This window comes from Pseudogemmobacter sp. W21_MBD1_M6, assembly GCF_052119585.1.
In the GTDB taxonomy this organism is placed as follows: domain Bacteria; phylum Pseudomonadota; class Alphaproteobacteria; order Rhodobacterales; family Rhodobacteraceae; genus JBGQOJ01.
Genome location: NZ_JBGQOJ010000001.1, coordinates 115,344 through 168,964 on the forward strand (window position 1 = coordinate 115,344; position 53,621 = coordinate 168,964).

Annotated in this window: 63 protein-coding genes (1 of these 63 only partly in view); 29 read left to right on the forward strand and 34 right to left on the reverse strand. The window is 60.7% G+C overall.

Annotated features, from left to right (window positions below; genetic code table 11):
* Nucleotides 1-130 precede the first annotated feature (130 nt).
* A complete protein-coding gene (locus tag ACEN2R_RS00370; RefSeq protein ID WP_442038066.1) occupies nt 131-1,393 on the reverse strand; it encodes an OmpP1/FadL family transporter in 1,263 nt (420 codons plus the stop codon).
* A gap of 231 nt (nt 1,394-1,624) precedes the next feature.
* On the opposite strand from ACEN2R_RS00370, the gene rimO reads away from it, so the two are divergent.
* On the forward strand, nt 1,625-3,007 hold the full coding sequence (gene rimO / locus ACEN2R_RS00375; protein ID WP_442038068.1) for a 30S ribosomal protein S12 methylthiotransferase RimO: 1,383 nt from the start codon (nt 1,625-1,627) through the stop codon (nt 3,005-3,007).
* 880 nt (nt 3,008-3,887) lie between these two features.
* Complete coding sequence (locus ACEN2R_RS00380; protein ID WP_442038070.1) at nt 3,888-4,253, forward strand: hypothetical protein; 366 nt, start codon at nt 3,888-3,890, stop codon at nt 4,251-4,253.
* A gap of 14 nt (nt 4,254-4,267) precedes the next feature.
* On the opposite strand, the gene ACEN2R_RS00385 is transcribed toward ACEN2R_RS00380, so the two are convergent.
* Both ACEN2R_RS00385 and ACEN2R_RS00390 read right to left on the reverse strand, forming a co-directional pair.
* Nucleotides 4,268-4,624: a YigZ family protein gene (locus tag ACEN2R_RS00385; protein WP_442038072.1), complete on the reverse strand. Its 357-nt coding sequence runs from the start codon at nt 4,622-4,624 to the stop codon at nt 4,268-4,270.
* A gap of 5 nt (nt 4,625-4,629) precedes the next feature.
* The gene (locus ACEN2R_RS00390) at nt 4,630-5,337 is read right to left on the reverse strand and encodes a M48 family metallopeptidase (protein ID WP_442038074.1); all 708 of its coding nucleotides are present in this window, start codon (nt 5,335-5,337) and stop codon (nt 4,630-4,632) included.
* 170 nt (nt 5,338-5,507) lie between these two features.
* On the opposite strand from ACEN2R_RS00390, the gene ACEN2R_RS00395 reads away from it, so the two are divergent.
* The gene (locus ACEN2R_RS00395; RefSeq protein ID WP_442038076.1) at nt 5,508-5,744 is read left to right on the forward strand and encodes a hypothetical protein; all 237 of its coding nucleotides are present in this window, start codon (nt 5,508-5,510) and stop codon (nt 5,742-5,744) included.
* On the opposite strand, the gene ACEN2R_RS00400 is transcribed toward ACEN2R_RS00395, so the two are convergent.
* Nucleotides 5,741-5,998 carry a DUF167 domain-containing protein gene (locus ACEN2R_RS00400; protein WP_442038078.1) on the reverse strand — a complete coding sequence of 86 codons (258 nt, stop codon included), beginning with the start codon at nt 5,996-5,998 and terminating at the stop codon, nt 5,741-5,743. The two genes, ACEN2R_RS00395 and ACEN2R_RS00400, sit on opposite strands and share 4 nt — an antisense overlap.
* Nucleotides 5,999-6,177: 179 nt before the next feature.
* Between ACEN2R_RS00400 and ACEN2R_RS00405 the strand changes: the two genes are divergently transcribed.
* The 3 genes from ACEN2R_RS00405 to ACEN2R_RS00415 all read left to right on the forward strand — a co-directional run bounded on the left by ACEN2R_RS00405 (nt 6,178) and on the right by ACEN2R_RS00415 (nt 8,650).
* Nucleotides 6,178-7,281: a class II histone deacetylase gene (locus ACEN2R_RS00405; RefSeq protein WP_442038080.1), complete on the forward strand. Its 1,104-nt coding sequence runs from the start codon at nt 6,178-6,180 to the stop codon at nt 7,279-7,281.
* A gap of 92 nt (nt 7,282-7,373) precedes the next feature.
* On the forward strand, nt 7,374-7,952 hold the full coding sequence (locus tag ACEN2R_RS00410) for a nitroreductase family protein (RefSeq protein WP_442038082.1): 579 nt from the start codon (nt 7,374-7,376) through the stop codon (nt 7,950-7,952).
* The gene (locus ACEN2R_RS00415) at nt 7,952-8,650 is read left to right on the forward strand and encodes an EI24 domain-containing protein (RefSeq protein ID WP_442039449.1); all 699 of its coding nucleotides are present in this window, start codon (nt 7,952-7,954) and stop codon (nt 8,648-8,650) included. The genes ACEN2R_RS00410 and ACEN2R_RS00415 overlap by 1 nt, the downstream gene beginning before the upstream one ends.
* Here the strand turns inward: ACEN2R_RS00415 and ACEN2R_RS00420 are convergent.
* Both ACEN2R_RS00420 and mce read right to left on the reverse strand, forming a co-directional pair.
* Nucleotides 8,604-8,897, reverse strand: coding sequence for a DUF1467 family protein (locus tag ACEN2R_RS00420; protein WP_442038084.1), 294 nt, complete (start codon nt 8,895-8,897; stop codon nt 8,604-8,606). The two genes, ACEN2R_RS00415 and ACEN2R_RS00420, sit on opposite strands and share 47 nt — an antisense overlap.
* Nucleotides 8,897-9,301 (reverse strand): methylmalonyl-CoA epimerase, encoded by a 405-nt coding sequence (mce, locus tag ACEN2R_RS00425; RefSeq protein ID WP_442038086.1) that lies wholly within the window; start codon nt 9,299-9,301, stop codon nt 8,897-8,899. Before mce ends, ACEN2R_RS00420 begins: the two co-directional genes overlap by 1 nt.
* Nucleotides 9,302-9,452: 151 nt before the next feature.
* Here mce and ACEN2R_RS00430 point away from each other — a divergent pair, with 151 nt between their 5' ends.
* Nucleotides 9,453-10,172: a response regulator gene (locus ACEN2R_RS00430; protein WP_442038088.1), complete on the forward strand. Its 720-nt coding sequence runs from the start codon at nt 9,453-9,455 to the stop codon at nt 10,170-10,172.
* Here the strand turns inward: ACEN2R_RS00430 and ACEN2R_RS00435 are convergent.
* Nucleotides 10,169-10,882 (reverse strand): GNAT family N-acetyltransferase, encoded by a 714-nt coding sequence (locus ACEN2R_RS00435; protein ID WP_442038090.1) that lies wholly within the window; start codon nt 10,880-10,882, stop codon nt 10,169-10,171. The two genes, ACEN2R_RS00430 and ACEN2R_RS00435, sit on opposite strands and share 4 nt — an antisense overlap.
* Nucleotides 10,883-11,103: 221 nt before the next feature.
* On the opposite strand from ACEN2R_RS00435, the gene ACEN2R_RS00440 reads away from it, so the two are divergent.
* A complete protein-coding gene (locus ACEN2R_RS00440) occupies nt 11,104-11,301 on the forward strand; it encodes a Flp family type IVb pilin (protein WP_442038092.1) in 198 nt (65 codons plus the stop codon).
* A gap of 210 nt (nt 11,302-11,511) precedes the next feature.
* On the opposite strand, the gene aspS is transcribed toward ACEN2R_RS00440, so the two are convergent.
* From aspS to ACEN2R_RS00455, 3 genes are read right to left on the reverse strand one after another with little or no spacing between them, the layout of a single operon-like run.
* Nucleotides 11,512-13,296: an aspartate--tRNA ligase gene (aspS, locus tag ACEN2R_RS00445; RefSeq protein ID WP_442038094.1), complete on the reverse strand. Its 1,785-nt coding sequence runs from the start codon at nt 13,294-13,296 to the stop codon at nt 11,512-11,514.
* Nucleotides 13,297-13,356: 60 nt separating this feature from the next.
* Complete coding sequence (locus ACEN2R_RS00450) at nt 13,357-14,004, reverse strand: aminotransferase class IV family protein (protein ID WP_442038096.1); 648 nt, start codon at nt 14,002-14,004, stop codon at nt 13,357-13,359.
* Nucleotides 13,965-15,095, reverse strand: a complete 1,131-nt coding sequence (locus ACEN2R_RS00455; RefSeq protein ID WP_442038098.1) for an aminodeoxychorismate synthase component I — start codon at nt 15,093-15,095, stop codon at nt 13,965-13,967. The genes ACEN2R_RS00450 and ACEN2R_RS00455 overlap by 40 nt, the downstream gene beginning before the upstream one ends.
* A gap of 190 nt (nt 15,096-15,285) precedes the next feature.
* Here ACEN2R_RS00455 and carB point away from each other — a divergent pair, with 190 nt between their 5' ends.
* Entirely contained in the window at nt 15,286-18,618 is a 3,333-nt protein-coding gene (gene carB, locus ACEN2R_RS00460; RefSeq protein ID WP_442038100.1) for a carbamoyl-phosphate synthase large subunit, read from the forward strand.
* Between the two features lie 18 nt (nt 18,619-18,636).
* Here carB and ACEN2R_RS00465 read toward each other — a convergent pair whose 3' ends face one another.
* The 3 genes from ACEN2R_RS00465 to ACEN2R_RS00475 all read right to left on the reverse strand — a co-directional run bounded on the left by ACEN2R_RS00465 (nt 18,637) and on the right by ACEN2R_RS00475 (nt 20,234).
* Nucleotides 18,637-19,365 carry an RES family NAD+ phosphorylase gene (locus ACEN2R_RS00465; RefSeq protein ID WP_442038102.1) on the reverse strand — a complete coding sequence of 243 codons (729 nt, stop codon included), beginning with the start codon at nt 19,363-19,365 and terminating at the stop codon, nt 18,637-18,639.
* Entirely contained in the window at nt 19,352-19,732 is a 381-nt protein-coding gene (locus tag ACEN2R_RS00470) for an MbcA/ParS/Xre antitoxin family protein (protein WP_442038104.1), read from the reverse strand. The genes ACEN2R_RS00465 and ACEN2R_RS00470 overlap by 14 nt, the downstream gene beginning before the upstream one ends.
* Nucleotides 19,733-19,925: 193 nt before the next feature.
* Nucleotides 19,926-20,234: an SHOCT domain-containing protein gene (locus ACEN2R_RS00475; RefSeq protein ID WP_442038106.1), complete on the reverse strand. Its 309-nt coding sequence runs from the start codon at nt 20,232-20,234 to the stop codon at nt 19,926-19,928.
* A 145-nt stretch (nt 20,235-20,379) separates the two neighbouring features.
* Here ACEN2R_RS00475 and ACEN2R_RS00480 point away from each other — a divergent pair, with 145 nt between their 5' ends.
* On the forward strand, nt 20,380-20,955 hold the full coding sequence (locus ACEN2R_RS00480) for a hypothetical protein (RefSeq protein ID WP_442038108.1): 576 nt from the start codon (nt 20,380-20,382) through the stop codon (nt 20,953-20,955).
* Nucleotides 20,956-20,964: 9 nt separating this feature from the next.
* Here ACEN2R_RS00480 and ACEN2R_RS00485 read toward each other — a convergent pair whose 3' ends face one another.
* Nucleotides 20,965-21,420 carry a hypothetical protein gene (locus tag ACEN2R_RS00485; protein WP_442038110.1) on the reverse strand — a complete coding sequence of 152 codons (456 nt, stop codon included), beginning with the start codon at nt 21,418-21,420 and terminating at the stop codon, nt 20,965-20,967.
* Nucleotides 21,421-21,794: 374 nt separating this feature from the next.
* On the opposite strand from ACEN2R_RS00485, the gene ACEN2R_RS00490 reads away from it, so the two are divergent.
* A complete protein-coding gene (locus tag ACEN2R_RS00490; RefSeq protein WP_442038112.1) occupies nt 21,795-22,376 on the forward strand; it encodes a thymidine kinase in 582 nt (193 codons plus the stop codon).
* Nucleotides 22,377-22,494: 118 nt separating this feature from the next.
* Here ACEN2R_RS00490 and ACEN2R_RS00495 read toward each other — a convergent pair whose 3' ends face one another.
* From ACEN2R_RS00495 to ACEN2R_RS00515, 5 genes are all read right to left on the reverse strand, one after another.
* Nucleotides 22,495-23,451 carry a 2-hydroxyacid dehydrogenase gene (locus ACEN2R_RS00495; protein WP_442038114.1) on the reverse strand — a complete coding sequence of 319 codons (957 nt, stop codon included), beginning with the start codon at nt 23,449-23,451 and terminating at the stop codon, nt 22,495-22,497.
* Entirely contained in the window at nt 23,451-23,786 is a 336-nt protein-coding gene (locus ACEN2R_RS00500; protein WP_442038116.1) for a tRNA-binding protein, read from the reverse strand. The genes ACEN2R_RS00495 and ACEN2R_RS00500 overlap by 1 nt, the downstream gene beginning before the upstream one ends.
* The gene (proC, locus tag ACEN2R_RS00505) at nt 23,783-24,595 is read right to left on the reverse strand and encodes a pyrroline-5-carboxylate reductase (RefSeq protein ID WP_442038118.1); all 813 of its coding nucleotides are present in this window, start codon (nt 24,593-24,595) and stop codon (nt 23,783-23,785) included. Before proC ends, ACEN2R_RS00500 begins: the two co-directional genes overlap by 4 nt.
* 31 nt (nt 24,596-24,626) lie before the next feature.
* Nucleotides 24,627-25,130, reverse strand: a complete 504-nt coding sequence (locus ACEN2R_RS00510; RefSeq protein ID WP_442038120.1) for a YbjN domain-containing protein — start codon at nt 25,128-25,130, stop codon at nt 24,627-24,629.
* Nucleotides 25,131-25,432: 302 nt separating this feature from the next.
* Entirely contained in the window at nt 25,433-25,684 is a 252-nt protein-coding gene (locus ACEN2R_RS00515) for an accessory factor UbiK family protein (RefSeq protein WP_442038122.1), read from the reverse strand.
* Between the two features lie 94 nt (nt 25,685-25,778).
* Between ACEN2R_RS00515 and lgt the strand changes: the two genes are divergently transcribed.
* The 5 genes from lgt (at nt 25,779) to ACEN2R_RS00540 (ending at nt 30,082) form a co-directional block, all read left to right on the forward strand.
* Nucleotides 25,779-26,675, forward strand: a complete 897-nt coding sequence (gene lgt, locus ACEN2R_RS00520; RefSeq protein ID WP_442038124.1) for a prolipoprotein diacylglyceryl transferase — start codon at nt 25,779-25,781, stop codon at nt 26,673-26,675.
* On the forward strand, nt 26,672-27,736 hold the full coding sequence (locus tag ACEN2R_RS00525; protein ID WP_442038126.1) for a class I SAM-dependent methyltransferase: 1,065 nt from the start codon (nt 26,672-26,674) through the stop codon (nt 27,734-27,736). The genes lgt and ACEN2R_RS00525 overlap by 4 nt, the downstream gene beginning before the upstream one ends.
* A complete protein-coding gene (gene pgeF, locus ACEN2R_RS00530) occupies nt 27,733-28,491 on the forward strand; it encodes a peptidoglycan editing factor PgeF (RefSeq protein ID WP_442038128.1) in 759 nt (252 codons plus the stop codon). The genes ACEN2R_RS00525 and pgeF overlap by 4 nt, the downstream gene beginning before the upstream one ends.
* A 347-nt stretch (nt 28,492-28,838) precedes the next feature.
* Entirely contained in the window at nt 28,839-28,997 is a 159-nt protein-coding gene (locus tag ACEN2R_RS00535; RefSeq protein ID WP_442038130.1) for a hypothetical protein, read from the forward strand.
* Nucleotides 28,998-29,287: 290 nt separating this feature from the next.
* The gene (locus tag ACEN2R_RS00540; RefSeq protein WP_442038132.1) at nt 29,288-30,082 is read left to right on the forward strand and encodes a Hint domain-containing protein; all 795 of its coding nucleotides are present in this window, start codon (nt 29,288-29,290) and stop codon (nt 30,080-30,082) included.
* Here ACEN2R_RS00540 and ACEN2R_RS00545 read toward each other — a convergent pair.
* Nucleotides 30,079-30,579 carry an Lrp/AsnC family transcriptional regulator gene (locus ACEN2R_RS00545; RefSeq protein WP_442038134.1) on the reverse strand — a complete coding sequence of 167 codons (501 nt, stop codon included), beginning with the start codon at nt 30,577-30,579 and terminating at the stop codon, nt 30,079-30,081. The two genes, ACEN2R_RS00540 and ACEN2R_RS00545, sit on opposite strands and share 4 nt — an antisense overlap.
* Before the next feature lie 199 nt (nt 30,580-30,778).
* Between ACEN2R_RS00545 and trxB the strand changes: the two genes are divergently transcribed.
* Nucleotides 30,779-31,723, forward strand: coding sequence for a thioredoxin-disulfide reductase (trxB, locus tag ACEN2R_RS00550; protein ID WP_442038136.1), 945 nt, complete (start codon nt 30,779-30,781; stop codon nt 31,721-31,723).
* Between the two features lie 151 nt (nt 31,724-31,874).
* Complete coding sequence (locus ACEN2R_RS00555; RefSeq protein ID WP_442038138.1) at nt 31,875-33,581, forward strand: bifunctional sulfate adenylyltransferase/adenylylsulfate kinase; 1,707 nt, start codon at nt 31,875-31,877, stop codon at nt 33,579-33,581.
* A gap of 158 nt (nt 33,582-33,739) precedes the next feature.
* Here ACEN2R_RS00555 and ACEN2R_RS00560 read toward each other — a convergent pair whose 3' ends face one another.
* Entirely contained in the window at nt 33,740-33,967 is a 228-nt protein-coding gene (locus ACEN2R_RS00560; protein ID WP_442038140.1) for a DUF1150 family protein, read from the reverse strand.
* A 13-nt stretch (nt 33,968-33,980) separates the two neighbouring features.
* Entirely contained in the window at nt 33,981-34,394 is a 414-nt protein-coding gene (locus ACEN2R_RS00565) for an Hsp20 family protein (protein ID WP_442038142.1), read from the reverse strand.
* 167 nt (nt 34,395-34,561) lie between these two features.
* Between ACEN2R_RS00565 and ACEN2R_RS00570 the strand changes: the two genes are divergently transcribed.
* The 3 genes from ACEN2R_RS00570 to ACEN2R_RS00580 are packed head-to-tail and all read left to right on the forward strand — an operon-like array spanning nt 34,562 to nt 36,384.
* On the forward strand, nt 34,562-34,780 hold the full coding sequence (locus tag ACEN2R_RS00570) for a YdcH family protein (protein ID WP_442038143.1): 219 nt from the start codon (nt 34,562-34,564) through the stop codon (nt 34,778-34,780).
* A gap of 49 nt (nt 34,781-34,829) precedes the next feature.
* On the forward strand, nt 34,830-35,315 hold the full coding sequence (purE, locus tag ACEN2R_RS00575; protein ID WP_442038145.1) for a 5-(carboxyamino)imidazole ribonucleotide mutase: 486 nt from the start codon (nt 34,830-34,832) through the stop codon (nt 35,313-35,315).
* Entirely contained in the window at nt 35,308-36,384 is a 1,077-nt protein-coding gene (locus tag ACEN2R_RS00580) for a 5-(carboxyamino)imidazole ribonucleotide synthase (RefSeq protein WP_442038147.1), read from the forward strand. Before purE ends, ACEN2R_RS00580 begins: the two co-directional genes overlap by 8 nt.
* Here ACEN2R_RS00580 and ACEN2R_RS00585 read toward each other — a convergent pair.
* Entirely contained in the window at nt 36,381-37,118 is a 738-nt protein-coding gene (locus ACEN2R_RS00585) for an esterase/lipase family protein (RefSeq protein WP_442039451.1), read from the reverse strand. The genes ACEN2R_RS00580 and ACEN2R_RS00585 overlap by 4 nt on opposite strands.
* Before the next feature lie 78 nt (nt 37,119-37,196).
* Between ACEN2R_RS00585 and ACEN2R_RS00590 the strand changes: the two genes are divergently transcribed.
* A complete protein-coding gene (locus tag ACEN2R_RS00590; protein ID WP_442038149.1) occupies nt 37,197-37,649 on the forward strand; it encodes an NUDIX domain-containing protein in 453 nt (150 codons plus the stop codon).
* Here the strand turns inward: ACEN2R_RS00590 and ACEN2R_RS00595 are convergent.
* The 4 genes from ACEN2R_RS00595 to ACEN2R_RS00610 all read right to left on the reverse strand — a co-directional run bounded on the left by ACEN2R_RS00595 (nt 37,619) and on the right by ACEN2R_RS00610 (nt 41,613).
* Entirely contained in the window at nt 37,619-38,470 is an 852-nt protein-coding gene (locus tag ACEN2R_RS00595) for a DMT family transporter (RefSeq protein WP_442038151.1), read from the reverse strand. The two genes, ACEN2R_RS00590 and ACEN2R_RS00595, sit on opposite strands and share 31 nt — an antisense overlap.
* Before the next feature lie 301 nt (nt 38,471-38,771).
* Nucleotides 38,772-40,412, reverse strand: coding sequence for a chaperonin GroEL (gene groL, locus ACEN2R_RS00600; RefSeq protein ID WP_442038153.1), 1,641 nt, complete (start codon nt 40,410-40,412; stop codon nt 38,772-38,774).
* Between the two features lie 42 nt (nt 40,413-40,454).
* The gene (locus ACEN2R_RS00605) at nt 40,455-40,742 is read right to left on the reverse strand and encodes a co-chaperone GroES (RefSeq protein ID WP_442038155.1); all 288 of its coding nucleotides are present in this window, start codon (nt 40,740-40,742) and stop codon (nt 40,455-40,457) included.
* Between the two features lie 139 nt (nt 40,743-40,881).
* A complete protein-coding gene (locus tag ACEN2R_RS00610) occupies nt 40,882-41,613 on the reverse strand; it encodes a DUF2161 domain-containing phosphodiesterase (RefSeq protein WP_442038157.1) in 732 nt (243 codons plus the stop codon).
* A gap of 220 nt (nt 41,614-41,833) precedes the next feature.
* On the opposite strand from ACEN2R_RS00610, the gene ACEN2R_RS00615 reads away from it, so the two are divergent.
* From ACEN2R_RS00615 to ACEN2R_RS00640, 6 genes are all read left to right on the forward strand, one after another.
* A complete protein-coding gene (locus ACEN2R_RS00615; protein ID WP_442038158.1) occupies nt 41,834-42,751 on the forward strand; it encodes a manganese-dependent inorganic pyrophosphatase in 918 nt (305 codons plus the stop codon).
* A 119-nt stretch (nt 42,752-42,870) separates the two neighbouring features.
* Nucleotides 42,871-43,743, forward strand: coding sequence for a TIGR01459 family HAD-type hydrolase (locus ACEN2R_RS00620; protein WP_442038160.1), 873 nt, complete (start codon nt 42,871-42,873; stop codon nt 43,741-43,743).
* Nucleotides 43,744-43,843: 100 nt separating this feature from the next.
* Nucleotides 43,844-44,287, forward strand: coding sequence for a MaoC family dehydratase (locus tag ACEN2R_RS00625; RefSeq protein WP_442038162.1), 444 nt, complete (start codon nt 43,844-43,846; stop codon nt 44,285-44,287).
* Nucleotides 44,288-44,324: 37 nt separating this feature from the next.
* Complete coding sequence (locus tag ACEN2R_RS00630) at nt 44,325-45,263, forward strand: bifunctional riboflavin kinase/FAD synthetase (RefSeq protein WP_442038164.1); 939 nt, start codon at nt 44,325-44,327, stop codon at nt 45,261-45,263.
* 40 nt (nt 45,264-45,303) lie between these two features.
* The gene (locus ACEN2R_RS00635) at nt 45,304-45,774 is read left to right on the forward strand and encodes a YcgN family cysteine cluster protein (protein WP_442038166.1); all 471 of its coding nucleotides are present in this window, start codon (nt 45,304-45,306) and stop codon (nt 45,772-45,774) included.
* A complete protein-coding gene (locus ACEN2R_RS00640; RefSeq protein ID WP_442039453.1) occupies nt 45,774-46,826 on the forward strand; it encodes a threonine aldolase family protein in 1,053 nt (350 codons plus the stop codon). The genes ACEN2R_RS00635 and ACEN2R_RS00640 overlap by 1 nt, the downstream gene beginning before the upstream one ends.
* 70 nt (nt 46,827-46,896) lie before the next feature.
* Here the strand turns inward: ACEN2R_RS00640 and ACEN2R_RS00645 are convergent, their stop codons facing one another.
* A complete protein-coding gene (locus tag ACEN2R_RS00645) occupies nt 46,897-47,496 on the reverse strand; it encodes a 2-hydroxychromene-2-carboxylate isomerase (protein WP_442038168.1) in 600 nt (199 codons plus the stop codon).
* 106 nt (nt 47,497-47,602) lie between these two features.
* On the opposite strand from ACEN2R_RS00645, the gene ACEN2R_RS00650 reads away from it, so the two are divergent.
* A complete protein-coding gene (locus ACEN2R_RS00650) occupies nt 47,603-48,622 on the forward strand; it encodes a ribose-phosphate pyrophosphokinase (protein ID WP_442038170.1) in 1,020 nt (339 codons plus the stop codon).
* Between the two features lie 24 nt (nt 48,623-48,646).
* Here the strand turns inward: ACEN2R_RS00650 and ACEN2R_RS00655 are convergent, their stop codons facing one another.
* The 6 genes from ACEN2R_RS00655 to ACEN2R_RS00680 form a co-directional block, all read right to left on the reverse strand.
* Nucleotides 48,647-48,997, reverse strand: coding sequence for an H-type lectin domain-containing protein (locus ACEN2R_RS00655; protein WP_442038172.1), 351 nt, complete (start codon nt 48,995-48,997; stop codon nt 48,647-48,649).
* Nucleotides 48,998-49,109: 112 nt separating this feature from the next.
* On the reverse strand, nt 49,110-49,511 hold the full coding sequence (locus ACEN2R_RS00660; RefSeq protein ID WP_442038174.1) for a F0F1 ATP synthase subunit epsilon: 402 nt from the start codon (nt 49,509-49,511) through the stop codon (nt 49,110-49,112).
* An 11-nt stretch (nt 49,512-49,522) separates the two neighbouring features.
* Nucleotides 49,523-50,953, reverse strand: coding sequence for a F0F1 ATP synthase subunit beta (gene atpD, locus ACEN2R_RS00665; RefSeq protein WP_442038175.1), 1,431 nt, complete (start codon nt 50,951-50,953; stop codon nt 49,523-49,525).
* A gap of 17 nt (nt 50,954-50,970) precedes the next feature.
* Nucleotides 50,971-51,840, reverse strand: a complete 870-nt coding sequence (locus tag ACEN2R_RS00670) for a F0F1 ATP synthase subunit gamma (protein ID WP_442038177.1) — start codon at nt 51,838-51,840, stop codon at nt 50,971-50,973.
* Between the two features lie 25 nt (nt 51,841-51,865).
* Nucleotides 51,866-53,404 carry a F0F1 ATP synthase subunit alpha gene (atpA, locus tag ACEN2R_RS00675; RefSeq protein WP_442038179.1) on the reverse strand — a complete coding sequence of 513 codons (1,539 nt, stop codon included), beginning with the start codon at nt 53,402-53,404 and terminating at the stop codon, nt 51,866-51,868.
* Nucleotides 53,405-53,621 carry the 3' end of a F0F1 ATP synthase subunit delta gene (locus ACEN2R_RS00680; RefSeq protein WP_442038181.1) on the reverse strand. It continues 344 nt past the right edge of the window, so only the last 217 of its 561 coding nucleotides appear in the window; its start codon lies off the right edge, out of view; it ends in the stop codon at nt 53,405-53,407. It lies immediately after the preceding gene.

A 53,621-nucleotide genomic window follows, 5' to 3' on the forward strand; every position in this document is an offset into this window, starting at 1 on the left:
TGGGCGCAGTGATAGGGGCTTTCACCAAAGAATCAAGCGCCGAGTCGCCTGCGGTGAAACACTGCCCCGCCTTCGCGCGCCCACCCCCGCCCCGGCGTCGATGCGCACAGGGCGGGTGCCGCGCCCCCGCCTAGAACTTGCGCGACCAGCCAAGTGTCGCGCTGACCTGATGCATGTCGATCTTGATGGACGACCCCGGCGTTGTTCCAGCCGGCGTAACCTCTGGCCCGCTGACAGAATTCGGCACGGCATATGTCACCGCAAAATCAAACGAGTCCCGCTGGTTCTGACTGTAGCTGCCGCCGACCGTCAGATGGTGTTGAACCACCCCCGGCGCGATGATGTTCAACGTGACATCCTCGGGGCCGATGGGGTTTTCGGAATAGGCGTAACCGGCGCGCCACGTCATACGGTCGCTTTTGCGCCACTCTGCCCCCAGTTTGATAATCCCGATATCATCCCAGCCGAACCCCGCGCCGCCCTTTGCCCCCAGCGGACCCGCATTGCCCGCGTTGCCGATGGCCCCGACCCCGCTGTAAAAGATCCGCTGATAATCGGCCATCAGCGTCAGATCCGGCCGCGCGTCCCAGGCCACCCCGACCGTAAAAGAGGCGGGAATGTCAAAGCTGCCGCCATCCTCGAACAGGCCCGCATATTTCTTGAACTTCGACATCTTCATCTTGGTCTGCGCGGCCAGCCCGAAATGCAGCGTGTCGGACAGATCCACCTGCATCCCTGCCTTCAGGCCAAAGCCATGGGACCAGTCGCGCCCGTTATCGGTCAGTTTTGCAGCATCGGAGGACACACCGCTGAACGCTGCCAATCCCTCGGCGCTGAACGCCTGCACCGCCAGTGTCGGGGAGATGCCGAACGACAGGTTGCCGACCTTGCGCGCATAGGTGGCCGAGACGAACAACTGGCTTAGATCGACCCCCGCAGGCCCGCCACAATAGACCGATCCGCATCCGGCAGAGACCACAGGATAGGTCGTATTCATCCCGCCGTTGCCATAGGCCGAAATGTTGAACACATCGCCATTCGCAAGCGGCATATTGTATGAAAAGTTCGGGATCGGGAATAACGGCTTGTCACTGCGCAAGGACGTGGCCGGGACAAAGCCTGTTCCGGTGGCCTCGAACCCGCGGTTTGGCGAAAACAGTTCCAGCCCCAATTGCAATTCGCGCCCCACATCGACGATACCCGCGGGGTTCACGGTGGCCGACATCGCGTTCACCGAATGGGCCACGCCCGCCCCGCCCTGCGCCCGCTGCACCGCGTCATTCCCCAGCGCGAAATACCCTTCGGTCGCGCTGGCACCGCTTGCCGAAAGCACCGTCGCCGCGACAAGCGCCATCAGCCCCGCAAAAGCGCGGGTTGTTCTGTATTCAGTCATTGAGTCACCTCCCAAGGTGTTCGCCGGCCGGTCGCACCCCTTGCCCCAAACAAAGGACACGCCGCCGATCCGTGTTGTGTGTGTCGTGGCGTGAGACTCACAAAATCATAGATGTGAATGCTTGCATACGAAAAACTTATCCTCGCTGCGGCGGATCATTCGCGGCAGCGCCCCGCCCCGCAATATCAACCCCTCTTCCCCCGCAGCGCCCGCGCGCCTATATACGCGGCCATGACCCAGAACCCGCCCAACCTCCGCCCCGATCTTGCGCCCAAGGCCAAGTTTTCCGACGCCCCCCGCGCAGGCCAGCCGACCATCGGCATGGTCAGCCTTGGCTGCCCCAAGGCGCTGGTGGACAGCGAACGCATCCTGACCCGCCTGCGCGCCGAAGGTTACGCGATCAGCCCCGACTACACGGGCGCGGATGCAGTCATCGTCAACACCTGCGGCTTCCTCGACAGCGCCAAGGCGGAATCGCTGGACGCCATCGGCGAGGCGCTGCGCGAGAACGGCAAGGTCATCGTCACCGGCTGCCTTGGCGCGGACCCCGACTATATCCGCGAACACCACCCCAACATCCTGGCTGTCACCGGCCCGCACCAATACGAACAGGTGCTGGATGCCGTGCACAGCGCCATCCCGCCCTCGCCCGATCCGTTCATCGACCTGCTGCCCGCAACCGGCGTCACCCTGACCCCGCGCCACTACAGCTACCTCAAGATCTCCGAGGGCTGTAACCACAAGTGCAAGTTCTGCATCATCCCCGACATGCGCGGCCTGCTGCAATCGCGCCCCGCCCATGCCATCCTGCGCGAGGCGGAAAAGCTGGTAGAGGCGGGCGTCAAGGAACTGCTGGTCATCTCTCAGGATACATCCGCCTACGGGCTTGACCGCAATTACGACATGAACCCGTGGAAGGACCGGCAGGTGCGCAGCCACATCACCGACCTTGCCCGCGAACTGGGCCAGTTCGGCGCATGGGTGCGGCTGCACTACGTCTACCCCTACCCCCATGTGCGCGACCTGATCCCGCTGATGGCGGACGGCCTTGTGCTGCCCTACCTCGACATTCCGTTCCAGCATGCCGACACCGGCGTTCTGAAACGCATGGCCCGCCCCGCCGCCGCCGCCCGCACGCTGGACGAAATCGCCGCCTGGCGCGCCATATGCCCCGACATCACCCTGCGCTCGACCTTTATCGTCGGCTATCCCGGAGAGACCGAGGCAGAGTTCCAGACCCTGCTGGACTGGATGGACGAGGCGCAACTGGATCGCGTCGGCTGCTTTCAATACGAAAACGTCGCGGGCGCACGGTCGAACGCCCTGCCAGACCATGTGCCCGACGAGGTCAAGCAAGAGCGTTGGGACCGGTTCATGGAAAAGGCCCAGACCATTTCCGCCGCCAAGCTGGAGGTCAAAGTCGGCACCACCTGTCAGGTTCTGGTCGATAGCGTCGACGACGAAGGCGCCACCTGCCGCACCATGGCCGACGCCCCCGAGATCGACGGCAACCTGTTCATCGACGAAGGCTTCGAAGGGTTGAAGGCCGGGGATCTTGTGACCGTGGAAGTGGACGAGGCGAGCGAGTACGATCTGTGGGGAACGGTTGTTTAGGTGCGAATCAACCTATTGCGCGACCGACTTCAAGAACCACTAGATGAACGATTCTCGAAATAAAACCATTGTGAGGCTTCACATATTAGCGCTCTGAAGGCTTGACACGCCTTTGTTTTATGGTTTAGACGGCAGTAGGCAGTACTAGATTAAACATATCCCTTAACGGTTGTGGTCAACTGCAAAACCTCCTAAGATAAAAAAAGCGGAAGTGCCTTGCAGGGCATTTCCGCTTTTAGAAGGAAAAGAAACGGTAGCTATAAGCGACCGATGCTTAGGTAAATCCTCCAGTGTATGGAAATAGGATATATCCTTACGCATCATAGTTCAATGGCCGCCTTCAACTAATAGAAGGAAGATTATTTTGGCGTACGCTCCCGTAAAAAACAGTAGTCCCAGACTGAACACAACCCTCGCTGCTCATATTAAATGGCTGTGGCACTACACCCAATTAAATCAGGCTCAGATTGCCGCAGTCCTTGGAGCAATCAATCAGGGACGTGTTTCAGAAGTGATCAATGGTCACCGCTTCGCAAACACTCTTCCTCAAAAATTCGAGGGTACTTTGCATTATGAGTAAGTCAGAGCAAACCTCCAAAAAAGTGGCAAAGATAGCATCGTCTTTGCTGCGCAACCCCAAAACTCCAGCGAAAGTTAAATCTGTTGCGGCATCGGCGCTAACTCAGTCGCCGAACAAGAAGCCCAAGCGATAGACATCCGTGGGCGCGAGTAAATACGCGCCCACTTTTTCTCGGACCGTCCAATATCGACGGTCTGCGCCCCCCATTGAAAAATCCCGCATTCGGGCGCACTATTCCCGCCACGTAGCATCGGGACCAGCCTGAGATATGCGTCCCGGAAAACAAGGGAGGGACGGATTGTGGAAGTTGATCGTACCTATGTTCTCTTCGGTTTTGCGTGGCTTTTGTTTGGTATGGCGTTCGGGATTTATATGGGCATCACTGCGCAGGAAAATCTGACGAACACCCATGCCCATGCCAATCTTGTCGGCTTTGTCCTGTCGGCCTTGTTCGGGCTGTTGCACCGAAGCTGGCCGACGATGGGGGCCTCGCGGGTGGCGGGTATTCAGTTGTGGGTCTACCAGATCGGCGCCGTGTTGCTGGTGTCGGGCAAATACGTCGTCGATACCGGCGGCGGCGAAGGTCTGGTGATTGTGGGGTCGCTGGTCACATTGACCGGCACCGCCCTGATGGCCTGGCTGTTCCTGACCCACGCCAAGCACTGAACCCTGTGTGCGGGTCAGGCGGCGGCTTCGGCTTCCAGATAGACCCGCACGCAGTCCTGCACATGGCGGAACCGGTCGCCCCCCAGATGCTTGCCGCCATACCAGCGCGTCACCACGATCACGTGGTTGCGCAGGCCCTCGCGCTCCAGCATCCGCAAGATCACCATGCCCGCGCCCGACTCTCCGTCGTCGTTCTTGAGCGGCGCATCGTCCAGCAGCACCGCCCAGGTGTTATGCGTGGCCTTTGCGTATTTCTTTGCCTGCTTCAGCGTCTTCAGAAAGGCGTCCACCTCGTCGCGGCTGGACACGAGGCCGCCGGATACCGCGTATTTCGACCCGCGGTCACTGACGACCCCCTCGATCTGGCGCAAGGCCGCTATAGCCCTGCGGCTGTTCGGCGCACTGTGTCGATCCGCGCCGCGTTCGGCGGATGCGACCCCAAAAAGCGGTTGCCGGGGTCGGGGATGCGCGCGAAATACTGCGCGCCCCGCACCGGATCATAGCCCGCCTTATAGGCGATCACCGTGCCAAGGCTGTCCGCCTCAAGCTCGTAATCCTTCGAGAACCGCCGCCCACCGACGGTCGCGCCGATCTGCTGCACGGTTTCCAGCCCCTGCCCCTCAATCCCCAGCGCGGCCCCCAACAGCGTGCCCAGAACCGCCCCTGTCTGCGCCGACTGCTGCCCGCGCGGGATATGCCCCTCGATATGGTGCGAGGCCTCGTGACCAAGGATAAACGCCAGCTCGTCCTGATTTTGCGCCTCGGCGATCAGCGCAAGGGTAAAGGCGATGATCGGGCGGCCCTGTTTGTCGAGCGTCTGATAGGCGTTCGGTGGTTCGCCGGCGCGGTCATCGACCACGATCTGTAGGTTGCAATCCGTGTTACTGGTCCGCGCGCGGCACTCGGCCTCTGCCACCGGCTCGACGCGGCTGACCACGGTTGCAAAGTTCCGCGCGGCGGTGTCGGCGTTCAACCGGGTGACAGGCGCGGGGGCCTGCGCCCGTTGCTGCGGTGCGGGTGCAGGGGCCACAACCTCGACGCATCCCGCCAGACCAAGCACCACCAAAAGACCAATTCCGCGCATATCCACCTCGTTATTCTGTATTCTGTGCCATTCTGGCTTGCGTGAAACTAGCAGACCTTGGCGCGGCCTCCACCCCCCAAATGCACAACACTCACGCGGTTGTGCGGTCCGCCGCCCATCGGGTGTGACGCGGGGCTTGCATTGCGGTGCGGCTGTCGTAAGCTTGGGTCATGTTTACCATCGAGCATGACTTCGACGCGACCGTGATCACCCTTGTCGACGAGGGGGCTGTGCATTTGCAGGAAGACATCACGATCAACGCCTTCGAGGATTGCATCACCGTAGAGCAATTGGACCCCCGCTCAGAGACCGTGCAGAAGGTTACCCTGTCACTGAACCAGCTGCGCGATCTTTCGGCGGCGCTGGACCTGCCCGAAGGGGTCTACAGACGGCAACCCACCTCCTAGCCGTCGATGCGGAACACCTTGTCGCGCGATGTGGCGCCACGGATCAGCACCAGCCGCGTTTTGGCCACGCCCAACGCCTTTGACAAAAGCTTTGCCACCGCCGCCGTCGCCTTGCCGTCCTCGGGCACGGTGGTGACATACACGCGGATCACGCCCCCTTCCTCGACCACCAGATTGCGCGAGGCCTTGGGCGTCACGCGCACGGCGATTTCGGCGCCGTCCTTTGCCAGATGGGAAAGTGTTGGGTGGGTCATGGGGTGTTGTGTCTCTTCAGGGCGCGGGATTGCCCGGCAAAGGCTAGCCGGTTCAGGGCGGGCCAAAAAGGTCTATGCGCTTCGCGCGAGGATATTTTTAGAACCAAGATCGGCAAAGAGATGCTGGTTCGGGGCCGGATGGGCGTTTAGGATCGCCGGAGGCAGGCAAGGAGAGCGGAATGCGCACAGGGTTTTTCTGGGACGAGCGGTCATTCTGGCATGCGGGCGGCAATTATGCCCTGACCCTGCCGGTGGGCGGGCTGGTGCAACCGATGTCCGCAGGTGGCCTGCCCGAAAGCCCGGAAACAAAGCGGCGGTTGAAGAACCTGCTGGATGTGACCGGGTTGATCCACGACCTTCAGGCGCGGTCTGCCCCTGCGGCGACGCTGGACGATCTGGTGCGGGTCCATCCCGCGGCATATCTGCACGCCTTCAAAAAGCTGTCGGATGCGGGCGGCGGCGAATTGGGGCTGCGCGCGCCATTCGGGCGCGGCGGGTTCGAACTGGCGGCGCTGTCAGCGGGGCTGACCAAGGGCGCGCTGTATTCCGTGCTGAACGGGGACACGCAGAACGCCTATGCCCTGTCGCGCCCGCCGGGGCATCACTGTCTGCCCGAGATGCCGAACGGGTTCTGCCTGCTGGCCAATATCGCCATAGCGGTGGAGGCGGCGCTGGCAGAGGGAATGACCGACCGGGTGGCTGTGCTGGACTGGGATGTGCACCACGGCAACGGGACAGAGGCGATTTTCTACGACCGCCCCGAGGTTCTGACAATTTCCATACATCAGGAATACAATTACCCGCTGGACACCGGCGACGCCGGCGACAGGGGCGCGGATGCGGGGCGCGGCGCGAACATGAACATCCCCCTGCCCCCCGGCGGCGGGCACCGGCTGTATTTGCAGGCGATGGAACGTCTGGCCCTGCCGGCACTGACGCGGTTCAGGCCCGATGTGATCATCGTCGCCTGCGGCTATGATGCGGCGGCGATTGATCCGCTGGGCCGGATGATGGCCACCGCCGATACCTTTCGCCGGATGACAGAGATGGTGACAGAGGCGGCGGCAGATCTTTGCGGCGGGCGTCTGGTTCTGGTCCACGAGGGCGGCTATTCCGAGGTTTATGTGCCGTTCTGCGGCCATGCCGTTCTGCAAACGCTGTCGGGTTCGGCCATCGACGCGCCCGATCCCTTTGCAGAGACCTTTGCCGCGCGGCAACCCCTGGCGCGGTTCGATGCCTTTGCCGAAGGGGTGATCACAGACCTGGCCGGGTTCTTTTTCTAGCCCGGCCTTTGGCCCGCGTCATTCCCAACCGTCAAGACCTTGAAATTCGGGCGGGAATGGCCGACATCGGTGGAAACAACAGGAAGATTTGCATGCTTACGCCAAACCCCGCAGCGATGGATTTTTTGCTGACCCGCCGCTCTCGTCCGGCAAAGACGATGACCGGCCCTTATCCTGACCGCGCGGCGCTGATGCCGATCCTGACCGCAGCCGCCCGCACCCCCGACCACGGCAAACTGGAACCATGGCGCTTTGTCGTGCTGGACCGCGCCGCGCTTGACCGCCTGGCCGCCCTTGCCGTCGCACGCGGGGCCGCGCTGGGTCTTGACGGCGAAAAAATGGCCAAGGGGCGCGACCAGTTCGCGCAGTCCGGGCTGGCGGTCGCGGTTGTCTCTTGCCCCAGGCCCTCGGACAAGGTTCCTGCGATTGAGCAGGTCTATTCCGCAGGCGCGGTCTGCCTCGCGATGGTCAATGCGGCGCTTGCCGCGGGCTGGGGCGCGAACTGGTTGTCCGGCTGGGTCAGCCACGACCGCGCCTTTGTCGAACAGGGGCTGGGGCTGGGCGACCACGAAAGCGTCGCGGGCTTTATCCATATCGGCACCGAAACCAGCGCCCCGCCGGACCGCCCGCGCCCCGATCTGGACGCGATAACCACATGGGCATCCGAATGATCCTTGGCGATTTCCTGAAGGCGCTGGGGCAGATCACCGACCCGCGCTTTCGCCGTGTGCTGTGGGTTGGGATTGGCCTGACTGTGGCGCTGCTGTTCGGGATCTATGCGCTGTTTCTGGGGGCGATCCAGATCTTTGTGCCCGACACGATGACCCTGCCCTGGATCGGGTCCGTCCAATGGGTGCACGAACTGGTGTCGGGCGCGTCGATCCTGCTGATGATGGGGCTGTCGGTGTTTTTGATGGTCCCTGTCGCCTCGGCGTTCACCGGCCTGTTTCTGGAGGATGTCGCGAAGGCAGTCGAAGAAAAGCACTATCCCCATCTGCCGCCGGTTCCGCGCATTCCCGTGACCGAGATCGTTCAGGATACACTGGGTTTTTTCGCATTGCTGGTGGTGGTGAACATCGCCGCTCTGGTGCTCTACCTGATGTTCGCGCCATTGGCGCCATTCATCTTCTGGGCCGTGAACGGTTTTCTGCTGGGGCGCGAATATTTTCAGCTGGTCGCGATGCGCCGTCTGGGGCGCGACGGGGCAAAGCGGCTGCGCGACCGCCACAAAGCCCAGATCTGGCTGGCCGGCATTCTTATGGCCCTACCGCTGTCGGTGCCGCTGTTGAACCTGATCGTGCCGATACTGGGGGCTGCGACCTTTACTCATTTGGTCCAAAGGTTGGCAAAGGATCAAGGCGGTTCATAACGTCGAAATCCCGCACCGTGATCACACCCGACAGGATCACGCCACCAAGCAGAACCCAAAGCACGGCGGTGATCATCGTCACCCGCATGGCCACCCGGCGCGGTTTGAAATCGGACGGCGCAGAGGCATGCGTGCCCGGCTCGACCTTGCCCTCTTGTTGTTGGGTATGGCTGACGAAGGGCAGAACACAGAACAACACCAGAAACCAAAGCACGGCGAACAGAACGATTGCAGAGGTGATGGACATCAGACTTGTTCCAGTTCGATCAATGTGCCGTTGAAATCCTTGGGGTGCAGGAACAGAACCGGCTTGCCGTGGGCACCGATCTTCGGCTCTGCGCCGCCCAGAATGCGCGCGCCCTCGGCCAACAGATGCGCCCGCGCCGCCATGATGTCGTCCACCTCGTAGCAGATATGGTGAATCCCCCCCGAGGGGTTCTTTTCCAGAAAGCCGTTGATAGGGCTGTTCTCGCCCAGCGGATACAAAAGCTCGATCTTGGTGTTCGGCAGCTCGATGAAAATCACCGTGACGCCGTGATCTGGCTCGTCCTGCGGTGCGCCGACCTTGGCACCCAGCATGCCGCGGTATTGCGCGGCGGCCGCGTCAAGGTCGGGAACGGCTATGGCAACGTGGTTGAGACGACCGATCATATCAGGGCTCCTTTGGTCAGGGTTGCCCGCGTTATGTCCTGTCCAAAGGCCCCGTGCAAGCGGCGCAAAGACGCATGCCCGCAGGGTTGTTAACCCGACATTAGGACTAACGCGGCTTAACTGGGAATCATCGCAACCCAAGGGGGCCGACATGACGGATGATCTTGACCACTACGCACGTGCCAACCAGCCCAGCGCAACGCAGCCTCTGGCGGGGCTGACTGTTCTGGTGGTCGAAGACAGCCGTTTCGCACGCGAGGCGGTGCGCCTGTTGTGCCTGCGCAGCGGGGCGCGGATCAGGCGGGCCGACTGCCTGCGCTCGGCAGAACTGCATCTGCGGGTCTACCGCCCTGCCGTCATGGTGATCGACCTGGGCCTGCCCGACGGATCGGGGCTGGACCTGATCCGCGAACTGGCCGGCGCGCGGCCCCGCATCACCACCGTTCTGGCGACCAGCGGCGACACCGGCGGCGAAGCCGCCGCACTCGCGGCAGGGGCCGACGGGTTTCTTCCCAAACCCCTAGAAAGCCTTGCTGCCTTCCAGCAGATGGTTCTTGGCACTCTGCCGCTTGACCGTCGCCCGATCGGGCCGCGCGTTCTGTCAAAGGACGAAATCCATCCCGACATGATCGCCTATCTTGATGACATGGCCCATGTGGTCGATGTGATGACCAACAGTTCCGACGACCGGACGCTGGACTATATCGCGCAGTTTCTGGCGGGTGTCGCGCGCAGCGCGAACGACCGCGATCTGGCAATTGCCGCCTCGGTACTGGTCAAACACCGCGCGGCGGGCAGACCCTTTCGGTCCGATCTCGCCCGCGTGGCAGGCATGGTGCAGGAACGCCTGGAACAACGGGCCGCTGTCTAGAACCGCAACGCCGGGTCATCACAAACCCTGACCAGCGCCGTCAAATCGGACAGACGTTCGGACTGCCGCCCATCAGCATCGAAATTGGACGGCGCCAACCAAGCCTCGAACGCCTCTTTCAACGCTGGCCATTCCGCATCGATCGCCGCGAACCAGGCCGTATCCCGGTTATGGCCTTTGACTACCGCCGCCTGCCTGAAAACCCCCTCGAAACTGAAGCCAAACCGCTCCGCCGCGCGGCGCGACCCCAGGTTCAGCGCATTGCACTTCCACTCGAACCGACGATAACCGGCATCGAACGCCCAGGCCATCATCAGATAGATCGCCTCGGTCGCGGCACGGGTCCGCTGCAATTCGGGGGAAAAGTTGATGTGCCCGACTTCGATGGAACCGGCCTCGGGCGTGATCCGAAGATAGCTGGCAACGCCGGACCAATGGCCGGTCTCCAGATTTTGGACGGCATAGAACAGCGGGTCCTGTCCTTCGGTGACGTCGCGCAGCCAGCGATGGTACCCGGCAGCCGAGGTAAAGGGGCCGTAAGGCAGGTAATCCCAGATCGCATCCTTGGCGCTGTTTGCGCGGTGCAGATCCGCGCCGTGCGCATCCGCATTCAGTTTTTCAAGACGCACGTATCGCCCAGTCAAGGGGATACCCTCGGGGCGCGGCGGCGGCACCCAATGCGGCAGCGCCTGCCCGAACTTCTCTGTCATACCGATACTCACCTGTCCTTGTTCTACTCAAATAATAGCCCTCCGAAAAGGCGCGTCCAGTGAATAAACTTGTCCGTATTCGCCCCGATCAAACCCTGAAAGCGTCCCGAACACGATGCAGGCGTTCCGCATTCCTGACGCATTTCAAAGGCAAAAGATGGATATTGCGGATCGACACCGCGTTTCGATTATTGCCATTTAAAAGAGTGAGCGAGTAACCAATGAACAAACTGAAGCGATTTGCAAAAGACGAAAACGGCAATGTGACGATCGACTGGATCGTCCTCGCCTCTGGTATTGTCATGCTGGGCGTTGCAATTCTGGCGACGCTGTCGTCCGGTGTGATGCGCATTTCAACCGACACTGCCGAAGTGATCGACACAATAACCGTCAGCGACGAATACGCCTATAAGGGCTAATTCCGAAGACGGTGGCGCGAAAAGCACTGATCACAAAACATGCAATAAAGGCCTGAAATTAAAGCAATACGCCGCCAAAATTTCCCTTTTACAACATATCCGCCCGTTCCCCCTTATCCCCAACCGAACAGAAAAAAACCAGACCGGATCGCGCCGGTCTGGCTTGTAAACTGTATCGTTCAACATCACAGCCGCAAGGCCGGTGCGGTATTACGCCTTGTCCTGCGGAATAACCCGCAGGCCCAGCTCGCGCATCTGCTCGTTCATCGGCTCCGACGGGGCCCCCATCATCAGGTCTTCGGCACGCTGGTTCATCGGGAACAGGATAACCTCGCGGATGTTCGCCTCGTCGGCCAGCAGCATGACGATCCGGTCGATCCCTGCGGCACAGCCACCGTGCGGCGGGGCACCGTATTTGAACGCGTTCACCATGCCGCCAAACCGCTTGCGCACTTCGTCCTCGCCGTAACCGGCAATGTCGAAGGCCTTGAACATGATCTCGGGCTTGTGGTTCCGGATCGCCCCCGAAATCAGCTCGTAGCCGTTGCAGGCCAGATCGTATTGATAGCCCAGAACATCCAGAGGGTCGCTGTTTTCCAGCGCCTGCATGCCCCCCTGCGGCATCGAGAACGGATTGTGCGAAAAGTCGATCTTGCCGCTGTCCTCGTCCGCCTCGTACATCGGGAAATCCACGATCCAGGCAAAGGCAAAGCGGTTCAGGTCGGTCAGGCCCAGTTCTGTGCCGATCTCGGTGCGTGCACGCCCCGCGACCTTTTCAAAGGCCCCCGGCTTGCCACCAAGAAAGAACGCCGCATCGCCAAGACCAAGGCCAAGCTGTTGGCGAATGGCTTCGGTCCGCTCGGGGCCGATGTTCTTGGCCAGGGGGCCTGCCGCCTCCATCACGCCATCGGTTTCTCGCCAGAAAATATACCCCATCCCCGGCAGGCCCTCTTTCTGGGCAAAGGCGTTCATCCGGTCGCAGAACTTGCGGCTGCCGCCGGTTGGCGCGGGAATGGCCCGGATTTCGGTGCCTTCGTTTTCCAGCAACTTGGCAAAGATCGCAAACCCCGAGCCTTTGAAATGCTCGGACACAACCTGCATGCGGATCGGGTTGCGCAGGTCGGGCTTGTCGGTGCCATACCACAGCGCCGCGTCCTTATAGCTGATCTGCTCCCAGGTCTGGTCCACCGTCCTGCCGCCGCCGAACTCTTCGAAAATCCCGCCGACAACGGGTTGGATCGTGTCGAATACGTCCTGCTGCTCGACAAAACTCATCTCGAGGTCAAGCTGGTAGAAATCGGTGGGCGAGCGATCTGCCCGCGGGTCTTCGTCGCGGAAACAGGGCGCAATCTGAAAGTATTTGTCAAAGCCGGACACCATCAACAGCTGTTTGAACTGCTGCGGCGCCTGCGGCAGGGCGTAGAATTTTCCGGGGTGCTGCCGCGACGGCACCAGAAAATCGCGCGCGCCTTCGGGGCTGGATGCCGTGATGATCGGCGTCTGGAATTCCTTGAACCCGCGCGCCCACATGCGCTGCCGCATAGAGGCCACGACATCCGACCGCAGCACCATATTGCGCTGCAACTTTTCGCGCCGCAGATCAAGAAAGCGGTATTTCAGGCGAGTCTCCTCGGGGTATTCCTGATCGCCGAACACCTGCAACGGCAGTTCCTCGGACGCGCCAAGCACCTCCAGCCCGCGCACGAACACCTCGACCTCGCCGGTCGGGATCTTGGGGTTCACCAACGCCGCCGCGCGGGCCTTTACCTCGCCGTCGATGCGGATACACCATTCGGCGCGCACCTTTTCCACGTCCTTGAACGCGGGGCTGTCGGGGTCGGCCAGAATTTGCGTGATGCCGTAGTGGTCGCGCAGGTCGATGAACAAGATGCCGCCATGATCGCGCACGCGATTGACCCAACCGGACAGACGCACCGTCTGGCCCACATGGGAAGAGTTCAGGTCAGCGCAGGTATGGCTACGAAAGGCGTGCATCAGGGGTCCCCTTTTGGGCGAAAACGGTCGGCCCCGATACACAACGCCCAAGGGCCTAAGTCAAGGCGAACCCGTCAATTCCGCCGGGATAAGGCCGCGCAGGGCGTTCCCGACCCAGATCCGGCGGGCTTTGTTCAGGTCATCGGGGGTGAAAACCGCCTCGGACGCATGCCCGCTGGCCAACAGCTCTGCCCGCAGCACCCCCGGCAACAGCCCGCAATTCAGGGGCGGCGTCACCATTCCCTGCCCGAAATCCGCAAAGATCGAGGTGATCGCCCCCTCGCAGATCTCGCCGCGCTCGTTCGCGAAAATCACCTCGTCGATCCCCTGTGGCAGGGTCGCCCGCGCCGCATCATAGGTCGCGCGACGGCTGGTTTTCACCCCCAGCCACGGGTCATGCGACCAAAGCCGCCTGTCCGACAGCGCCAGCCGCCACACCGTCCCCGCCGCCAATGGCACGAACACCGCCGTTTTCACCGAAACCGCCCCGTCCAACGCCACATCCAGCCGCACCCGCAACGGCCCGTCACCCGAAACCGCGTTCATCGCCACCTCGACCCCGCGCGGCACAATCCCCAGCCGCCTGGCGGACCCCGCCAACCGCGCCAGATGCCGCGCCCGCAGATAAACGCCCCCCTCGGGCGTCCAGCGGACCGTCTCGAACAGGGTCAGGCCGGGGGCAATCCCGTCGCGAAACGCGCTTTCCATAGGGCCTCCTCGTATTCCGATGCGGCGGTGCTGTCATAGACCACGCCGCCGCCCACGTTCAGGGTCGCCCTGCCGTCTTGCAACATCAAAGTGCGGATCGCGACGTTGAATTCGGCCCGCCCATCGGGGGCCACCCAGCCGATGGCGCCGCAATAGGCCTCGCGCGGGAACGGCTCCAGCTCTCTGATCACCTGCATCGCGCGGACCTTGGGGGCGCCGGTGATCGAGCCGCAGGGGAACAGCGCCCGCAGGACATCATCAATCCCGGTGCCCGGCACCAATTGCCCCTGCACAACCGACGTCATCTGATGCAGCGTCGCGAAACTTTCGACCGAGAACAGCTCCGGCACCTTGACGCTGCCCACCTCGGACACGCGGCTTAGGTCGTTGCGCAGCAGATCGACGATCATCAGGTTCTCGGCGCGGTTCTTGGGGTCATGCGCCAGAAACGCCCGCAACGCCTCGTCCTGCGCAGGGGTCGCCCCGCGCGGCTGCGTCCCCTTCATCGGGCGCGTCTGCAACAGCCCCGCCGCATCAATGCGGAAAAACAACTCGGGCGAGCGGGATAAAAGTGCGGGCAATCCGTCCTGCAGCACCAACGCACCGTAAGGCACCCGCTGCTGTGCCCGCAGTGCGCAGTATATGGACAAGGGCGTGCCGCGCGCCGGGCCTTCCATCGGGAATGTCAGGTTCACCTGATAGATATCGCCCGCCACGATATAGGCGTGCGCACGGTCGAAGGCGGCGCGGTAGTCAGTCTCGCTCCACAAGGGGCGCATCGGGCCCAGCGCCGCCGCACCACTGTCGCGCAACATCGCCTCGGCCCGCGCCTCGTCCGGCGGACCGAACACACCGAACCGCAGCAACGGCAACCGCCGCCCCCCGGGCGTCACCGCCGCCAGACGCGGTTCCAGCGCATAGCCCATGTCGTAACTTGCATATCCCGCAACCCAGTGCCCCGCCGCCTGCGCTGCGGCCACATCCGCCAATGCGTCCGCCACCTGATCCGCGTCCCGCGCAAGGATCACCCGTTCAGGCGCGGAAAACACCGCCGCCCGCCCGTCCGGCCCCTGTTCGAACAAAATTTCCACGCACGGCACCCTATCAGATCACGCAGCATACCTAATCCCGCACGGCCACGCTGACCAGTGCCCCGAACGGCCATTTTCCACCCGATTACGTCACAAGGACCGCGCATCGCCGGAATCCCCGATTCGACCCTTGCACAGGGGCGTCATCTGTCTATAACCCGCAAGAATTTGCGATTTGGGGACATCCGACATGCCAAAAAGAACCGACATTTCTTCCATCATGATCATCGGAGCCGGCCCAATCGTTATCGGTCAGGCCTGCGAGTTCGACTACTCCGGCGCACAGGCCTGCAAGGCTCTGCGCGAGGAAGGCTACCGCGTCATTCTGGTCAACTCGAACCCTGCGACCATCATGACCGACCCCAATATGGCCGATGCCACCTACATCGAGCCGATCACCCCCGAAATCGTCGCCAAGATCATTGAAATCGAACGCCCCGACGCACTTTTGCCGACCATGGGCGGGCAGACCGGCCTGAACACCTCTCTGGCGCTGGCCGACATGGGTGTGCTGGAAAAGTTCGGGGTCGAACTGATCGGTGCCAACCGCGAAGCCATCGAAATGGCCGAAGATCGCAAACTCTTCCGCGAGGCGATGGACCGCATCGGGCTGGAAAACCCCAAGGCCACGATCGTCTCTGCACCTAAGATGGCGAACGGCAAATACGATATAAACGCTGGCGTGGCCGAGGCCGTCGCCGCCATCGAATACGTCGGCCTGCCCGCCATCATCCGCCCCGCCTTTACCCTTGGCGGCACCGGCGGCGGCGTCGCCTATAACCGCGACGACTACGAGCGGATCTGCCGCTCCGGTCTTGATGCCTCGCCGATGGCGCAGATTCTTGTCGATGAATCGCTGCTCGGCTGGAAAGAATTCGAGATGGAAGTCGTGCGCGACAAGGCCGACAACTGCATCATCGTCTGCGCGATCGAAAACGTCGATCCGATGGGTGTGCATACCGGCGACAGCATCACCGTCGCCCCCGCGCTGACCCTGACCGACAAGGAATACCAGATCATGCGCAACGGCTCTATCGCCGTGCTGCGCGAAATCGGCGTCGAAACCGGCGGATCGAACGTGCAATGGGCGATCAACCCCGCCGATGGTCGGATGGTCGTGATAGAAATGAACCCCCGTGTGTCGCGCTCGTCCGCGCTGGCGTCCAAGGCCACAGGGTTCCCGATTGCCAAGATCGCCGCGAAGCTGGCGGTCGGCTATACGCTTGATGAACTGGATAACGACATCACCGGCGTGACCCCCGCATCGTTCGAGCCGACGATCGACTATGTCGTCACCAAGATCCCGCGCTTTGCCTTTGAGAAATTCCCCGGATCAAAGCCCGAACTGACCACCGCGATGAAATCCGTGGGCGAGGTCATGGCCATCGGCCGCACCATCCACGAATCCATGCAAAAGGCGTTGGCCAGCATGGAAACCGGCCTGACCGGCTTTGACGAGATCACCATCGACGGTGCGCCGGAAAAATCCTCCATCGTAAAGGCGTTGTCGCAACAGACCCCCGACCGGATCCGCGTTATCGCGCAGGCCATGCGCCTTGGGCTAAGCAACGACGAAATCCATGCCGTCACCATGTTCGATCCCTGGTTCCTGTCCCGTATCCGCGAGATCATCGACGCCGAGGCCGAGGTCCGCGCCGCCGGCCTGCCCGTTACCGAAAAGGGCCTACGCAAGCTGAAAATCATGGGCTTCACCGATGCCCGTCTGGCCAAGCTGACCGGACGCGACGAAGGTCAGGTCCGCCGCGCCCGCCGCAACCTCGGCGTCAATGCCGTATTCAAACGCATCGACACCTGCGCCGCCGAATTCGAGGCGCAGACGCCCTACATGTATTCCACCTACGAAGAGCCGATGATGGGCGAAGTCGAATGCGAGGCGCGCCCGTCGGACAAGAAAAAAGTCGTCATTCTTGGCGGTGGACCCAACCGGATCGGTCAGGGGATTGAGTTCGACTATTGCTGCTGCCACGCCTGTTTCGCGCTGACCGACGCAGGCTATGAAACCATCATGGTCAACTGCAATCCCGAAACCGTCTCGACTGACTATGACACCTCAGACCGCCTGTATTTCGAACCACTGACCTTCGAACACGTCATGGAAATCCTGCGCGTCGAACAGGAAAACGGCACCCTTCACGGCGTCATCGTCCAGTTCGGCGGCCAGACCCCGCTGAAACTTGCCAATGCCCTGCAAGACGAAGGCATCCCGATCCTTGGCACCACCCCCGACGCCATCGACCTGGCCGAGGACCGCGAGCGGTTCCAGCACCTGCTGCAAGACCTGAACCTGCGCCAGCCGGTCAACGGCATCGCCCATTCCGGCGCCGAGGCCTTTGAAATCGCCAAGCGCGTCGGCTACCCTCTCGTGATCCGCCCCTCTTATGTTCTGGGCGGTCGCGCGATGGAAATCGTCCGCGACGACGCCCAGCTTGAACGCTACATCACAGAGGCCGTCGTGGTTTCGGGTGACAGCCCCGTCCTGCTTGACAGCTATCTGATCGGCGCGGTCGAGGTCGACGTGGACGCCATTTGCGACGGCACCGATGTGCATGTCGCAGGCGTGATGCAGCACATCGAAGAGGCCGGCGTGCATTCGGGTGACAGCGCCTGCTCGCTCCCCCCCTACTCGCTCGATGCCGCGATGATCGCAGAACTGAAGGTCCAGACCCGCAAACTCGCCCTCGGGCTCAAGGTTGTCGGCCTGATGAACGTCCAGTTCGCCATCAAGGACGGCGACATCTACGTGCTAGAGGTCAACCCACGTGCCTCGCGCACCGTACCTTTCGTCGCCAAGGCAACCGACAGCGCCATCGCCTCGATCGCCGCGCGCGTCATGGCCGGAGAGCCGCTGACCAACTTCAAAACCCGCGCGCCCTACGATCCAAAGGCGGGCCCGATGGATGTTCTGCCGCAGGGCGACCCGATGGAACTGGCTGATCCGCAAACACCGTGGTTCTCGGTGAAAGAGGCGGTTCTGCCCTTCGCCCGCTTCCCCGGCGTCGATACCATTCTCGGGCCTGAAATGCGGTCGACCGGCGAGGTCATGGGCTGGGACCGCAACTTTGCCCGCGCCTTCCTGAAGGCACAGATGGGCGCAGGCACGATCCTGCCGCAGTCGGGCCGCGTTTTCATCTCCGTCAAGGATATGGACAAAACCGAAGCCACAGCAGAGGCCGCGCAAATCCTTGTCGACCTTGGCTTTACCATCACCGCCACCCGTGGCACCGCGTCGTTCCTGGCGGAGCACAACGTCACAGCCGAAGTGGTGAACAAGGTCTACGAAGGCCGCCCGAACATCGTCGACCAGATGAAAGATCACCAGATCGCGCTGGTCTTCAACACCACCGAAGGCACGCAAGCCGTCGAAGACAGCCGCGACATCCGCGCGGTCGCCCTCTACGATAAAATCCCCTACTTCACCACCGCCGCAGCCTCTCACGCCGCAGCACTGGCGATGCGCGAAGAGCGCGAAGGCGAAGTCGGCGTGCGGGCCTTGCAGGGGTAAGGCTGCGCCCTGCCCACCTCAACGCGACAGATAATTCGCGATGCGCGGGTCTTCGGTAAAGTCTGAATAGTTGAACTCCAGCTTGACGTTCCGCTCGTCTCCGACCGCGAAAACAGAATGTTCCGCCAGCCGAAACCGCCAGGTTTCCCGGCTGGCGGGCATCTCGCTTTTGATCGCTCCGCAGGTCATCACCGCGACATTTGCGCCCCGGTCCCGCGCACGAACCGATGGATACCGGATCGCTTCGCATCCCTCGGCCCGCGCATATTCCGCCAGTTGATTGGCCAAAGTGTAATCCACAGGGTCAAACAGCCCCGGATTGTCGCAATGGGGTAGCCTCCCGACATCCAGTCCACGCGCGGTTTCGAAGTCCAGCGAAAACGCCGTCATCTCCTGAACTGTCAGCGGAAAACGGGTCACCGGACTTTCGACAAAGAACAGCAGCTTGTAAAAGGCCATTTCCGCCGCTGCCGTTTCGATTTTTTCCGCCGTATAAAGAACGCCCGCGCTTGCGCCTTTGCGCCGAAATCTCGATGCCTGCCGCGCCCGATACCGGAAGGGCGTAAAGAACAGCCAGTGCAGGTTGCGGCATTCTTCGGGAATCGGTGGCTTGGTCTCGTCCAGCAGCTCCTCCAGCAAGGTCTGCTCATCAAGGGAATCGACAAGTTTCATCGTCGAAACCCGATGTTGCGCTTCGGCAAAGCGCCAGACGCGCCCCCCTAAAGGTGACAGGTCAAATCGGGGCACGGCGTTGATCCAGATATTCCAGAACCGTGACCAGCCCGTCGATCCGCTTCATCGCAGTCAAAGGCACCTCTCCGATCGCGGTATTCGGGTTCCGCAACCACGAGGCCGCCGTCTCATGGTCCCCGCCGACAATAGCGTCCAATGACCTGAAAACCCGCAGGAACAGCTTGGCAAGCTCCTGCTTCTTGGGGTCCGGCGGCAAAGGCGCTCCATGCCGCGCCATATTCGAGATCGTCGGCGGCGACAGCCCCACAACCGCCCCCAGTTCTGCCTGCGTCATCTTCATCAAGCGGGCCGCGTTCAGCGCGGCCTTGGACAGAACCGATGCCGCTGACACCGCGTCGGGTCTGGACGAATTGATCGACATGGCAGTCTTTCCTTATGGCGCTACGGGCTTCACAGCCAGTATTCACATAAGAACTTATTACCACATTAATTCCCAGGAGAATAGCCCACCCCGTGATCTCGCCGAACGCCGGTTCGTTGTTGCCCCGCTCCGCCGCACTGGCGGGCCTGCGATATCACCTCGGCAGGTTTCAGGATCTAATCCTTGCCGGCGCCTACCCCATCAAGACCTTCTTGCGCTCCTCGTATTCCTTGGCGTCCATCTCGCCCTTGGCAAACCGCAAGTTCAGCGCCTCCAGCGCGGCGCTGCTCTGCCGCTGGGTCATCGTCACCCCAAGCGAGCGCAGCAGCGCAACAATGCCGATCCCCAACAGGATCAGCACCGCCAACCAGACCAGCGGCCCGATCACCATGCCGAAACCGTCATAGCCCATATGCGGGTGGTCGTAACCCTGCGCCCACGCAGGGGCCGCAGCAGCCATCAACGCGCTCGCCCCACCGATCCGAAGATAAGACATATCCATGCATCCTCCATCACTTCGCCGCCCGAAAGACCGGGCGACCAATGCGCCACACCTTATCCCCGAATGGCGTCTTCCGCGTTGACCCCCGTCAATTCGCCGCGCCGTCCGATCGCTATGATAGGCGCACCCATTGGCGGAGACGACCATGCCCCACACGAAGAAAACATACCCGACAACCGTTCTCGAAATGCCCGAAGCCGTCGGCGTGTTCGACAGCGCCGAGGCGCTTCAGGCCGCCATATATGACCTACGCATGTCCGGCTTCCGGCGCGACGAAATCAGCCTTCTTGGCGAAAAGGCCGCAATGGAAGAGAAACTCGGCAGCGCCTATTGGCAGGCCAGGGAACTAGAGGATAACCCCGAAGCACCAAGGGCCACCTTTGTCTCGGAAGAGGCCATCGGCGAACTGGAAGGCGCGATCATCGGCGGGTTCTTTTTCCTCGGGTCTGCCATCGCCATGACCGCGATGCTGACGCCCCTCAGCACCCTCGCGGCCTCGATAGCGGCGATTGCCGTCGGGGGCGGCCCTGCCGCAGTGATCGGAACGCTGCTGGCGCGACGCGTAGGGCAACAGCACAACGACTATTACGAACGGCAAATCCGCAACGGTGGCATCCTGCTATGGGTGCGCACCCGCGACAAGGAACACGAGGATATGGCCGTCAAGATACTGCACGGCCACTCCGGCCGCGACGTGCATGTTCACGGATGGAGCGAATAAAACGCCGCCTCAGGTCGCTTCGTCTTCCAGATGCAGCTTCATGTCGATCAGAACATGCTGCAATTCCAGCGTCTCGCGCAGCAGGCGTTTCGCCTCGTTGATCGAGATCACGCCGTCCTGAATGCTTTCGTTGTATTCGGCCATCAGCATCGCGAACCGCTGGCTTAGCGCCACAACGTCAGAATTCACGCCGCCCCGTCTGGTGTTCTTGCGGTCCTGATCATGCGACAGGGTTATCCCCCGCATGTCGGCCAAGGCGCTGGTAACATGTGGAAATCGCGCCGCCTCTTCTAACGCGGCAACCGCGTCGATCGGCATGAAACGGTCCGCATGTTCAACCGCATCGGAATAATACCGCCCCAGCGTCGCCTTTGACTTTCCGGTCAAGGCACAGGCCGCTTCCAGCCCGACATCCTTGACCAGTGCCTCGGTATGCTTTTTCAAATAGTTACCCGCAGAACCCATTTCTTGACCTTTAATATGCCTCTCGATCACGCGAGGGGAATTATCATGCCCTTTTCCCATTAATGCGATGGTAAGGATTTGTCATTTATAAAAGGTGGCAATAGTGCGTCACAGTAGTGAGTGGTCGGTCTCCCGTTGCCGATTTTAGTAGGGTTCGTCGTTAACCTGATGTTGCGGGGACATCAGGGCCGGAATTTTCGTGCAGTGCTGCGGCGGACCCAATCAATGTATTTAATCGGTTCGAGAGACCTGAACATGCGAAGTACAAGCCTGTTCGGGTCTCTCAGTGTTTCACCGTTAACGACTGCCGGAAAGGCACCGCGTTATTCCGAACAGCCACTTGATCCCGCATTGCGGCGCGGCTAGCAAGCAGCATGGCAAAATTGTATTTCCACTACTCGACGATGAACGCGGGAAAATCGACGATCCTGCTACAGGCGTCGCATAACTACCGCGAACGCGGAATGAACACCTATCTGATCACCGCGCAATTCGACGGCCGCGCGGGACAGGGAAAAATCGCCTCGCGCATCGGAATCGGCGACGCGGCAGACACCTTCGCATCCGGTGAAGACCTGTTCGCAATAATCGCAGCGCGGCTGGCCCTTGGCCCCTGCGCCTGCGTGTTCATCGACGAGGCGCAGTTTCTGGAAAAAACCCAAGTCTGGCAACTCGCCCGCGCCGTCGACGACCTCAAGGTGCCGGTGATGTGCTACGGCCTTCGCGTTGATTTCATGGGAGAATTATTTCCCGGTTCAGCCGCACTTCTGGCGCTATCGGACGAGTTGAGAGAGGTGCGCACGATATGCCACTGCGGCAAAAAGGCCACGATGGTAGTCCGAAAGGCGGTAAATGGCACCGTCCTGAAGGACGGCGCACAGGTCGAAATCGGCGGCAACGACCGTTATGTGTCGCTGTGCCGCCCCCACTGGAGAGAGGCCGTCGGCGACCGTTAGGCAGCCCTTCGGCCTTCTTTGTTCTTCAAATATCCGCGCCGCAGGCGAAACTTTTCAGAAAGTTTTTTGCGCTTCGCGCGAGAGTATTTGGACCGAGAAGAACGGGAAAGATCCGCCCTCAAACGGCATTCGGCAAAGGTTGCCCGTTAAAGAATGCCTTCAGATTGTCTACCGCCATCAACCCCATCGACACCCGCACCTCGAGTGCTGCCGTGCCCAGATGAGGCAGCAGAACCACATTTTCCAGGGCGCGCAGCGCATCAGGGACAATCGGTTCCTTCTCGTAGACATCCAGCCCCGCACCGGCGATTTGCCCCGCCTGCAAGGCTGAGATCAAAGCAGCCTCGTCCACAACGTCGCCGCGCGCGATGTTCACCAGAAAAGCTGTCGGCTTCATCGCGGCAAGGGCGTCCGCGTCGATGATGTGGCGCGTTGCGGCGCCCCCCGGCACAGCGACAACCACAATATCGGCGGCAGCCATTACGTCGCGCAATGTCGCCAGCTGCCGGGCCGGCGCCCCTGCATCGGCAACTGCCGAGCGGTTGTAGAACACCACATCCATGTCAAAGCCGAAGTGGCAGCGCTTGGCGATTGCCTTGCCGATGCGCCCCATTCCGATGATGCCGACGGTTTTCCCCGTCACATGCAGGCCCAGCATCTGGGTCGGATGCCACCCGTCCCACACCCCGGCGCGCACCATCCGCTCCCCTTCGCCAGCGCGCCGCGCCGCCATCAGGATCAGCGTCATCGCGGTGTCCGCCGTCGCGTCGGTCACAGCCCCCGGTGTGTTGGATACCACAATGCCCTTTGCCGCAGCGGCCGCGACATCGATGTGGTTATGACCCACGCCGAAATTCGCCAACAGCTTGCACTGCGGGGCGTTCACCGCCTCGAATGCTTGCGCCGTAAAGGGATCGCCCAGAGTTGGAAGCACGGCATCATATTCCGTGAGGGCGGCGGTCACCTCTGCGGATGTCATCGGTGCGGTATCGTCCCGGACCGTGATGTCGAACGCAGCGCGTGCTGCATCCAGCACCGCATCGGGCAATTTGCGCGTAATAAGAACACTGGGCATCAAAACATCCTTCCGCCAATCGGCACATCTTTGTCGGGGGTCAGAAGCACGACCTCTCCGGTTTCATCGGGAATGCCCAGCACCAGAACCTCGGACATGAATTTGCCGATCTGGCGGGGCGGGAAATTGACCACGGCAAGCACCTGTTTCCCGATCAGGTCTTCGGGCCGGTAATGTTCGGTGATCTGGGCAGAGCTTTTTTTTTCACCGATCTCGCCGCCGAAATCGACACGCAGTTTGATCGCGGGCTTGCGTGCCTCGGGAAAGGGCTCTGCCTGCACAATCCGGCCAACACGGACGTCGACCGCCTCGAAGTCGTTGTAGCCTATCGTCATTTCCCCAGCTCCCGGCTGCGGTCTGCCGCCGCTTTGACCGCGCGGTTCAGCAGCGCAGGAAATCCGTTCTCGGGGTCCATCAGCACCTCCAGCGCCGCTTGCGTCGTGCCGTTCGGGCTGGTGACATTGACCCGCAGTGTGCCCGGGTCCTCGTCCGATGCTTCGGCAAGCGCGCCTGCGCCCGCAACGGTTGCCTTGGCCAGCTGCATCGCCAGCGCCTCTGGCAGGCCTTGCGCCACGCCAGCGGCCGCCATCGTTTCGATCATATGGAACACATAGGCGGGGCCGGACCCCGACACGCCGGTGACCGCGTCGATCTGGCCCTCGTTTTCCAGCCGCACCACCTGCCCCACCGCCCGCAACAGGGCCTCGGCCAGTTCCATCTGTGTTTCGGTTGTGTTGTTGTTGCCGATGATCGCCGTGATCCCGCGCGATATGGCGGCAGGGGTGTTCGGCATGGCGCGGATAATCGGCGTCTTTGCACCCAGCACGTCTTCGTAATAAGCGATGGATGTGCCGGCAGCCACCGACAGGAACAGCGTGTTGCTGTTGCCCATCGCGGCCAGCGTTGGCAGGGCCTCGGCCATCATCTGGGGTTTGACAGCAATCAACACAATCGCGGGGCTTTCGGGCAGGTCGACATTCAGGTGCACGCCCTGCGCACGCAACCAGTCGCTTGGGTAAGGGTCAAGAACCCAGACAGACGCGGCAGGCAACCCGCCGGCCAACCACCCCTGAAGCATGGCCGACCCCATCTTTCCACACCCCAAAAGCACCAGGCCGCGGTCGCGTACGTCGTTCATGTCCATGTCATATCCCCCGATTTAAATCGGGGACAGACTATGCGCGCCCGTAGGCCTCTGCAATGGCGACCTGCATCGCATCCGCAACCGATTGATCGCCCCAGTTCACCAATTGGAACGCGGGGTAGTAGCGCTCGGCGGCACTGACGGCGGCGTTGATCATCGTGTCGATCTGCTCTGGTCCGGCAATCTGCCCCCCGGCAAGAACCAGACCATAGCGATAGACCATCAACTTATGTGCGCCCCAATAGGTGAACGCCCCTGCCCAAAGCTGGTCATTGACCGCGTTCAGCGCCTCGTAAAGCTTGGGCAACTTATCCTCTGGCGGTTCCATTTCGAAGGTGCAAATCAGGCGCAAGGTCTCGTCGTAGCCGGACCATGCCAGCGTGATCGAATAAGTGCGCCACTGACCTTCGACAGCCATGGCGATCTGGTCATCGGCCACACGGTCAAAGTCCCACTCGTGGTGCTCGGCGATATGTTCGACGATGTCGATAGGGTGAAGATCTTCGGTCTCGAGATACTGCTCTGAAAGGGCCATGCCTGCCTCGTTCTTTGTGCAGCGTCAGATGGGAAAGTGTCCACCATAGCTGGGTGCATCTACAAGAACCATGTAAAACCATTCTGGCTCTTACTAGATATGGTGTGCCTAAAGCGCGTTTCTGTAAAGGGGGTTTTTAAAGTTGTGCACAGGAAATCACCGCAAAAGCAGAGTTATCCAGTGGTTTCTGCCGCATAGGCCGCACCAGCGGCAATCAGGCAGCAGCACATTGGCCGCACATAGAATGAAAGAACGCGCCACATAGGGCGCGTTCTTTGCGGAATATCGCAGTCTGATAAGGCTCAGGCTTTTTTGTCGGACGCCTCAAGCGCATCCAGACGCGCCCTCAGCGCTTCGTTTTCTTCGCGGGCCTTCTGCGCCATCGCGCGCACCGCGTCGAATTCTTCGCGCGTGACGAAATCCCGGTCAGCAAGCCAGCGGTCAACCCAGCTTTTCATCGCGTTCTCGGCCTCATCCTTGGCCCCCTGGGCCACGCCCATCGCGTTGGTCATCAGCTTGGAAATGTCATCGAATACTTTATTGCGGCTTTGCATCGCGGCCTCCGGCATTGCGTTTGACCCCTATATGGGCCCGATCCGCCGAAATCTCAAGGTTGACTTCGACGCAGGGTGGTGGCCCAAAGGCGGCATGCATTTTGTCATCCCCTTCCCCGATATCTCGCCCGAGATTTTCACCATCCCGCTGGGCGGCTTTTCCTTTTCCCTGCGCTGGTATGCGCTGGCCTATATCGCGGGGCTACTGATTGCCTGGCGGATGGTGGTTGCTATGGTCCGCGCCCCGCGCCTGTGGACCGGTTCCGCGCCCATGACCGCCGAACAGGTCGAGGATCTGCTGACATGGGTCATTCTGGGCGTCGTTCTGGGCGGGCGGCTGGGTTATGTGGTGTTTTACCAACCCGCCTATTACCTTGCCAACCCCGCAGAAATCCCCGTGATCTGGGAGGGCGGGATGTCGTTCCACGGCGGGCTTCTGGGGGTGATCGGCGCAGGTCTGATCTATTGCCGGAAATACAGCCTTCCCACATGGAGCGTGGCAGACATGATGGCGGTCAGCGTCGCCCCCGGCCTGCTGCTGGGCCGCATAGCCAACTTTATCAACGCCGAACTCTGGGGGCGGCCATCGCATGCGCCATGGGCCGTGGTCTTTCCGGGCGACCGGGCGCAGGATTGCCCGCCCGATTGGGTCGGCGTCTGCGCCCGCCACCCCTCGCAACTGTACGAGGCGGGGATGGAGGGGCTGATCCTTGGCGGCGTTCTGCTGTTCCTTGCGTGGCGCATGGACTGGCTGAAAACCCCGTCAGCCCTGACCGGCCTGTTCTTTGGTGGCTATGGCCTGTCGCGCTTCATCGTTGAATTCTTCCGTCAGGCCGATGCGCAATTCATCGCGGCGGGCAACCCATGGGGCCATGTCGTGCAATGGGGCAGTGCGGGCCTGACCATGGGCCAAGTGCTGTCCTTGCCGATGATCCTGCTTGGCGGCATTCTGGTCTGGCGCGCCCGCGCATCGGGGCGCCCTCCCGCATGACTGCCCTTGCCGATCTTCTGATCCGGCGGATCACCGCGACCGGGCCGATCAGCGTCGCCGACTACATGACCGACTGCCTGCTGCACCCCGACCACGGCTATTACACCACCCGCGATCCCTTCGGCACACAGGGCGATTTCACCACCGCCCCCGAAATCAGCCAGATGTTCGGAGAGATGCTGGGCCTGTGTCTGGCGCAAAGCTGGCTGGATCAGGGTGCGCCGGCGTCCGTCACATTGGCAGAACTCGGGCCGGGGCGCGGCACCCTGATGGCCGATGTCCTGCGGGCGACAACATCCATCAAAGGCTTCCATGACGCGGCAAAGGTGCATCTGGTAGAGGCTTCGCCGGTGCTGCGTGCCCGCCAGCGCGACGCGTTGCGGGGTGCCCCCGTCACTTGGCACTACACCGCAGCCACCCTGCCCGACGCGCCGCTTTTCCTTGTGGCGAACGAGTTCTTCGACGCCCTGCCGATCCGCCAGTTTATCCGCACCGGTCCCGCGTGGCGCGAACGGCAGGTCGGGGTGAAAGACGGCGCGCTGACCTTCGGCCTTGCCGCTCCGGCGCCGGTCGCGGCCCTGATGCACCGGCTGGCCGACACCGCAAACGGCGATCTGGTCGAAGTCTGCCCCGCCGCACCCGCCATCATGGAACAGATCGGTATCCGCATCGCGGCCCACGGCGGCGCGGCGCTGATCGTGGATTACGGCGGCTGGAATTCGCTGGGCGATACGCTTCAGGCGCTGAAATCCCACGCCCCCGACGCCCCCCTGGCCCACCCCGGACAGGCCGACCTGACCGCCCATGTCGATTTTGCAGTGCTTGCAAAATACGCACAACCGGCTGTTTCGACGGCAATGACGGCGCAAGGCGTGGTTCTGGAGCGGCTGGGGATCACCGGCCGTGCGCAATCGCTTGCGCGGCATCTGGACGGGGCGGCCCTGTCCGGTCATATTGCAGCTCATCGCCGGTTAACGCACCCTGACGAGATGGGCACATTGTTTCAGGCAATCGGCATATACCCACCGGGCACGCCCCCGCCCGCCGGATTTGACACATGACGCTCGAAGTTCTGACCTCCGATCTGCTTGGCCCCGTGCAACACGGTTTCTTCACGCGAAAGGGCGGGGCATCGTCGGGTGTGTTTTCGGGCCTCAACTGCGGGCACGGATCGACGGACCAGACCGACATCGTCAACATCAACCGCGAACGCGCCGCGCAGGCGCTCGGCGTGGACCTGCCGCATATGGTGACGGTTCAGCAGATCCACTCTGCCAATGTTGTCACCGTCGATGGCCCCCTTGGCGGTGCGGCCCCCCGCGCCGACGGTATGGTGACCGCGACGCCCGGTCTGGCGCTTGCGATCCTGACCGCCGATTGCCAGCCGGTCCTGTTTTCCGACGCGAAAGCCGGTGTGATCGGGGCGGCACACGCGGGCTGGAAAGGCGCGCTTTACGGAGTGATAGAGGCGACAATCGACGCGATGGAGGCCCTTGGGGCACGGCGCGAGGACATCCACGCGGCGATCGGCCCCACCATCAGCCAGAAATCCTACGAGGTCGGCCAGGAATTTCTCGAACGCTTCATCGACGAGGATCCCGCCTATTCGCGGTTCTTTTCGTCTGGCAAAAACGGGAAGGTGCACTTTGACCTGCCCGCCTTCGGCCTGTTCCGCCTGCGCGAGGCCAGAGTGGGCGATGCGGGATGGATCCGGCATTGCACCTATTCCGACGCAGAGCGCTTCTATTCCTACCGCCGCTGCTTTCACCTAAATCAGGCCGACTATGGCCGCCTTCTGTCCGCGATCCGTCTCTGACGACGACCCTGCCGCGATTCGAGCGCGAAACGACGGGCTGGCATTTACCCAATCCAATCCCCCATATCGGATCAATCGTGGCGAAGATTTGACCGCAGCGCGCCCCATTTCCGACACATACCGCGAAACAATGCGCCCACGGCACCCCCGACTGTTGCAAGAAACCGTGCAAAAGCACCTTTAAATAAAGGGGTTCAGCGCAATTCGAACCGGACGCGCCCGATGTCGCAATGTTTTTTCCCGGCGCCCCGAACTTTTTGCCCCGCGGTCACGAGGATGCCAGAATGATCAGCGAAATTAGCGTCATACCCAATGACGGGCACGAAACAACAACACGGAGCAGTCTGATGCAAACGCAAAAACGGTGGATGAAATCAATCCTTGAAGAAGCCGCAAAGGGTCAGCCTGCGATGCCATGGGCCCGCGGTGCACGCCGCGAGGCATTCAAGGCGAAACGCGCCGCCGAAGCATCAAGCAAATCCACAACCAAGACCGTTCGGGCCTGACGTCTCTCCCTCCGTCGGGGTCCTAAACGGACCAAATCGGTCGCAGCATTCCCCCGGTGCTGCGGCCGATCTGATTCGGGGGGTATGCGTCCTGAATGTGGCGAACAAAGCCTCTGACCGGAAACAGTCGTCGCAATCCTGACGCGATTGGGCGATCCATGCACACGAAACCCGTCTGGATTTTGACAATCACGCCGCTGTTCTGCGATCGTGTCCGATATTGAAATACTGCACTTGCAGGGATCGGTGGGGACCGGCGCGGGTGCGGCCAGACACAAAGGACCAGATGCATGGTGTATTCCCCGCCACAGGCGCCCGTTTCGGCGCAGCTGACACGTCGCGTTCCCTCGACCGGCTGGACAACAAGCGCAGAGCTTGCCCCCCGACGTGCCGCCCCCAGAACCCGGAAATATGACATTGCGTTTCTCGACGGAAACGGCTGCGTGCAGCAAGCATCGCAAATCGCCCCTGCCCTTCCGGTGTTCGAATCCGGTTTTGCGGCCTTGGCGCGTGGCACACTGATCGCGACGGGGTCAGGCCCTGTTGCCGTCGAGGACCTGCTGCCCGGCATGCAGATCCAGACATTGGACAACGGGGCGCAGACCCTGCTCTGGATCGGGTCGATGCTGCTGATCCCAGACGCACAGGGCCAAGCCCCCGAGATGGGCCGCCTGACCCGCCTGACGACAGACAGCCTTGGCCTTGGCCGCCCGATGCCCGATCTGGTTCTGGGCCCCTATGCCCGCGTCCTGCACCGCCACGCATCTTGCCGCGCGCAAAGCGGAACGGACAGCGGGCTGGCCCTGGGGCGGGAATTCGAGGATGGCGAAATGGTCATCAGTGTGACCCCGGTGACGCCGGTCAGGCTGTATCATCTGGCCTTCGCGCGCCACCAGATCATCCGCGCCAATGGCGTCGACGTCGAAAGCAGCCATCCCGGCCACCCCGCGATTCGCGCGCTGGCCTTCGAGATGCGCAATCTTCTGATGTCGCTCTATCCGCATCTGACCTGCACGGACGGTTTCGGCCCGCTGGCCTATCCGCGCTTTTCGATCGAAAATCAGGAAAGCCGTGGCGCGGCCTAAGACGACCGCGACAGCCGCGCTTCCAGCACCTCGAACGGAACGCCCGGATCATCCTTGGCGCACCGGATCACCAACGAGGTTTTCACACTGGCCACATTGGGGGCCGATGTCAGCTGTTCGGTCAGAAAGCTCTGGAATGTGGACAAATCGGGGGCCACGCATTTCAACACGAAATCGACTTCGCCGTTCAGCATGTGGCACTCGCGCACCAATGGCCAGTTCCGGCATTTTTCCTCAAATGCGGACAGGTCCACCTCAGCCTGGCTTTGCAGCCCGACCATGGCGAAAACCTGCACTTCAAAACCCAACTCGCGGGCGTCCACATCGGCGTGATACCCGCGGATATATCCCGCCTCCTCCAGCGTCCGCACGCGGCGTAGGCAGGGCGGTGCAGAAATGCCGACGCGCTTGGCCAGCTCGACATTCGTCATCCGCCCGTCCGCCTGCAACTCGGCAAGGATCTTGCGGTCGATCGGGTCTAGTTTTGCTGCTGACATCTGTTCTCTCTGCTCGATTTTTGCGGATAATAGGCGCAGCCCCGAAAATGCGCAATTATGTTTCACGATCACGCAATAAAATTATCGCACCCGCCCGAAACCCGATTGAACTGCGGCCATTCCGCCGGGCGGGGTTTTCGTCCGCCTCTTGCGCGTCTATATCATTCGTCGCAATCGATTTTTCCAAAGGGACCCAGCCATGGCCGACGCGCGTCACACCAAAGTTCTGATCATAGGCTCCGGCCCGGCAGGCTACACCGCCGCCATCTACGCCAGCCGCGCCATGCTGAACCCCATTCTGGTGCAGGGCCTGCAACCCGGCGGGCAGCTGACCATCACCACCGAGGTCGAGAACTGGCCCGGCGACACAGAGGTGCAGGGCCCCGATCTGATGGTTCGGATGGAAGCCCACGCAAAGGCCATGGGCGCAGAGGTGATCGCGGACTATATCTCGTCGGTGGATCTGTCCAAACGCCCCTTCACCGCGCAATCGGACAGCGGCACGGTCTACACCTGTGACGCGCTGATCCTTGCGACCGGCGCACAGGCGAAATGGCTGGGCATCCCGACCGAAGAGAAATTCAAGGGCTTCGGCGTCTCGGCCTGCGCCACATGCGACGGGTTCTTCTATCGCGGCAAAGAGGTCGTGGTGATCGGCGGCGGTAACACGGCCGTCGAAGAGGCGCTGTTCCTGACCAACTTTGCCTCCAAGGTCACCCTGATCCACCGCCGCGACACGTTGCGCGCCGAAAAGATCCTTCAGGACCGCCTGTTCAAAAACCCCAAGGTAGACCTGATGTGGCACCACTCCGTCGAGGAGGTTGTCGGCACCGAGGCCCCGCTGGGCGTCACCGGCGTTCGTGCGCGCCACGTCGAAACCGGCGAGATCACGCTGGTTCCCTGCGACGGCTTTTTCGTCGCCATCGGCCACGCGCCCTCGTCCGAACTGGTCAAGGATCAACTGGACCTGCACCACGGTGGCTACGTCAAAGTCACACCCGGCACCTGCAACACATCGATTCCCGGCGTCTTTGCTGCGGGTGATCTGACAGACCACATCTACCGTCAGGCCGTCACAAGCGCCGGAATGGGCTGCATGGCCGCGCTGGACGCTGAACGCTTTTTGGCAGAGCAAGAGGAATAAGGTTCCAAAAGCGGCCCAAAAGGCAACTTTTTCGCCTCAAATTCAAAATCAGACGCGGGTTTGCTTGAATTTGGCCATATTACGGGTCTATCCGACGCCCGAGGGCGCGGTCTGGCCGTGCATTTATAGCAGCGTAAAAACGAGAGTAATCATGTCTATTGCCAATCTTTCCCCGATCCCGGAGCTATATGTCTCTTACGAATCCGCCCAGAAACTGAAGGTCGAAGCAGCGCAACTGACCTCGCATGATCTGACCCCGCGCCAGATTTGCGATCTGGAGCTGTTGATGAACGGCGGTTTCAACCCGCTCAAGGGTTTCCTGACGGAAAAGGATTATACCGGCGTCGTGGAAAACATGCGTCTGGCAGACGGTTCGCTCTGGCCGATGCCGATCACGCTCGACGTCTCCGAGGATTTCGCCGCCAAGGTCGAGGTTGGCCAGGACATCGCGCTGCGCGATCAGGAAGGCGTCATTCTGGCGATGATGTCAGTCACCGACAAATACATCCCGAACAAAGCGCGCGAGGCCGAGATGGTCTTTGGTGCCGATGATTCCGCCCACCCCGCCGTGAACTACCTGCACAATCAGGCGGGCGCTGTCTATCTGGGCGGCCCTGTCACCGGCATCCAGCAGCCCGTGCACTATGATTTCAAGGCCCGCCGCGATACCCCCAACGAACTGCGCGCCTACTTCCGCAAGGTCGGCTGGCGCAAGGTCGTCGCCTTCCAGACCCGCAACCCGCTGCACCGCGCACATCAGGAACTGACATTCCGGGCCGCCCGCGAGGCGCAGGCCAACCTGCTGATCCACCCCGTTGTCGGCATGACCAAGCCGGGCGACGTCGACCATTTCACCCGCGTCCGCTGCTACGAGGCGGTGCTGGACCAATACCCGTCGTCCACCACCACGATGTCGCTGCTGAACCTTGCCATGCGCATGGCCGGCCCGCGCGAGGCCGTGTGGCATGGCCTGATCCGCAAGAACCACGGCTGCACCCATTTCATCGTCGGCCGCGACCACGCAGGCCCCGGCAAAAACAGCGCAGGTCAGGATTTCTACGGTCCCTACGACGCGCAAGACCTGTTCAAGACATACGAAACCGAAATCGGCCTGGAAATGGTTGATTTCAAACACATGGTCTATGTTCAGGAAAAGGCGCAATATTTCCCCGCAGACGAAGTGCCGGAAGGCGCAACCGTTCTGGACATTTCGGGCACGGAACTGCGTCGCCGTCTGGCCGAAGGTCTGGAAATTCCCGAATGGTTCAGCTTCCCGCAGGTCGTCACCGAGCTGCGCCGCACCCGTCCCGCACGGTCCAAGCAGGGCTTCACCGTGTTTTTCACCGGCTTCTCGGGTTCGGGAAAATCAACCATCGCCAACGCGCTGATGGTGAAACTGATGGAAATGGGCGGCCGTCCGGTCACGCTGCTTGACGGCGATCTGGTGCGCAAGAACCTGTCGTCCGAATTGGGATTCAGCAAGGAACATCGCGACCTGAACATCCGCCGCATCGGCTATGTCGCCTCGGAAATCACCAAAAACGGCGGCATCGCGATCTGCGCACCCATCGCGCCCTACGCCACAACCCGCCGTGCCGTGCGCGAAGATGTCGAACAGTTCGGTGCCTTCCTTGAAATCCACGTCGCAACCTCGCTCGAGGAATGCGAACGCCGCGACCGCAAGGGCCTTTACAAGCTTGCGCGCGAGGGCAAGATCAAGGAATTCACCGGCATTTCCGACCCCTACAACGTGCCCGAAAACCCCGAGTTGCGCATCGAAACCGAAAACCACGATGTCGACAACTGCGCCCATCAGGTACTTTTGAAACTCGAATCCATGGGCCTGATCAAAGGCTGATCAAAACCGCAAAGCGCCCCGGTCCTCTGATCGGGGCGTCTTTCACTCTAATCTCTTTTTGGTAAAAATATCCCCGCGCAAAGCGCACACTCCCGAGGGCCCGCAGGGCCCGAGACAAGAACAATCGCGCGCGCAGCGCCGCGTCCTTTAGATCAGACCTAGTGCACTGTCACCGGTGCGAAATCATGCTCGCGCGCCAGCGCAAACGCCAACCGACGCCCCTGCACCAGTGCAAGCCGCTCTCCATCAGGACGGTGCACCGCATAAAGCGGCGTATCGCCCTCGATCTGCTTTTGTAACTCGACCGGCAATTCTGCGCGATCCACCGCGCGGATATAGACAATACGATCGTCCTTTTGCGGCCCGAAATCGAATTTGGTATCCATATCTGGTTCCCCTTCAACTACGTTTGATCTTGATCGTCTGCACAATGGTTTCGGGCAACATGCGCCGTAAATCGATATGCAAAAGACCGTTTTCCATGATCGCTTCGCCCACCTCCACGCCATCAGCCAGAACAAAAGACCGCTGGAACTGCCGCGCCGCGATGCCGCGGTGCAGATAGATTCGCGTGTCGGTCTCTTCGCTTCGGCACCCGCGGACAACCAGTTGCCTGTCCTCGACGGTGATCGACAGATCCTCGTCCCGGAACCCGGCCACGGCCAGCGTGATGCGATAGCTCAGATCACTCGTCTGCTCGATATTGAAGGGCGGGTACCCGTCGTTACCGGATTTGGCTGTCCTCTCGACAAGCCGTTCCAACTGTTCAAACCCCAAGAGAAAGGGATGTGAACCCAATGTCAGTTTCGTCATAGACACGTCCTTACGCCAAGCGACTGTGCAAAACGGCCCCGTCAGGCGACCGTATTGGAAATATGGGGATAGACTTTGCCGCCTGCAAGGGTGCGCCGCACGTCTGGGCCTTTGCCAAAGCCCGAAAAAGGGGTAGCGTCAAAGGTCTCAAACGGACGACTCGCATCATGAACGCTGCCAACGAAATGAACTCTGACGAGATCCTCCGCGTAAAGCTGGAGATGGTCCGCCGCGAACACCGCGACATGGATGCCGCCATTCATGCGCTCGAGGAAAGCGGCCGCAGCGACCAGCTGACGCTGCGCCGCCTGAAGAAGCAGAAACTGGGCCTGAAAGACCGCATCGCCCAGCTCGAGGATCGCTTGACCCCCGACATTATTGCGTAGGCGGATGAAGCGGTTATAGTGCCCGCTCAATTGACGAAGGGCACATCGCGTGACGGTACAAGTAGGCATCATCATGGGCAGTCAATCCGACTGGCCCACCATGAAAGAAGCAGCAGAGATTCTGGATGCGCTCGGCGTGGCATACGAGACAAAAATCGTCTCGGCGCACCGCACCCCCGACCGCCTGTGGGACTACGGCAAGACCGCCGTGTCGCGTGGGCTTCGGGTGATCATCGCGGGCGCGGGCGGTGCCGCGCATCTTCCCGGAATGATGGCGTCCAAGACCCGCGTTCCCGTGATCGGTGTGCCGGTCCAGACCAAGGCGCTGTCCGGCGTCGACAGCCTTTATTCCATCCTGCAAATGCCAAAGGGGTATCCCGTGGCCACAATGGCCATCGGCGCGACCGGTGCGGCCAATGCGGGCCTGATGGCCGTAGCGATCCTCGCGCTTCAAGACCCCGCCCTTGCCAAACGCCTTGATGACTGGCGCGCCGCCCTTTCCGCCTCTATTCCGGACGAACCCACAGATGACTGACATCCTTGCGACCGGTGCGACCATCGGCATTCTTGGCGGCGGGCAGCTTGGCCGCATGCTCTCTGTCGCGGCCTCGCGCCTCGGCTTCAGAACCCATATCTTCGAGCCAGGCGCCAACCCGCCCGCCGGCCATGTGGCCGACCGTGTGACCACCGCCGGTTATGACGATATCGCCGCCCTGACCGCCTTTGCGCAGTCGGTCGACGTCATCACCTATGAATTCGAGAATATCCCGACCTCGGCGCTGGATACGCTCGAGGGGCTGAAACCGATCCGCCCCAATCGCCGCACCCTTGGCATCAGTCAGGACCGCATCACCGAAAAGGAATTCCTGCAATCGCTCGGCCTGTCCACCGCGCCCTTTGCGCAGGTCGACACGCTGGACGACCTGCATGCCGCGATCACCGAAATCGGCACGCCCGCCATCCTGAAAACCCGCCGCTTCGGTTATGACGGCAAGGGACAGGCGCGGATCATGTCGCCCGACGACGCCGAACGCGCCTTTGCCGATCTGGCCGGTGCCCCTGCCATCCTCGAAGGGTTTGTCGATTTCACCCAAGAGGTCTCTGTCATCGGCGCGCGCGGGGTCGGCGGGCAGGTGTCCTGCTACGATCCGGGGCAGAACGTGCATCAAAACGGCATCCTTCACACCACCACCGTTCCCGCGAAACTGCCGAACGCGCAGGCCATGGATGCGGTGCTGATCACCGCCAGGATCCTGAACGCGCTGGACTATGTCGGCGTCATGGGGGTGGAATTGTTCGTGACACCCACAGCCCTGATCGTCAACGAAATCGCGCCCCGCGTCCATAATTCGGGCCACTGGACGCAGAACGGTTGCACCATCGACCAGTTCGAACAGCACATCCGCGCCGTCGCGGGCTGGCCGCTTGGCGATGGCCAGCGGCAACTGGACGTCGAGATGCTGAACCTGATCGGGGACGACATAGACCGCATCCCCGAATTTGCCAAAGACGGCGCGGTCGCGATCCACCTTTACGGCAAGGCCAACGCCAAACCGGGGCGCAAAATGGGCCACATCAACCGCATCCTGGGGCCAGCCGGTTAATCCAACCCAAGGGTCGGCAGGGTGGCGGCAATCGCCTGCCCCAATGTCATATCATGGTCGAACCGGCCCTGACGCAGAAAGGTGATCACCTCGGCGATCACCAAAGGGCTGTTCATCATGAACGTATGGGTGACCGGCAGCACGATATGGTCATTCATGCCCGCCACACGGGTCGATGTGACCGACACCTTGCCATCATCCGGCCCGCCAATCATCGCCGAATAAAACGGGTTCAGCGTCCGGTCGCCCGCGATCACACCCAATTCGACCTTGGCCCGTGGCAGGCGGTTCGGCACGCTTTGCGGCCCTGTGCCCAACTGTAAGCCCGCCGGCCCATTCAGCCATTGGAACGGGCCAAGATCGCCAAAGGCATCCACCAATTCCGACCCGTGATTGGGCGGCCCCATCATCACCACGCGCCCCATATGGGTTGGACGATGATCCTCCAGCCAGACCCGAAGCAGAATGCCCCCCAACGAATGGGTTACAAAATGGGTGGTGGCGTCGCCGCACTTTGCCACCGCCGACGGCAAGGCCAAGGCGACCAGCGTCGCGATATCGGCATCGGTCGAAGGGTAGCCGTCATTGACCGTCTGATAGCCGGACGCCTGCAGCGCCTCCTCCATCATCAGCATGGAATTCACCCCGCGCGCCAGCCCATGCAACAGAACGACGCAATCCGCCCGCGCGGTCATCGGGAATAGGCAAAAAACGAGGGCGAACATCAAACGCATGATCCGGAACATAGTCTTCTCGGTCGCCAGATGCGAGCACCACTTGCGCAACCGTGCCGCAAGGGCCAAAGTTGCCCGATGAAACCCCGCTCTCCCAGAATTGCCGTCCGCGCCCTGATCCTGCATCAGGACCGTCTTTTGCTGGTGAACGCCTTTGCCGGCAGCAAAAGCGATCTGTGGTGCGCACCGGGCGGCGGCGTGGACGCGGGGGCCTCTCTGCCCGACAACCTGCACCGCGAAATCCACGAGGAAACCGGGCTGAGCATCCAGATCGGGCTGCCCGCGCTTGTGAATGAATTCCACGACCCGCGCACCGGCTTTCATCAGGTCGATGTCTATTTCCGCTGCACGATCACAAGCGGGCACCTGTCCGACCTATGGCGCGACCCCGAAGGCATCGTGACGCGCCGACGGTTTTTCAGCCGCGACGACCTTGCCTCGATCCGGTTCAAGCCCGACAGCCTGCCCGCAGCCGCATGGGGCGACCCGCATGCAATCACCTACGACCCGCTGGAAGTTATCGTGCGCTGAGGCGCCAATCCGATCACGACGCCGCCCATCACCAAAAGGCAAGCGACCCCGAACCGTAGGGTCAGCCCTTCGCCCAGCACGGCAATCCCCCCGGCTAGCGCTATGACCGGCACCGTCAGCTGCGCAATCGCCGCTCGCGACGCCCCGAGACGAGGCAGAACCGTATACCACAGCGCATACCCCAACCCCGAAGTGACAACGCCAGACACCATCGCCAACCATGCACCGCGCGCGGTCACGGCGTCCGGCAAGGCGATCCAGACGATCAACGCGATCGGAACCGCCAAAAGAAAATTCGCCGCAGTCGATTGCAAAGGGTTCCCGACAGCCCGCCCCAATAGCGAATACACCCCCCACCCAAAGGCCGCAAATACCATCAAAAGCGCGCCCGCCCCGTTGGGACGCAGGGCGCCGGCTGGCCACATCAAGTACACCAACCCCGAAAACGCCAGCGCGGCCCCCAGCCAGCGCGACCGGGGCAGTCGCTCTCCGGCCATCACCGCGCCACCGAACATGGTCACCTGAACGCCGCCGAACAGGATCAACGCGCCGACACCGGCGTCAAGACTGACATAGGCAAAGGAAAACCCAAGAATATACAAAGCCAAAGACGCGGTCCCGGCCATCCTGTGCCGCCCCCTGGCACTGAACCGCCCCTGAACAAAGGCACAAAGCGCGACCAGCACCAAGGCACCCGAAGTCAGCCGGATCAGGGCAAAGCTTGCGGGCCCCATCGCGCCATCAGCCAGCGCAAGCCTGTTCAACACCGAATTTGCCGCAAAAGCGATCATTGTAAGCGAGGTGAGGAGGATCAGGCGCATGCCGCAACCAAAGCGTAAAAACCGGCATATGCAATAGGGCAATCACATCGCCCTTGGGGTACCACCACAAAACCACAGGTAAATAGAGGCACCTTCGGCGCCATTTCTTCTGGCACTTCGTGCAATTTGCGCTCCGCGCGGGGATATTTACAGAACAAAGAAAGCTTGCGGGTCTTCTCGGAAAAAATACTCTCGCGCGAAGCGCACCAAGAAAAGAATTGGCGCGGCACGCGCCTCCGCCTGGGTAAAAAAGAAAGGGCACCCCGAGGGATGCCCTTTACCGTCAAACCCGAAGGTCTGATTACATCATGCCGCCCATGCCGCCCATGTCAGGCATGCCGCCGCCTGCACCGCCGTCTTTCGACGGCTTGTCGGCAACCATGGCTTCGGTGGTGATCAGCAGACCCGCGATGGAGGCTGCATCTTCCAGAGCCGTACGCACAACCTTGGCAGGGTCAATCACGCCGAACTTGAACATGTCGCCATATTCTTCGGTCTGCGCGTTGAAGCCGAACTTCAGGTCGTCGCTTTCGCGGATCTTGCCGGCAACGACGGAACCGTCAACGCCTGCGTTTTCCGCGATCTGACGCAGGGGTGCCTCGAGTGCCTTGCGGACAATCGCGATACCGGCGTCTTGATCGGAGTTTGCGCCTTTCAGGCCGGACAGCTTCTTGCCCGCTTGGATCAGAGCAACGCCACCGCCCACAACGATACCTTCCTGCACGGCCGCACGGGTCGCGTTCAGGGCATCGTCAACGCGGTCTTTGCGCTCTTTGACTTCGATTTCGGTCATGCCGCCAACGCGGATAACAGCAACACCGCCGGCCAGTTTGGCAACGCGCTCTTGCAGCTTTTCACGGTCGTAGTCGGATGTGGTCTCTTCGATCTGGCCACGAATCTGGGACACGCGTGCCTCGATCTCGGCTTTCTCGCCGCCACCATCGATGATGGTGGTGGTGTCTTTGGTGATGGTGACCTTCTTGGCGGTGCCCAGCATGTCGATCGTGACATTTTCAAGCTTCATACCCAGATCTTCGGAAATCACCTGACCGCCGGTCAGGATTGCGATGTCCTGCAGCATGGCTTTGCGACGATCGCCGAAGCCAGGTGCCTTGACGGCCGCAATTTTCAGCCCGCCGCGCAGCTTGTTGACAACCAAAGTCGCCAGTGCTTCGCCTTCGACATCTTCCGAGATGATCAGCAGGGGCTTGCCCGACTGGATCACGGACTCGAGCAGCGGAACCATTGGCTGCAGCGACGAGAGCTTTTTCTCGTGCAACAGGATGATCGCGTCGTCGAGGTCGGCGATCATTTTCTCGGGGTTGGTCACGAAATACGGGCTCAGGTAGCCACGGTCGAACTGCATGCCTTCGACGACATCGGTCTCGGTCTCGAGGCCTTTGTTCTCTTCGACGGTGATCACACCCTCGTTGCCGACTTTTTGCATCGCGTCTGCAATCTGCTGGCCAATCGCGGTTTCACCGTTGGCAGAGATCGTTCCGACCTGTGCAACTTCTGCACTGTCGCTGACGGGACGAGCTGCGGCCTTGATCGCTGCGACAACCGTGGCGGTTGCCAGGTCGATGCCGCGCTTCAGGTCCATCGGGTTCATGCCAGCCGCAACCGACTTCATGCCCTCTTTTACGATCGCCTGCGCCAGAACGGTCGCAGTGGTCGTGCCGTCACCGGCTTCGTCGTTGGTCCGGGAAGCAACTTCCTTGACCATCTGCGCGCCCATGTTCTCGAACTTGTCTTCCAGTTCGATTTCCTTGGCAACCGATACACCGTCTTTGGTGATGCGCGGTGCGCCAAAGGATTTGTCCAGAACAACGTTCCGGCCTTTGGGGCCGAGCGTTACTTTGACAGCATCCGCAAGAATGTTGACACCTTTGAGCATGCGATTGCGCGCATCGGTGCCGAATTTTACGTCCTTAGCAGCCATGTGTGTAGCTCCTTAAATTGATTGATTTCAAGACAAGCGATCTCAGGCGATGATGCCGAGGATGTCGCTTTCTTTCATGATCAGCAGCTCTTCACCTTCAACGGTGACTTCGGTGCCGGACCATTTGCCGAACAGAACACGGTCGCCGGCCTTGACGGCCATTGCGATCAGCTCGCCGGAATCTTTGCGTGTGCCTTCGCCGCAAGCGATGATTTCGCCTTCAGCCGGCTTTTCTTTTGCGCTGTCTGGAATGATCAGACCGCCCTTGGTCTTCTCGTCGCCTTCAATACGACGGACCAGTACACGGTCGTGCAACGGTGTGAATGCCATGTCAGAACGCTCCCTTGGTTCTAAAGTTTGTGTGTCGTTAGCACTCATACGATGCGAGTGATAACGACCCGTAGGTAAGGAAGCCGCCCCCGCCTGTCAACGGCAGCCCAGCAGATAAAAACACAGAATGCGCGGAATTTTACCGAACCGCGTCCGGGGGTGGATCTGCGGGCCGATCTGTGGGACTACCTGCACACCAATCTGCGGGCGCGCCATACCGCAACAGCCCTGCCTCGCCCTTCGGAGTCAAAGCATAGATCCCCTTGGCGATTCTTTCGAACCAGCCGTAATGATCCTCGGCCATCATCCGCGTCGCGGCCTTGACCCCTGCGGCGCTGGCAACCACCGCACCCTTGGCCGGGCCCAGATCGCGCAAAACCGCAGCACAACGCACCGCATCCTGACGATAGGCCGTCACCAACCCCGCCCGCGTCGATCCGCCGGTATTCGGATCGCCCTCGCGTCGGGCGAACTCACGCAGCAACCGGGTCTTTCTGACCGCCGATTTGCGCGGAACGAACGGCGCCGGGTCAAGATGCACCTCGACCAGACCATCCCCCGGCCGCACCGTGATCAACCCCAACCCCAAACGGCGGCACAACGCCGCGTTGTCCTTTATCGCCCTCAAAAAAACCCGCCCCGTACCGCGCGGAACAGCCAGATAGACCGCGTCGGTCACGCTTTGCCGCGCGATGCCCTGATGCACCAGAGACAGAGAAAACCCGACTTTCAGTTCGATGATGACAGGGGCTTCGTCGCCGCGTATGGCCACAACATCCGCAGCCCCCACTTCGGATTTCACCTCGTATCCCTGCGCCTGCAAATGCGCCTTGATCGGTGGGTAAAGGTCTGTCTCGCGCGTCTTGGTCATAGGGCTGTCTTAGCGCGCCGACCTATGGATGTCAGCTAAATCCTTGACCAAGAAAAGATGAGTATTTGGACCGAGAAGAACATGCAGGGTCTTCTCGGTCCAAATACTCGAATTTCCGAAGGCGCCGCAGCGATGTCAAATGGTCTCATGCGGGGCATCGTGACAACGGCTGCGAGCCTGCCTATAAGGATGCGAAACAGCGTATCCAATGGACAGTGACATGATCAAAGTTTTTGGCCACAAGGCCCCCGACACAGACAGCACCGGCAGCCCGATTATCTGGGCCTGGTATTTGACCGAAGTCAAAGGCACCCCTGCCGCCGCCAAATTGCTGGGCGAACCGAACACCGAGGCCGCCTTTGTGCTAAAACGCTGGACCCTCGACAAGCCGGAAATCATCGCGGATGTGACCGCCGACGATACCTGCGTTGTGGTCGACACCAACAATCCCGCCGAACTGCCCGCATCGATCAACGATGCCAATGTCATTCAGATCATCGACCATCATATGTTGGCCGGCGGGTTGAAAACCAGGGGTCCGATCGACATCACCATCCGCCCGTTGGCCTGCACCGCCACCATCATGCACGACCTGATGGGCGACGACGCGGCGAAAATGCCCGAGGGCATTCGCGGCGCGATGTTGTCCTGCATCCTGTCCGACACTCTGGAATTCCGCAGCCCGACCACCACGCCGCATGATCGCGCCGTGGCAGAGAAACTGGCGGCAGACCTGGGCGTTTCCATTCCCGATCTTGCGGCAGAGCTGTTTGAGGCGAAATCCGACGTCTCGGCCTTTTCCGACGCGGAATTGCTTCGGATGGACAGCAAGGAATACGAAATCGCAGGCACCCGGTTCCGCGTGTCGGTTCTGGAAACCACTGCGCCCAAGATCGTGCTGGACCGCAAGGACAGCCTGATGAAATCCATGGAAACGGTCGCAAAGGAGGACGGCGCCGATCAGGTTCTGCTGTTCGTCGTGGACATCCTGAACGAGGAGGCCACCCTGTTGGTGCCCAATGATCTGGTCAAGCGGATCGCCGAGAAAAGCTTTGGCGCGACGGTCACCGGCGATCTTGTTGTGCTGCCCGGCGTGATGAGCCGCAAAAAGCAGATCATCCCCGTTCTTGCGATGTGATCGTTTGAAATAATTCGGGGAAAGGGGCGCTTCGGCGCCCCTTTTTTACGTCACATACGATACATACGGTATGTGCATAGGTTGTGCATGGATTTCACACTGCCATTTTCGAGGCCCCAATGACCCAGATCATCACCTCCCTCTCCGAGATCTCCGACCGTTACGACGCGCTGTTCGTCGACCTTTGGGGCTGCGTCCACAACGGCATTTCCGCCCTGCCAGAGGCCGTTGCCGCCCTGCATACCTACAAGGCCGGCGGCGGCAAGGTTGTGCTTGTCACCAACTCGCCCCGCCCCCGTGACAGCGTCGCACATCAGATCAAGGGCATGGGCGTGCCCGATGACTGCTGGGACACGATCGCAACATCGGGTGACAGCGCACGGGCCGCCATGTTTCGCGGAATCGTTGGGCAAAAGGTCTATTTCATCGGCGAGGATCGGGATCTGGCGTTCTTTACCCCCCTGAAGATCGTCGAGGATGCCATCGATATCCAGCAGGTTCCACTGGCCGAGGCCGAAGGCATCGTTTGCGCGGGCCCCTTCGATCCTATGGCCGATCCTTCAGTCTATCGCGCCGACTTTCTATATGCCAAGGCAAAGGGGCTGAAACTGCTTTGCGCCAACCCTGATATCGTGGTGGATCGCGGCGAAACGCGCGAATGGTGCGCAGGCGCTTTGGCGCAACTTTACACGGAAATGGGCGGCGAAAGCCTGTATTTCGGCAAACCCTTTCCGCCGATCTACGACCTTGCCCGCCGCCGGCTGGCTGCCCTTGGCGTGGATGTGCCAAACATCGGCATCCTTGCGATCGGCGACGGTATCCAGACCGATATTAAAGGCGCGATGGGCGAGGACATTGATTCCCTGTTCATCAGCGGCGGGCTTGCGGCAGAGCAGACAAAAACGTCGCACCAACCCGACCCGGATGCGCTAAGTGATTACCTTAAAAAGGAAATGATGTCTCCGAGCTTTGCAATAGGGCAACTGCGTTGACCTAAGAAACGCTTGCAATTGCTGCACTTGCAAAGTAATTATATTACCAAGATACGACAAAATTGGTCAATTAATTACCTTGCCATGTCAGGAACAGCGGATGCTCGATAACATGCCCCGTGGAACGATTTGCATCGAAGACATCGAAATCGGCATGAGCCGCAACCTGCGCAAGCAGGTGACCGACCGCGATATCCAGATGTTCGCAGAAATATCGACCGATCATAATCCGGTGCATCTGGATGACGATTATGCCCGCGATACGATCTTTGAAGGGCGTATCGCCCACGGCATGCTGACCGCTGGCCTGATTTCGGCGGTGATCGGGGAACAATTGCCGGGCCACGGCACGGTTTACCTTGGCCAGACGCTGAAATTCATGGCCCCCGTGCGCCCCGGCGACATGGTTTTTGCCGAGGTCAAAGTGACCGCAATCGACTACGCCAAGCGTCGTGTCACGATGGATTGCCACTGTGCCGTCGGCGGTAAAATCGTCCTGAAAGGCGAGGCGGTGGTCCTTGCCCCGAGCCGTAAATTCGACTGAGGCTTGCAGAGGCGGCGCAGGGGCGGTAATTCGCCCTATGCGGATCATTCGAGACTTTCAGTTTGTCAGCGATCAAGACCGGGGCGCCAGCGCCGCAATCGGCAATTTCGATGGCGTCCATCTGGGCCATCGCGCCGTGATCGACATTGCGCGGGCGCAGGCACAGCGCATCGGCTGTCCTCTTGGCATCCTGACGTTCGAGCCGCACCCGAGGCAGTTTTTTACCCCCGACGCCCCCGCCTTTCGCCTGATGAACGCCGAGGCAAAAGCCAACCGCCTTGCCAAGCTGGGAGTCGAGCGTCTGTATGAACTGGCCTTTAACAAGGGGTTGGCGGGTCTATCCGCAGACGCATTCGCACGCACCGTCATCGCGGACGGACTTGGGCTGAAACATGTCGTCGTCGGCTCTGACTTTTGCTTTGGCCGCGGGCGCACAGGCACCGCGACCGACCTGAAATCCTTTGGCGAAACCATGGGATTTGGCGTAACCATCGCCGACCTTGTGGCGCTGGACGAAGGCGAGGTGTCCTCGACCTCGATCCGTCAGGCCCTGACCGACGGGCGCCCCGCCGATGCCGCAAGGATGCTTGGCCATTGGCACCGCATGGAAGGCGAAGTGATCCGCGGCGATCAACGCGGTCGCGACCTTGGCTATCCAACCGCGAATATGTCGATTGCCGGTCTGCACCCGCCGAAATTCGGCGTCTACGCTGTCACGGTCGATGTTCTGACTGGCCCGCACAAGGGCACCTATAAAGGTGCCGCTTCGATCGGGGTCCGCCCGATGTTCGGGGAAAACCTGCCGAACCTGGAAACCTTCCTGTTCGACTTCAAGGGTGATCTTTATGGCGCGCATCTGTCCGTCGCTCTGGTGGACTACCTTCGACCGGAGCTGAAGTTCGACAGCCTTGATGCGCTGATCGTGCAGATGGATGCCGACTGCATGCGTGCACGTGAAATACTGAATGGTCTCTGACCGCCCTTTCCTTTCGCTTTTTTACCGTTAGGCTGCCCCGATGAAAGACCCGATAGACCGCACAGGCCTGCGTCCGCAGTTCTGGGAAAACATCAAGCTGCACGACATGACCGCGCCCGAATGGGAAGCGCTGTGTGACGGCTGCGGCAAATGCTGCCTGAACAAGCTGGAAGACGAGGACACACAGGACGTTGTATTCACCCGCATCGCCTGCCGCCTGCTGGACGACAGCACATGCCGCTGTGCCCAGTATGACATCCGCAAGAAATTCGTGCCGGAATGCGTGGTTCTGACCCCGAAAAACATCGGCGAAATCGGGTATTGGATGCCTTCCACTTGCGCCTATCGACTGCTGCAAGAGGGTCAAAAGTTGGCGCCATGGCACCCGCTGATTTCGGGCACGGCTGAATCGGTGCATGAGGCGGGCATGTCCGTGCGCGGCTGGACCGTGCCGGAATTCGAGGTGCCGCTCGAGGAATGGGAAGACTACGTGATAGAAGGGGACATCTGATTTTTTTCGCATCTGACAACACCTCGCCTGTGCCGCCGCAGGTGCTGGAAGCGCTGACCAGAGCCAACGAAGGCTATGTCTCCTCCTATGGCACCGATCCCATCATGGACGGCGTCCGCACCCGCATCCGCGAGATATTCGAGGCCCCCGATGCAGCCGTCTATCTGGTGGCCACCGGTACAGCCGCAAACGCCCTGTCTCTGGCCATCTGTTGCCCGCCCTGGGCCAGCGTCTTTTGCCACAGGAATGCCCACGTCGAAGAGGACGAATGCGGCGCGCCAGAGTTCTATACCGGCGGCGCGAAACTGGTCCTGATCGACGGAGAGCACGGCCGCATCTCGCCCGACGGATTGCGACAGGCCATCGGCTTTGCCGGTCGCGCGGGGGTGCACAATGTCCAAAGGGGCATGCTTAGCGTCACCAACTCGACCGAATGCGGCACGGTCTATTCGCCTGCCCAGATTGCAGACCTGACCAGCATCGCCAAGGGCGCCGGGCTACCCTGCCACATGGATGGTGCACGGTTCACAAATGCACTGGTGGCCGCTGGCTGCACCCCCGCCGAAATGACGTGGAAGGCCGGCATAGACGTCCTGTCCTTTGGCGGCACGAAGAACGGATTGATCGGGGTCGAGGCGGTCGTGATCTTCAACCCGGAAAAGGCATGGGAATTCGAACTTCGCCGCAAGCGAGGCGGGCATCTGGTTTCCAAGCACCGCTATCTATCGGCGCAGATGCAGGCTTATCTTCAGGACGATCTGTGGCTGCAGCTGGCCAGACAATCCAATGCCGCCGCAGCCCGCCTTTCAAACGCGATGCTGACCATAAAGGGCGCAACCCTCTTGCACCCGACAGAGGCGAACGCGGTTTTTGCCTCTTGGCCACGCGGCGGCCATAGGCGCGCCCATGCTGGCGGTGCCGAGTATTTTTTCTGGCCGTCCAACCAGTCACTGGACGGGCCAGAAGACGCCCCTGTATCGGCCCGTCTGGTCTGTTCCTGGTCGACGACAGATCAGGACATCGATACATTTATCGGCCTGATCCGTCCCTGATTTCTTTGTTCTATGAATAGACGTGGGTCTTGCGGTGGGACCGCCCGTTCCGGGCTTGCCCCGCGCAGATCTACAGCTTGCCAGACAAATGCAGATCCAGATCCTCGAGGCGGTCCTGCCCCCAGAACCGCTCATCCGTGTCGGTGATGTAGAAGGGTGCCCCGAATGCACCGCGCATAACAGCCTCTTCCAGATTGCGCGCATACGTGTCGGCCCCCTGCAGCAGCCCCTTGTCTGCCAAAGCCGGATCAAACCCGGCATCTGCCAGCATCTCGCGGATAACATCGTCGCGGGCGATGTCTTTTTCTTCGGCCCAGCATGCTTTGGTCATGGAATGTACCAGTTTTGACAAATTGCCGCCGCCAGCCGATTGCGCGGCGATGATCGCATATGAACTGGGCGCGGGGTTGGTGGGCCAGAACGCCGGTTTGACATTCAGCGGCAGGCCGGTCTTTGCCGACAGTCTGCGCAGTTCCTGAAGCCGGTATGTCTGGCGCGATTCGTGGCGGTCTTTCGGCGCGGTCCCCCCCGTGCGCCCGAACAAGGCGACGACATCAAGCGGTTTATAGGTGACGGTTGCGCCGTGTTTCGACGCAATCTCCTCCAGCCTGCGACCGGCCAGATAGGTGAAAGGTGAAACTGTCGCAAAAAAGTAGTCAATATGGGCCATTTTATTCCCCTTTGGTGCCTCAAGGTTTGCCGCGACCGTAGTCGGGTGGTAAGCGGTGTCAACCTTCACACTGTTGTCACAGACTGCCATCTTGGGGACCTGCTACATGCCTGTCATGAATGAACCGAAACTGATTTCCGGCAACGCCAACCGACCGCTTGCAACTGCGGTTGCGCGCCGCATGTCGATGCACCGCGGCATGAATGTGGGATTGGTTGACGCCCGCGTCGAGCGGTTCAACGATCAGGAAATCTTTGTCGAAGTCTATGAGAACGTCCGCGGCGAGGATATGTTCATCATCCAGCCGACATCGAACCCGGCGAACGATAACCTGATGGAACTGTTGATCATCGCGGACGCGCTTCGCCGGTCGTCCGCAGCGCGCATCACCGCAGTGATCCCGTATTTCGGCTATGCCCGCCAAGACCGCCGGTCTAAGGCGCGGACGCCGATTTCTGCCAAATTGGTGGCGAATATGCTGGTCGAATCCGGGATCGAACGGGTTTTGACGATGGATCTGCATGCCGCTCAGATCCAGGGTTTCTTCGATATTCCCGTCGACAACCTTTACGCCGCACCGGTCTTTGCGCTGGATATTCAGGCAATGTTCAAGGGACAGCTGGACGATGTGATGGTCGTCTCTCCTGATGTCGGGGGGGTGGCCCGCGCGCGGGAACTTGCCAAGCGGATCGGTTGCCCCCTTTCCATCGTGGACAAACGTCGCGAAAAAGCCGGCGAGATCGCTGAAATGACCGTCATCGGCGACGTGACCGGAAAGAAATGCATCATCGTGGATGACATCTGCGACACGGCCGGAACCCTGTGCAAGGCCGCCGAAGTTCTGATGGAAAGCGGGGCAAGCGAGGTTCATTCCTACATCACCCACGGCGTTCTGTCAGGCCCCGCCGTCGACCGCATCACGAATTCTGTGATGAAGTCTTTGGTCATCACTGATTCGATAGAGCCAACCGATGCGGTGAAGAATGCGCATAACATCCGGATCGTTCCGACAGCGCCCATGTTCGCACAGGCGATCCTGAACATCTGGAACGGCACATCGGTTTCGTCGCTGTTCGACCATGAAACGCTAGTGCCGATCTACGAAGGCATGTACGCCCGCGACTAAGCCAAAAATGCCGGGATTGGGGCGCTAGACGACGTCCCAATCCTCGTCACCCATGACCTCGCCGATGGCAAGCCAATCCGCGCGAATGCGGGCAATTCGGGTGTCGCCCCAGGTCCGGAACACGATGACAAAACCGTCGGGGTTTACCGTTTCCGCCGATATATCAGCGCGTTGGTTGGATTCCTTGTCGAAATCCCACATTGAAATACTGACCGTAACCGTCGGAGTGGACGCGAACGGGTTGTCGAATTCTATAATCTTGCGAAGCTCACGTGGCCCCTTGCCGGTCCACATGACACCATCGTGCTGATAGTCGGAAAACAGGATAATCGAGCCGTTGTCGATCCCGGTCAGATGTCTGTTTATTCGCCGCATATAAAATCCTTCCGGATATCATCTATCAGGCAATACTTGCGCAAATGGAAACATAAAAAACAAAAGGCCCCGCAACATGCAGGGCCTTTCAAAAACGTTGTGACGAAACCGATCAGGAAAGACCGATGTGATCGCCAATCGCAACCATGTCCGCAAGCAGCTTGGCAGCGGCATCCACGGTCTCTTCGCCGGCTGATTTATGCGCCTCCTGGGCGTCCTCGATCAGCTTGTCGACGTGACCTCGGGTGACTTCGGCCCGTGGCAGCGACATCTCTGCCAGCACGGACACACCCGCCGCCGTGATTTCGGCGAAACCGCCGGTCACAAGGTATTCATGCGTCTCGCTACCTGCAACGACCTTCAACAGGCCGGGGCGCAGGGTCGTGATTGTGGGCGCATGGCCCGGCATCGCCGTAAGATCGCCATCGGCGCCGGGGATTTGAACCTCCGACACCTGAAACGACGCAAGGCTGCGCTCGGGTGATACCAGATCGAATTGCATCATATCGGCCATTATCGGCTCCCTTATGCTGCGTCAGCAGCCATGCGTTCGGCTTTTGCGATCACTTCGTCGATACCGCCAACCATGTAGAAGGCTGCCTCGGGAAGGTGATCGTATTCACCGGCCACAACGGCCTTGAACGATTTGATCGTCTCTTCCAGCGGAACCTGCTTGCCGTCTGCGCCGGTAAAGACCTTTGCCACGTCAAACGGCTGCGACAGGAAGCGCTGGATCTTACGCGCACGTGCCACGGACAGTTTGTCTTCTTCGCTGAGTTCGTCCATGCCAAGGATGGCGATGATGTCCTGCAGCGACTTGTAGCGCTGAAGAACACCCTGAACGTCGCGGGCAACCTGGTAATGCTCTTCGCCGACAACGGTCGGGTCGAGAATACGGCTGGTAGAGTCGAGCGGGTCAACGGCGGGGTAGATACCCAGTTCCGAGATGGCGCGCGACAGAACCGTGGTTGCGTCGAGGTGGGCGAAGGATGTCGCAGGCGCAGGGTCGGTCAAATCGTCGGCGGGCACGTAGATGGCCTGCACCGAGGTGATCGCACCGGCTTTGGTCGAAGTAATACGTTCCTGCAGGGCGCCCATGTCGGTCGCCAGCGTTGGCTGGTAGCCCACAGCGGACGGAATACGGCCCAAAAGAGCGGACACTTCGGAACCGGCCTGCGTGAAGCGGAAGATGTTGTCCACGAAGAACAGAACGTCGGTGCCGGACTGGTCGCGGAACTGCTCTGCCAATGTCAGACCGGACAGCGCGACGCGCATACGTGCACCTGGCGGCTCGTTCATCTGGCCGTAGACCAGCGCCACCTTGGATTTTTCCAGATCGTCGGGAACGATAACACCCGATTCGATCATCTCGTGGTACAGGTCGTTGCCTTCGCGCGTCCGCTCGCCCACACCGGCGAATACCGAAAAGCCAGAGTGCACTTTGGCGATGTTGTTGATCAGTTCCATGATGAGAACCGTCTTGCCCACGCCGGCACCGCCGAACAAACCGATCTTACCACCCTTGGAATAGGGTGCCAGCAGGTCGATGACCTTGATGCCGGTGACCAGAATCTCGGAGCTTGTCGCCTGTTCGTCGAACGCTGGTGCGTCGCGGTGGATCGGGCGGGTTTCCGTTGCGTTCACAGGGCCTTTTTCGTCAACGGGTTCGCCGATGACGTTCAGGATCCGTCCCAGGGTCGCATTGCCAACGGGCATCGAGATCGGCGCGCCTGTGTCGGTCACTTTCGCGCCGCGAACCAGACCTTCGGTCGCGCCCATAGCGATCGTCCGCACGGTGTTCTCACCAAGGTGCTGCGCCACTTCCAGAACCAGTTTCTGGCCGTTGTTATCCGTAATCAGGGCGTTCAGAATCTGGGGAAGTTCATCCCCGAACTGAACGTCGATGACGGCGCCAATCACCTGCGTGACTTTGCCGACTGCCATTGCTTTTGCCATGTCGTTTCTCCGCTTCGTCAGAGTGCTTCCGCACCCGAAATAATTTCAATCAGCTCGCTGGTGATAACCGCCTGACGGGTCCGGTTGTACTGGATCGTCAGTTTGTCGATCATCTCTCCGGCGTTCCGCGTGGCGTTGTCCATCGCACTCATCCGTGCGCCCTGCTCAGAGGCCGCATTTTCGAGAAGCGCCGCAAAAACCTGCGTGGCAACACCGCGTGGCAGGAGGTCTGCAAGGATCCCCTCTTCGCTGGGTTCATAGTCGTAAAGCGTGCTTTCCTCGGCCGTTTCCTCGAACGACGCAGGAATAACCTGCAGCGTTGTCGGGATCTGACTGACCACGTTCACGAACCGGCTGTAGAACAGCGTAGCAACGTCGAACTCGCCTGCATTGAAGCGGGTCAGCACATCTTTTGCGATCGCTTGCGCGTTCACATAGCCGACACGCTTCACTTCGGTCAGATCGACATGGCCAATCATCGCATCACCGTTTTCACGGCGAAGCTGTTCCCGGCCTTTTTTGCCCACGGTGATAATTTTCACCGTTTTGCCTTCGGCACGCAATTTTGCGATATGAAGACGGGCCATTTTTACGATCGACGAGTTGAAACCGCCGCACAGGCCGCGCTCTGACGTCATGACGACAAGCAGGTGCACCTTGTTGCTGCCGGTGCCCGACAACAACTTCGGCGCCGAGTCCGACCCACCAACAGAGGCAGCAAGACCCGACATCACGGCATTCATCCGCAGCGCATAGGGGCGCGCCGCCTCGGCACTGTCCTGCGCGCGGCGAAGTTTCGCCGCGGCAACCATCTGCATGGCCTTCGTGATCTTCCGCGTGGATTTCACGCTGACGATCCGGTTCTTAAGATCCTTCAGGCTTGGCATCTATCCAATCCTTCCCTGGCCACGATCAAGCAAAGTCAGCAGCGAATGCGTCAAGAGCCGCTCTGATCTTATCCTCGGCGTCGCCCTTGATTTTGGGGTCTTCCTTGGTGATGAAGTCCAGCAGGTCCGCGTGTTTCTTGCGCAGGTGGTTCAACAGGCCTGCTTCGAAACGGCTGACATCCTTGACGGAAATCTTGTCGAGGTAGCCTTTTGTGCCTGCATAGATCACGCAAACGATCTCGGCGTTGCTCAGCGGCGAATACTGTGGCTGCTTCATCAACTCGGTCAGACGGGCGCCACGGTTCAGAAGTTTCTGGGTCGAGGCATCAAGGTCGGAACCGAACTGGGCAAAGGCCGCCATTTCGCGATACTGCGCCAATTCCAGCTTCACCGGACCGGCAACCGATTTCATCGCGTTGGTCTGGGCAGACGAGCCCACGCGGGAAACGGACAGACCGGTGTTCACAGCAGGACGGATGCCCTGATAGAACAGTTCGGTTTCCAGAAAGATCTGACCATCAGTGATCGAGATCACGTTGGTCGGAATAAACGCGGACACGTCGCCACCCTGGGTTTCGATGATCGGCAAAGCGGTCAACGAGCCGGAGCCGTTGTCTTCATTCAGCTTCGACGACCGCTCGAGCAGGCGCGAGTGGAGGTAGAACACGTCGCCGGGGTAGGCTTCACGTCCTGGTGGGCGACGCAGAAGCAGGGACATCTGGCGATAGGACACAGCCTGCTTGGACAGATCATCGTAAACGATCAAAGCGTGGCGGCCGTTGTCACGGAAGAACTCAGCCATAGCGGTGGCGGAATAGGGTGCAAGGAACTGCATAGGCGCAGGATCGGATGCGGTCGCAGCAACAACGATCGTGTATGCGATCGCGCCGGTCTCTTCCAGTTTCTTCACCAGCTGGGCAACGGTCGAACGCTTTTGACCGATAGCCACATAGATGCAGTACAGTTTCTTGCTCTCGTCGTCGCCAGCCGCCTCGTTATAGGACTTCTGGTTCAGAATGGTGTCGAGCGCGATCGCGGTCTTACCGGTCTGACGGTCACCGATGATCAGCTCGCGCTGGCCACGGCCAACGGGGATCATGGCGTCAACCGATTTCAGGCCGGTTGCCATTGGTTCGTGCACCGATTTACGCGGGATAATGCCCGGCGCCTTCGAGTCCGCAACGCGGCGCTCTGTTGCCTTGATCGGGCCTTTGCCGTCGATCGGGTTGCCCAGACCGTCCACAACGCGCCCCAGAAGGGCGTTGCCGGCAGGAACGTCCACGATGGACTTGGTGCGTTTGACAACGTCACCCTCTTTGATGTCGCGGTCGGAGCCGAAAATAACGCAACCGACGTTGTCGGTTTCGAGGTTCAGCGCCATTCCGCGGATACCGCCCGGGAACTCGACCATTTCGCCCGCCTGGACGTTGTCGAGACCGTGGACCCGCGCAATACCGTCACCAACGGAAAGCACACGGCCAACCTCGGCAACTTCAGCGTCTTGGCCAAAGTTCTTGATCTGCTCTTTCAAGATAGCAGAAATTTCAGCAGCTTGGATCGCCATTTATCCGACCTCTTTCATTGCGTTCTGAAGGTTGGAGAGCTTGGAACGGATCGACGTGTCGATCATCTTCGAGCCCACCTTAACAATAAGACCGCCGATGAGGGATTCATCAACGGCCAGATTAATTTTCACATCCTTGCCAATAGACGCGGTCAGCGTTTTGGCAAGCTTGTCCGATTGCGCCTTGGTCAGCGCCTTGGCCGCGGTGACATCAGCC

What these genes read in the sequence shown, in the direction of transcription:
- ACEN2R_RS00370 (WP_442038066.1), bottom strand. Translation starts at nt 1,393, where the DNA reads ATGACTGAATACAGAACAACCCGCGCTTTTGCGGGGCTGATGGCGCTT.
- rimO (WP_442038068.1), top strand. Translation starts at nt 1,625, where the DNA reads ATGACCCAGAACCCGCCCAACCTCCGCCCCGATCTTGCGCCCAAGGCC.
- ACEN2R_RS00390 (WP_442038074.1), bottom strand. Translation starts at nt 5,337, where the DNA reads ATGCGCGGAATTGGTCTTTTGGTGGTGCTTGGTCTGGCGGGATGCGTC.
- ACEN2R_RS00395 (WP_442038076.1), top strand. Translation starts at nt 5,508, where the DNA reads ATGTTTACCATCGAGCATGACTTCGACGCGACCGTGATCACCCTTGTC.
- ACEN2R_RS00400 (WP_442038078.1), bottom strand. Translation starts at nt 5,998, where the DNA reads ATGACCCACCCAACACTTTCCCATCTGGCAAAGGACGGCGCCGAAATC.
- ACEN2R_RS00405 (WP_442038080.1), top strand. Translation starts at nt 6,178, where the DNA reads ATGCGCACAGGGTTTTTCTGGGACGAGCGGTCATTCTGGCATGCGGGC.
- ACEN2R_RS00410 (WP_442038082.1), top strand. Translation starts at nt 7,374, where the DNA reads ATGCTTACGCCAAACCCCGCAGCGATGGATTTTTTGCTGACCCGCCGC.
- ACEN2R_RS00420 (WP_442038084.1), bottom strand. Translation starts at nt 8,897, where the DNA reads ATGTCCATCACCTCTGCAATCGTTCTGTTCGCCGTGCTTTGGTTTCTG.
- mce (WP_442038086.1), bottom strand. Translation starts at nt 9,301, where the DNA reads ATGATCGGTCGTCTCAACCACGTTGCCATAGCCGTTCCCGACCTTGAC.
- ACEN2R_RS00430 (WP_442038088.1), top strand. Translation starts at nt 9,453, where the DNA reads ATGACGGATGATCTTGACCACTACGCACGTGCCAACCAGCCCAGCGCA.
- ACEN2R_RS00435 (WP_442038090.1), bottom strand. Translation starts at nt 10,882, where the DNA reads ATGACAGAGAAGTTCGGGCAGGCGCTGCCGCATTGGGTGCCGCCGCCG.
- ACEN2R_RS00440 (WP_442038092.1), top strand. Translation starts at nt 11,104, where the DNA reads ATGAACAAACTGAAGCGATTTGCAAAAGACGAAAACGGCAATGTGACG.
- aspS (WP_442038094.1), bottom strand. Translation starts at nt 13,296, where the DNA reads ATGCACGCCTTTCGTAGCCATACCTGCGCTGACCTGAACTCTTCCCAT.
- ACEN2R_RS00450 (WP_442038096.1), bottom strand. Translation starts at nt 14,004, where the DNA reads ATGGAAAGCGCGTTTCGCGACGGGATTGCCCCCGGCCTGACCCTGTTC.
- carB (WP_442038100.1), top strand. Translation starts at nt 15,286, where the DNA reads ATGCCAAAAAGAACCGACATTTCTTCCATCATGATCATCGGAGCCGGC.
- ACEN2R_RS00470 (WP_442038104.1), bottom strand. Translation starts at nt 19,732, where the DNA reads ATGTCGATCAATTCGTCCAGACCCGACGCGGTGTCAGCGGCATCGGTT.
- ACEN2R_RS00475 (WP_442038106.1), bottom strand. Translation starts at nt 20,234, where the DNA reads ATGGATATGTCTTATCTTCGGATCGGTGGGGCGAGCGCGTTGATGGCT.
- ACEN2R_RS00480 (WP_442038108.1), top strand. Translation starts at nt 20,380, where the DNA reads ATGCCCCACACGAAGAAAACATACCCGACAACCGTTCTCGAAATGCCC.
- ACEN2R_RS00485 (WP_442038110.1), bottom strand. Translation starts at nt 21,420, where the DNA reads ATGGGTTCTGCGGGTAACTATTTGAAAAAGCATACCGAGGCACTGGTC.
- ACEN2R_RS00490 (WP_442038112.1), top strand. Translation starts at nt 21,795, where the DNA reads ATGGCAAAATTGTATTTCCACTACTCGACGATGAACGCGGGAAAATCG.
- ACEN2R_RS00495 (WP_442038114.1), bottom strand. Translation starts at nt 23,451, where the DNA reads ATGCCCAGTGTTCTTATTACGCGCAAATTGCCCGATGCGGTGCTGGAT.
- ACEN2R_RS00500 (WP_442038116.1), bottom strand. Translation starts at nt 23,786, where the DNA reads ATGACGATAGGCTACAACGACTTCGAGGCGGTCGACGTCCGTGTTGGC.
- proC (WP_442038118.1), bottom strand. Translation starts at nt 24,595, where the DNA reads ATGGACATGAACGACGTACGCGACCGCGGCCTGGTGCTTTTGGGGTGT.
- ACEN2R_RS00510 (WP_442038120.1), bottom strand. Translation starts at nt 25,130, where the DNA reads ATGGCCCTTTCAGAGCAGTATCTCGAGACCGAAGATCTTCACCCTATC.
- ACEN2R_RS00515 (WP_442038122.1), bottom strand. Translation starts at nt 25,684, where the DNA reads ATGCAAAGCCGCAATAAAGTATTCGATGACATTTCCAAGCTGATGACC.
- lgt (WP_442038124.1), top strand. Translation starts at nt 25,779, where the DNA reads ATGCATTTTGTCATCCCCTTCCCCGATATCTCGCCCGAGATTTTCACC.
- ACEN2R_RS00525 (WP_442038126.1), top strand. Translation starts at nt 26,672, where the DNA reads ATGACTGCCCTTGCCGATCTTCTGATCCGGCGGATCACCGCGACCGGG.
- pgeF (WP_442038128.1), top strand. Translation starts at nt 27,733, where the DNA reads ATGACGCTCGAAGTTCTGACCTCCGATCTGCTTGGCCCCGTGCAACAC.
- ACEN2R_RS00535 (WP_442038130.1), top strand. Translation starts at nt 28,839, where the DNA reads ATGCAAACGCAAAAACGGTGGATGAAATCAATCCTTGAAGAAGCCGCA.
- ACEN2R_RS00540 (WP_442038132.1), top strand. Translation starts at nt 29,288, where the DNA reads ATGGTGTATTCCCCGCCACAGGCGCCCGTTTCGGCGCAGCTGACACGT.
- ACEN2R_RS00545 (WP_442038134.1), bottom strand. Translation starts at nt 30,579, where the DNA reads ATGTCAGCAGCAAAACTAGACCCGATCGACCGCAAGATCCTTGCCGAG.
- trxB (WP_442038136.1), top strand. Translation starts at nt 30,779, where the DNA reads ATGGCCGACGCGCGTCACACCAAAGTTCTGATCATAGGCTCCGGCCCG.
- ACEN2R_RS00555 (WP_442038138.1), top strand. Translation starts at nt 31,875, where the DNA reads ATGTCTATTGCCAATCTTTCCCCGATCCCGGAGCTATATGTCTCTTAC.
- ACEN2R_RS00560 (WP_442038140.1), bottom strand. Translation starts at nt 33,967, where the DNA reads ATGGATACCAAATTCGATTTCGGGCCGCAAAAGGACGATCGTATTGTC.
- ACEN2R_RS00565 (WP_442038142.1), bottom strand. Translation starts at nt 34,394, where the DNA reads ATGACGAAACTGACATTGGGTTCACATCCCTTTCTCTTGGGGTTTGAA.
- ACEN2R_RS00570 (WP_442038143.1), top strand. Translation starts at nt 34,562, where the DNA reads ATGAACGCTGCCAACGAAATGAACTCTGACGAGATCCTCCGCGTAAAG.
- ACEN2R_RS00580 (WP_442038147.1), top strand. Translation starts at nt 35,308, where the DNA reads ATGACTGACATCCTTGCGACCGGTGCGACCATCGGCATTCTTGGCGGC.
- ACEN2R_RS00585 (WP_442039451.1), bottom strand. Translation starts at nt 37,118, where the DNA reads ATGCGTTTGATGTTCGCCCTCGTTTTTTGCCTATTCCCGATGACCGCG.
- ACEN2R_RS00590 (WP_442038149.1), top strand. Translation starts at nt 37,197, where the DNA reads ATGAAACCCCGCTCTCCCAGAATTGCCGTCCGCGCCCTGATCCTGCAT.
- ACEN2R_RS00595 (WP_442038151.1), bottom strand. Translation starts at nt 38,470, where the DNA reads ATGCGCCTGATCCTCCTCACCTCGCTTACAATGATCGCTTTTGCGGCA.
- groL (WP_442038153.1), bottom strand. Translation starts at nt 40,412, where the DNA reads ATGGCTGCTAAGGACGTAAAATTCGGCACCGATGCGCGCAATCGCATG.
- ACEN2R_RS00605 (WP_442038155.1), bottom strand. Translation starts at nt 40,742, where the DNA reads ATGGCATTCACACCGTTGCACGACCGTGTACTGGTCCGTCGTATTGAA.
- ACEN2R_RS00610 (WP_442038157.1), bottom strand. Translation starts at nt 41,613, where the DNA reads ATGACCAAGACGCGCGAGACAGACCTTTACCCACCGATCAAGGCGCAT.
- ACEN2R_RS00615 (WP_442038158.1), top strand. Translation starts at nt 41,834, where the DNA reads ATGATCAAAGTTTTTGGCCACAAGGCCCCCGACACAGACAGCACCGGC.
- ACEN2R_RS00620 (WP_442038160.1), top strand. Translation starts at nt 42,871, where the DNA reads ATGACCCAGATCATCACCTCCCTCTCCGAGATCTCCGACCGTTACGAC.
- ACEN2R_RS00625 (WP_442038162.1), top strand. Translation starts at nt 43,844, where the DNA reads ATGCTCGATAACATGCCCCGTGGAACGATTTGCATCGAAGACATCGAA.
- ACEN2R_RS00630 (WP_442038164.1), top strand. Translation starts at nt 44,325, where the DNA reads ATGCGGATCATTCGAGACTTTCAGTTTGTCAGCGATCAAGACCGGGGC.
- ACEN2R_RS00635 (WP_442038166.1), top strand. Translation starts at nt 45,304, where the DNA reads ATGAAAGACCCGATAGACCGCACAGGCCTGCGTCCGCAGTTCTGGGAA.
- ACEN2R_RS00645 (WP_442038168.1), bottom strand. Translation starts at nt 47,496, where the DNA reads ATGGCCCATATTGACTACTTTTTTGCGACAGTTTCACCTTTCACCTAT.
- ACEN2R_RS00650 (WP_442038170.1), top strand. Translation starts at nt 47,603, where the DNA reads ATGCCTGTCATGAATGAACCGAAACTGATTTCCGGCAACGCCAACCGA.
- ACEN2R_RS00655 (WP_442038172.1), bottom strand. Translation starts at nt 48,997, where the DNA reads ATGCGGCGAATAAACAGACATCTGACCGGGATCGACAACGGCTCGATT.
- ACEN2R_RS00660 (WP_442038174.1), bottom strand. Translation starts at nt 49,511, where the DNA reads ATGGCCGATATGATGCAATTCGATCTGGTATCACCCGAGCGCAGCCTT.
- atpD (WP_442038175.1), bottom strand. Translation starts at nt 50,953, where the DNA reads ATGGCAAAAGCAATGGCAGTCGGCAAAGTCACGCAGGTGATTGGCGCC.
- ACEN2R_RS00670 (WP_442038177.1), bottom strand. Translation starts at nt 51,840, where the DNA reads ATGCCAAGCCTGAAGGATCTTAAGAACCGGATCGTCAGCGTGAAATCC.
- atpA (WP_442038179.1), bottom strand. Translation starts at nt 53,404, where the DNA reads ATGGCGATCCAAGCTGCTGAAATTTCTGCTATCTTGAAAGAGCAGATC.